This window comes from Streptomyces sp. NPDC051207 (genome assembly GCF_040682395.1).
Classification (GTDB): domain Bacteria; phylum Actinomycetota; class Actinomycetes; order Streptomycetales; family Streptomycetaceae; genus Streptomyces.
Genome location: NZ_JBFBAX010000002.1, coordinates 55,113 through 112,269, shown reverse-complemented (window position 1 = coordinate 112,269; position 57,157 = coordinate 55,113). Strand labels below are relative to the sequence as shown.

The 57,157-nt window shown below is 73.1% G+C and carries 49 protein-coding genes and 4 pseudogenes (2 of these 53 only partly in view); 35 read left to right on the top strand and 18 right to left on the bottom strand.

Annotated elements, in window-relative coordinates:
- From AB0M97_RS02335 to zapE, 3 genes are all read right to left on the bottom strand, one after another.
- Positions 1–1,259 carry the 5' portion of a SulP family inorganic anion transporter gene (locus AB0M97_RS02335; protein ID WP_365958801.1) on the bottom strand. It extends 196 nt beyond the left edge of the window, so the window shows 1,259 of its 1,455 coding nt (coding positions 1–1,259); its start codon is at positions 1,257–1,259; the stop codon falls past the left edge of the window.
- Positions 1,260–1,267: 8 nt separating this feature from the next.
- The gene (locus AB0M97_RS02330) at positions 1,268–1,849 is read right to left on the bottom strand and encodes a carbonic anhydrase (protein WP_365958800.1); all 582 of its coding nucleotides are present in this window, start codon (positions 1,847–1,849) and stop codon (positions 1,268–1,270) included.
- Between the two features lie 402 nt (positions 1,850–2,251).
- Positions 2,252–3,361: a cell division protein ZapE gene (gene zapE, locus AB0M97_RS02325; RefSeq protein WP_365958799.1), complete on the bottom strand. Its 1,110-nt coding sequence runs from the start codon at positions 3,359–3,361 to the stop codon at positions 2,252–2,254.
- A 36-nt stretch (positions 3,362–3,397) separates the two neighbouring features.
- On the opposite strand from zapE, the gene AB0M97_RS02320 reads away from it, so the two are divergent.
- The 8 genes from AB0M97_RS02320 (at position 3,398) to AB0M97_RS02285 (ending at position 9,281) form a co-directional block, all read left to right on the top strand.
- On the top strand, positions 3,398–4,210 hold the full coding sequence (locus AB0M97_RS02320) for a pyrimidine reductase family protein (protein WP_365958798.1): 813 nt from the start codon (positions 3,398–3,400) through the stop codon (positions 4,208–4,210).
- Between the two features lie 271 nt (positions 4,211–4,481).
- The gene (locus AB0M97_RS02315) at positions 4,482–4,937 is read left to right on the top strand and encodes an indole-3-glycerol phosphate synthase (RefSeq protein WP_365958797.1); all 456 of its coding nucleotides are present in this window, start codon (positions 4,482–4,484) and stop codon (positions 4,935–4,937) included.
- A 107-nt stretch (positions 4,938–5,044) separates the two neighbouring features.
- Positions 5,045–6,436 (top strand): UDP-N-acetylmuramate--L-alanine ligase, encoded by a 1,392-nt coding sequence (gene murC / locus AB0M97_RS02310; RefSeq protein ID WP_365958796.1) that lies wholly within the window; start codon positions 5,045–5,047, stop codon positions 6,434–6,436.
- A 13-nt stretch (positions 6,437–6,449) separates the two neighbouring features.
- Positions 6,450–6,866: a peptide-methionine (R)-S-oxide reductase MsrB gene (gene msrB, locus AB0M97_RS02305; RefSeq protein WP_365958795.1), complete on the top strand. Its 417-nt coding sequence runs from the start codon at positions 6,450–6,452 to the stop codon at positions 6,864–6,866.
- A 98-nt stretch (positions 6,867–6,964) separates the two neighbouring features.
- On the top strand, positions 6,965–7,480 hold the full coding sequence (locus tag AB0M97_RS02300; protein ID WP_365958794.1) for a DinB family protein: 516 nt from the start codon (positions 6,965–6,967) through the stop codon (positions 7,478–7,480).
- Positions 7,481–7,729: 249 nt separating this feature from the next.
- On the top strand, positions 7,730–8,215 hold the full coding sequence (gene mscL, locus AB0M97_RS02295; RefSeq protein WP_365958793.1) for a large conductance mechanosensitive channel protein MscL: 486 nt from the start codon (positions 7,730–7,732) through the stop codon (positions 8,213–8,215).
- A 139-nt stretch (positions 8,216–8,354) separates the two neighbouring features.
- Positions 8,355–8,585 (top strand): hypothetical protein, encoded by a 231-nt coding sequence (locus tag AB0M97_RS02290; protein ID WP_365958792.1) that lies wholly within the window; start codon positions 8,355–8,357, stop codon positions 8,583–8,585.
- Positions 8,586–8,804: 219 nt separating this feature from the next.
- Positions 8,805–9,281 (top strand): CBS domain-containing protein, encoded by a 477-nt coding sequence (locus AB0M97_RS02285; RefSeq protein WP_365958791.1) that lies wholly within the window; start codon positions 8,805–8,807, stop codon positions 9,279–9,281.
- 93 nt (positions 9,282–9,374) lie between these two features.
- Here AB0M97_RS02285 and AB0M97_RS02280 read toward each other — a convergent pair whose 3' ends face one another.
- From AB0M97_RS02280 to AB0M97_RS02265, 4 genes are all read right to left on the bottom strand, one after another.
- Positions 9,375–10,673 (bottom strand): ArsB/NhaD family transporter, encoded by a 1,299-nt coding sequence (locus tag AB0M97_RS02280; RefSeq protein WP_365959026.1) that lies wholly within the window; start codon positions 10,671–10,673, stop codon positions 9,375–9,377.
- A 162-nt stretch (positions 10,674–10,835) separates the two neighbouring features.
- Entirely contained in the window at positions 10,836–11,240 is a 405-nt protein-coding gene (locus tag AB0M97_RS02275) for a hypothetical protein (RefSeq protein ID WP_365958790.1), read from the bottom strand.
- Between the two features lie 90 nt (positions 11,241–11,330).
- On the bottom strand, positions 11,331–12,050 hold the full coding sequence (locus AB0M97_RS02270; RefSeq protein ID WP_365958789.1) for a TrkA family potassium uptake protein: 720 nt from the start codon (positions 12,048–12,050) through the stop codon (positions 11,331–11,333).
- On the bottom strand, positions 12,043–13,425 hold the full coding sequence (locus tag AB0M97_RS02265; RefSeq protein WP_365958788.1) for a potassium transporter TrkG: 1,383 nt from the start codon (positions 13,423–13,425) through the stop codon (positions 12,043–12,045). Before AB0M97_RS02265 ends, AB0M97_RS02270 begins: the two co-directional genes overlap by 8 nt.
- Positions 13,426–13,643: 218 nt before the next feature.
- On the opposite strand from AB0M97_RS02265, the gene AB0M97_RS02260 reads away from it, so the two are divergent.
- Positions 13,644–14,249 (top strand): DM13 domain-containing protein, encoded by a 606-nt coding sequence (locus tag AB0M97_RS02260; RefSeq protein ID WP_365958787.1) that lies wholly within the window; start codon positions 13,644–13,646, stop codon positions 14,247–14,249.
- A gap of 41 nt (positions 14,250–14,290) precedes the next feature.
- On the opposite strand, the gene AB0M97_RS02255 is transcribed toward AB0M97_RS02260, so the two are convergent.
- Entirely contained in the window at positions 14,291–14,809 is a 519-nt protein-coding gene (locus AB0M97_RS02255) for a hypothetical protein (protein WP_365958786.1), read from the bottom strand.
- Between the two features lie 247 nt (positions 14,810–15,056).
- Between AB0M97_RS02255 and AB0M97_RS02250 the strand changes: the two genes are divergently transcribed.
- The 6 genes from AB0M97_RS02250 (at position 15,057) to AB0M97_RS02225 (ending at position 20,758) form a co-directional block, all read left to right on the top strand.
- Entirely contained in the window at positions 15,057–15,776 is a 720-nt protein-coding gene (locus AB0M97_RS02250) for a response regulator transcription factor (protein WP_365958785.1), read from the top strand.
- A gap of 2 nt (positions 15,777–15,778) precedes the next feature.
- A complete protein-coding gene (locus tag AB0M97_RS02245) occupies positions 15,779–16,891 on the top strand; it encodes a HAMP domain-containing sensor histidine kinase (protein WP_365958784.1) in 1,113 nt (370 codons plus the stop codon).
- A gap of 279 nt (positions 16,892–17,170) precedes the next feature.
- Positions 17,171–18,301: an ABC transporter ATP-binding protein gene (locus tag AB0M97_RS02240; RefSeq protein ID WP_365958783.1), complete on the top strand. Its 1,131-nt coding sequence runs from the start codon at positions 17,171–17,173 to the stop codon at positions 18,299–18,301.
- Positions 18,298–19,005, top strand: a complete 708-nt coding sequence (locus tag AB0M97_RS02235; protein WP_365958782.1) for an ABC transporter permease — start codon at positions 18,298–18,300, stop codon at positions 19,003–19,005. The genes AB0M97_RS02240 and AB0M97_RS02235 overlap by 4 nt, the downstream gene beginning before the upstream one ends.
- On the top strand, positions 19,002–19,667 hold the full coding sequence (locus tag AB0M97_RS02230) for an ABC transporter permease (protein ID WP_365958781.1): 666 nt from the start codon (positions 19,002–19,004) through the stop codon (positions 19,665–19,667). The genes AB0M97_RS02235 and AB0M97_RS02230 overlap by 4 nt, the downstream gene beginning before the upstream one ends.
- A gap of 134 nt (positions 19,668–19,801) precedes the next feature.
- Positions 19,802–20,758: an ABC transporter substrate-binding protein gene (locus tag AB0M97_RS02225; RefSeq protein WP_365958780.1), complete on the top strand. Its 957-nt coding sequence runs from the start codon at positions 19,802–19,804 to the stop codon at positions 20,756–20,758.
- A gap of 58 nt (positions 20,759–20,816) precedes the next feature.
- On the opposite strand, the pseudogene AB0M97_RS02220 reads toward AB0M97_RS02225, so the two are convergent.
- Positions 20,817–21,041 (bottom strand): annotated as a pseudogene (locus AB0M97_RS02220) (DUF742 domain-containing protein); the annotation flags it as partial.
- A 1-nt stretch (position 21,042) separates the two neighbouring features.
- Entirely contained in the window at positions 21,043–21,474 is a 432-nt protein-coding gene (locus AB0M97_RS02215) for a roadblock/LC7 domain-containing protein (RefSeq protein WP_365958779.1), read from the bottom strand.
- A 1,304-nt stretch (positions 21,475–22,778) separates the two neighbouring features.
- Between AB0M97_RS02215 and AB0M97_RS02210 the strand changes: the two genes are divergently transcribed.
- The 7 genes from AB0M97_RS02210 to AB0M97_RS02180 all read left to right on the top strand — a co-directional run bounded on the left by AB0M97_RS02210 (position 22,779) and on the right by AB0M97_RS02180 (position 31,993).
- Positions 22,779–24,575, top strand: coding sequence for a S8 family serine peptidase (locus tag AB0M97_RS02210; RefSeq protein WP_365958778.1), 1,797 nt, complete (start codon positions 22,779–22,781; stop codon positions 24,573–24,575).
- A 216-nt stretch (positions 24,576–24,791) separates the two neighbouring features.
- On the top strand, positions 24,792–25,439 hold the full coding sequence (locus AB0M97_RS02205) for a ScbR family autoregulator-binding transcription factor (RefSeq protein ID WP_365958777.1): 648 nt from the start codon (positions 24,792–24,794) through the stop codon (positions 25,437–25,439).
- A gap of 23 nt (positions 25,440–25,462) precedes the next feature.
- A complete protein-coding gene (locus tag AB0M97_RS02200) occupies positions 25,463–26,641 on the top strand; it encodes a damage-control phosphatase ARMT1 family protein (protein WP_365958776.1) in 1,179 nt (392 codons plus the stop codon).
- A gap of 126 nt (positions 26,642–26,767) precedes the next feature.
- Positions 26,768–28,924 carry a germacradienol/geosmin synthase Cyc2 gene (gene cyc2, locus AB0M97_RS02195; RefSeq protein ID WP_365958775.1) on the top strand — a complete coding sequence of 719 codons (2,157 nt, stop codon included), beginning with the start codon at positions 26,768–26,770 and terminating at the stop codon, positions 28,922–28,924.
- Positions 28,925–29,077: 153 nt separating this feature from the next.
- Positions 29,078–29,692 (top strand): PDZ domain-containing protein, encoded by a 615-nt coding sequence (locus tag AB0M97_RS02190; protein ID WP_365958774.1) that lies wholly within the window; start codon positions 29,078–29,080, stop codon positions 29,690–29,692.
- A gap of 134 nt (positions 29,693–29,826) precedes the next feature.
- Positions 29,827–30,954, top strand: a complete 1,128-nt coding sequence (locus tag AB0M97_RS02185; protein ID WP_365958773.1) for an aminopeptidase P family protein — start codon at positions 29,827–29,829, stop codon at positions 30,952–30,954.
- 58 nt (positions 30,955–31,012) lie between these two features.
- Positions 31,013–31,993 carry an aminoglycoside phosphotransferase family protein gene (locus tag AB0M97_RS02180; RefSeq protein WP_365958772.1) on the top strand — a complete coding sequence of 327 codons (981 nt, stop codon included), beginning with the start codon at positions 31,013–31,015 and terminating at the stop codon, positions 31,991–31,993.
- A 286-nt stretch (positions 31,994–32,279) separates the two neighbouring features.
- On the opposite strand, the gene treZ is transcribed toward AB0M97_RS02180, so the two are convergent.
- Complete coding sequence (gene treZ / locus AB0M97_RS02175; protein ID WP_365958771.1) at positions 32,280–34,025, bottom strand: malto-oligosyltrehalose trehalohydrolase; 1,746 nt, start codon at positions 34,023–34,025, stop codon at positions 32,280–32,282.
- 242 nt (positions 34,026–34,267) lie between these two features.
- Between treZ and AB0M97_RS02170 the strand changes: the two genes are divergently transcribed.
- The 3 genes from AB0M97_RS02170 (at position 34,268) to AB0M97_RS02160 (ending at position 36,730) form a co-directional block, all read left to right on the top strand.
- Positions 34,268–34,819 carry a DUF1707 and FHA domain-containing protein gene (locus AB0M97_RS02170; protein ID WP_365958770.1) on the top strand — a complete coding sequence of 184 codons (552 nt, stop codon included), beginning with the start codon at positions 34,268–34,270 and terminating at the stop codon, positions 34,817–34,819.
- A gap of 118 nt (positions 34,820–34,937) precedes the next feature.
- Positions 34,938–36,317 carry a M14 family zinc carboxypeptidase gene (locus AB0M97_RS02165; RefSeq protein ID WP_365958769.1) on the top strand — a complete coding sequence of 460 codons (1,380 nt, stop codon included), beginning with the start codon at positions 34,938–34,940 and terminating at the stop codon, positions 36,315–36,317.
- A complete protein-coding gene (locus AB0M97_RS02160) occupies positions 36,314–36,730 on the top strand; it encodes an SSI family serine proteinase inhibitor (RefSeq protein ID WP_365958768.1) in 417 nt (138 codons plus the stop codon). The genes AB0M97_RS02165 and AB0M97_RS02160 overlap by 4 nt, the downstream gene beginning before the upstream one ends.
- Positions 36,731–36,821: 91 nt before the next feature.
- On the opposite strand, the gene AB0M97_RS02155 is transcribed toward AB0M97_RS02160, so the two are convergent.
- From AB0M97_RS02155 to glgX, 4 genes and pseudogenes are all read right to left on the bottom strand, one after another.
- Positions 36,822–38,072, bottom strand: a complete 1,251-nt coding sequence (locus tag AB0M97_RS02155) for a M14 family zinc carboxypeptidase (protein WP_365958767.1) — start codon at positions 38,070–38,072, stop codon at positions 36,822–36,824.
- Between the two features lie 88 nt (positions 38,073–38,160).
- Positions 38,161–38,342: pseudogene (locus tag AB0M97_RS02150) on the bottom strand (dihydrolipoyl dehydrogenase); the annotation flags it as partial.
- A 139-nt stretch (positions 38,343–38,481) separates the two neighbouring features.
- Positions 38,482–40,848: a malto-oligosyltrehalose synthase gene (gene treY / locus AB0M97_RS02145; RefSeq protein WP_365958766.1), complete on the bottom strand. Its 2,367-nt coding sequence runs from the start codon at positions 40,846–40,848 to the stop codon at positions 38,482–38,484.
- Between the two features lie 93 nt (positions 40,849–40,941).
- Positions 40,942–43,059, bottom strand: coding sequence for a glycogen debranching protein GlgX (glgX, locus tag AB0M97_RS02140; protein WP_365958765.1), 2,118 nt, complete (start codon positions 43,057–43,059; stop codon positions 40,942–40,944).
- A 189-nt stretch (positions 43,060–43,248) separates the two neighbouring features.
- Between glgX and AB0M97_RS02135 the strand changes: the two genes are divergently transcribed.
- The 4 genes and pseudogenes from AB0M97_RS02135 (at position 43,249) to AB0M97_RS02120 (ending at position 47,673) form a co-directional block, all read left to right on the top strand.
- A complete protein-coding gene (locus AB0M97_RS02135) occupies positions 43,249–44,082 on the top strand; it encodes a Tat pathway signal sequence domain protein (RefSeq protein WP_365958764.1) in 834 nt (277 codons plus the stop codon).
- A gap of 84 nt (positions 44,083–44,166) precedes the next feature.
- The gene (locus AB0M97_RS02130) at positions 44,167–45,486 is read left to right on the top strand and encodes a copper amine oxidase (RefSeq protein WP_365958763.1); all 1,320 of its coding nucleotides are present in this window, start codon (positions 44,167–44,169) and stop codon (positions 45,484–45,486) included.
- 73 nt (positions 45,487–45,559) lie between these two features.
- Positions 45,560–46,829: pseudogene (locus AB0M97_RS02125) on the top strand (SAV2148 family HEPN domain-containing protein).
- Positions 46,830–46,944: 115 nt separating this feature from the next.
- Positions 46,945–47,673: a 3'-5' exonuclease gene (locus tag AB0M97_RS02120; protein WP_365959024.1), complete on the top strand. Its 729-nt coding sequence runs from the start codon at positions 46,945–46,947 to the stop codon at positions 47,671–47,673.
- Between the two features lie 83 nt (positions 47,674–47,756).
- Here AB0M97_RS02120 and AB0M97_RS02115 read toward each other — a convergent pair whose 3' ends face one another.
- Positions 47,757–48,620, bottom strand: coding sequence for an aminoglycoside phosphotransferase family protein (locus AB0M97_RS02115; protein WP_365958762.1), 864 nt, complete (start codon positions 48,618–48,620; stop codon positions 47,757–47,759).
- A 180-nt stretch (positions 48,621–48,800) separates the two neighbouring features.
- Between AB0M97_RS02115 and AB0M97_RS02110 the strand changes: the two genes are divergently transcribed.
- The 4 genes and pseudogenes from AB0M97_RS02110 (at position 48,801) to mgt (ending at position 53,126) form a co-directional block, all read left to right on the top strand.
- Complete coding sequence (locus AB0M97_RS02110; protein ID WP_365958761.1) at positions 48,801–49,730, top strand: sugar ABC transporter permease; 930 nt, start codon at positions 48,801–48,803, stop codon at positions 49,728–49,730.
- The gene (locus AB0M97_RS02105; RefSeq protein ID WP_365958760.1) at positions 49,727–50,560 is read left to right on the top strand and encodes a carbohydrate ABC transporter permease; all 834 of its coding nucleotides are present in this window, start codon (positions 49,727–49,729) and stop codon (positions 50,558–50,560) included. Before AB0M97_RS02110 ends, AB0M97_RS02105 begins: the two co-directional genes overlap by 4 nt.
- On the top strand, positions 50,560–51,840 hold the full coding sequence (locus AB0M97_RS02100) for a sugar ABC transporter substrate-binding protein (protein WP_365958759.1): 1,281 nt from the start codon (positions 50,560–50,562) through the stop codon (positions 51,838–51,840). Before AB0M97_RS02105 ends, AB0M97_RS02100 begins: the two co-directional genes overlap by 1 nt.
- Before the next feature lie 46 nt (positions 51,841–51,886).
- A pseudogene (gene mgt, locus AB0M97_RS02095) lies at positions 51,887–53,126 on the top strand (macrolide-inactivating glycosyltransferase).
- Between the two features lie 60 nt (positions 53,127–53,186).
- On the opposite strand, the gene AB0M97_RS02090 reads toward mgt, so the two are convergent.
- Entirely contained in the window at positions 53,187–55,457 is a 2,271-nt protein-coding gene (locus AB0M97_RS02090) for an MMPL family transporter (protein WP_365958758.1), read from the bottom strand.
- Positions 55,458–55,718: 261 nt separating this feature from the next.
- On the opposite strand from AB0M97_RS02090, the gene AB0M97_RS02085 reads away from it, so the two are divergent.
- Both AB0M97_RS02085 and AB0M97_RS02080 read left to right on the top strand, forming a co-directional pair.
- The gene (locus tag AB0M97_RS02085; protein ID WP_365958757.1) at positions 55,719–56,264 is read left to right on the top strand and encodes a DUF1697 domain-containing protein; all 546 of its coding nucleotides are present in this window, start codon (positions 55,719–55,721) and stop codon (positions 56,262–56,264) included.
- Positions 56,257–56,670: a DUF4440 domain-containing protein gene (locus AB0M97_RS02080; protein ID WP_365958756.1), complete on the top strand. Its 414-nt coding sequence runs from the start codon at positions 56,257–56,259 to the stop codon at positions 56,668–56,670. Before AB0M97_RS02085 ends, AB0M97_RS02080 begins: the two co-directional genes overlap by 8 nt.
- Positions 56,671–56,674: 4 nt before the next feature.
- Here the strand turns inward: AB0M97_RS02080 and AB0M97_RS02075 are convergent, their stop codons facing one another.
- Positions 56,675–57,157: the 3' portion of a sirohydrochlorin chelatase gene (locus AB0M97_RS02075; protein WP_365958755.1), read on the bottom strand. Its footprint extends 255 nt past the window's final position; only the last 483 of its 738 coding nucleotides appear in the window; its start codon lies off the right edge, out of view; its stop codon occupies positions 56,675–56,677.

Below are 57,157 nucleotides of genomic sequence, written 5' to 3'. Positions count from 1 at the left end.
TGCACCTGTATCGGCCCGGCGCCCTTGTCGACGACCTCCGTCTTCAGGTGCGAGGCCTCCCAGGCGGTCTTGACCACCGACAGGGCCAGACCGATCAGGACGCCCTCGAACATGTTCACCGCGACGATCGACACGGCCGTCACCACCAGGATCAGCGCCTCACCGCGGTGCCCCCGCCACAACGCGACCAGACTGCGCAGCGGGATCAGCTTCCAGCCCGCGTGGACCAGGATGCCGGCGAGCGCCGGCAGCGGTATCAGCGCCAGCGCGCCCGGCAGCAGCGCCGCGAACAGCAGCAGCCACACGCCGTGCAGGACGCGGGACGCCTTGGTCTTCGCGCCCGCGTGGACGTTCGCCGAGCTGCGCACGATGACCGCGGTCATGGGCAGCGCGCCCAGCAGCCCGCACACCGTGTTGCCGGCGCCCTGGGCCATCAGCTCCTTGTCGTACTGGGTGCGCGGACCGTCGTGCAGCCGGTCCACGGCGGCGGCGCTGAACAGGCTCTCCGCCGAGGCGATCAGCGTGAACGCCAGGACCGTGCCGAGCACGCCCACCCCGGCCAGTTCGCCGAGGGCGTCCGCGCCGGGCACCTGGACGGCGTCCAGCAGCCCCTGCACCTCCACCGTCGCCACCGGCAGGTCCAGCGCGAGGGTGGCCAGTGTGGCGAGGACGACGGCGGCGAGCGCGCCCGGCACCGCCCGCACCCGCTCCGGCAGCGTCTTCCACAGCACCACCACGGCGACGGTGCCCGCGCCGACGGCGAGCGAGGTGAGCGCCTCGGTGCTGCCGAGCGCGTCGGCGGCGGCTCCCGGCAGTCCGAGGATCTTGTCGATGCCGGAGTCCGGCGCCTTCAGCCCGGCCGCCGCGTACAGCTGCCCCGCGATGATGACGAGGCCGATTCCGGCCAGCATGCCCTCGACGACCGACACGGATATCGCCCGGAACCAGCGCCCCATGCGCAGGGCGCCCATGCCGAGCTGGAGCAGGCCGGTGGCCAGCACGATCACACCGAGCACGGCGAGCCCGTACGCGGTGACGGCCTCGAAGACCAGGACGGTCATGCCGGCGGCCGGTCCGGACACCTGGAGGCTGCTGCCGGGCAGCAGGCCGGTGACGATGCCGCCCACGATGCCGGTGACCAGGCCCAGTTCGGCCGGGACACCGGAGGCGACGGCGACGCCGACGCACAGCGGCACGGCGACCAGGAACACGACGAGCGAGGCGGCGAAGTCCTGCCGCAGATGGGGAAAGGAGCTCATCGCGGCCCTCACAGCGCCTCGAACTTGCCGGTGTCGGCGCGGTGTTCGCGCACGGCGCCGGTGTGGACCTCGTAGTACCAGCCGTGCAATGTCAGCCGGCCGTCCGCCAGGCGCCGTGCGATGCCGGGGTAGGAGCGCAGCCGCAGCAGCTGGGCGAGGACGTGGTCCTGCACGGCGTCGGCGACCGCCGGGTCGGACGGGTCGGCGTTTCGCGGCGTGTCGGCGGCGTGCGCCAGCCAGTCGCGCACGGCCGGCACCGCGTCCAGGTCGTCGCCGCGCACCAGCGCGCCGACGGCACCGCAGTGCGAGTGACCGCACACCACGACGTCCCGCACGCCGAGGACCTCGACGGCGTACTCGATGGTGGCGGCCTCGCCGCTGGGGCGCCCGGAGCCGTACGGCGGTACGACGTTGCCCGCGGTGCGCAGCTCGAACAGCTCACCGGGCCGGGCGCCCGTGATCAGGGCCGGTACGACCCTTGAGTCGGAACACGTGATGAACAGGACGTCGGGCGACTGACCCTCGGCGAGCTTGGCGAACTCCTCAGGGCGCTGTCCGAACGTACGGGCGTTGTCGATGAGGGGCTGCATCTGTGGGCGATTCCTCCTGGCGCGCTTTCAGGGCGCGTCGGACTGGCACGACAGAGGTCGGGGGCTGCTCCGGCCACGGCTAAGCCTTGGCCATGGCGTGACGTCCCGTATGCGCGAATGCGAACACCAGGGAAACGCAGTGCGCACCCGGGCATGCACTTTTTGAGCAGGTGTCACCTTTAGTGCGTGCCAACGGATGGTCAATGGATGGTCAAGAAGCACGTTAACGCTGCACAGTCCTTTGCAGTGTTAACTCCGCGTTTCGGGGGCAAAAGAGCGTGAAAAGTGGGGGTCTGGTGGCGCGAACCTGCTCTTGATCATGAAGCGCATGATCGGGTAGAGGCGGGCGGCCGGCCCCGGGCGACGGGGCGCCGGCCGACGGGCGCCGGAGCGCGGCGCGGCTCAGTCGCGCGGTTCGGCCAGAGGCTTCGCGTCGCGGGCCAGGGCGGTGAGCCGGGAGATCGCCCGGAAGTACTTCTTCCGGTAGCCGCCCTTCAGCATCTCCTCGCTGAACAACTGGTCGAACGGCAGACCCGAGGCCAGCACCGGCACCTCGCGGTCGTAGAGCCGGTCGGCGAGGACGACCAGCCGGAGCGCCGTCGACTGGTCGGGCACCGGGCGCACGTCCGTCAGGCACACTGCCCGCACGCCCTCGGTCAGCGCCCCGTACCGGCTCGGGTGGACACGGGCGAGGTGCTCCAGCAGACGCGGGAAGGCGTCGAGCGAGGCGCCCTCGGTGGCGTGCGCCGCCTTCGTCACCTGGTCGGCCGAGTACGGCGCCGGCGCCTCGGGCAGGCCCCGGTGGCGGTAGTCCTCGCCGTCGATGCGCAGCGCGCGGAAGTGGGCGGACAGGCCCTGGATCTCGCGCAGGAAGTCCGCCGCCGCGAACCGGCCCTCGCCGAGCTTGCCCGGCAGCGTGTTGGAGGTGGCGGCGAGCGCGACGCCCGCGTCCACGAGCTTGCCGAGCAGCGTGGAGACGAGCACGGTGTCGCCCGGGTCGTCGAGCTCGAACTCGTCGATGCACAGCAGGCGGTGGCCCGACAGCGTCCTCACCGTCTGCTGGAAGCCCAGGGCGCCGACCAGGTTCGTCAGCTCCACGAAGGTGCCGAAGGCCTTCAGGGCGGGCTCGGCCGGGGTGGCGTGCCACAGGGAGGCCAGCAGATGGGTCTTGCCGACGCCGTAGCCGCCGTCCAGGTAGACGCCGCGCGGGCCCGCCGGGGCCTTGGGCGCCCTGGACCTGCCGAGGCCGAAGAAGCCCCGGCGGCCGGTGCCGGAGGCGTGCGCCCCGCCGAGCCCGGCCGCGAAGTCCTCGAGCACCCTGACCGCCTCCGACTGGCTGGGCTGGTCCGGGTCCGGGATGTACGTGGCGAACCGCACGCCGTCGAAGCGCGGCGGCGGCACCATCTCGGCGACGAGCCGGTCCGCGGGGACGTGCGGCTCGCGGGCGCACAGCGACAGCGGGGCCGCGTCGGCCATGGGACGGGGGCCTGAGGCGGCGGTGGAGGAGGACACGATTCCTCATCGTAGTCGCCGTGCCAGACTGCACGGATGCGACGCCTGTTCCCTGTGACCGACCAGACAGCGGCCCCCGCCCCGGGTGAGGCGGCCGTGGACCGCGATCTTGGCGGCGAGCGCGAGTGGAGCCTCGCCGAGCTGGCCGCCGCCTATGCCTATCCCGAGCCCGGGCCGGACGGCCGGCACCCCTGGCTGCGCGCCAACATGGTCGCCACGCTCGACGGCGCGGCCCAGCACGACGGCCGCTCGCACCCCATCTCCAGCGCCACCGACATGCGGATCTTCGGAACCCTGCGGGCGCTGGCGGACATCGTGGTCGTCGGTGCGGAAACGGTACGCCAGGAGGGCTACCGCCCCGCACGCGCGCGTGCCGAGTTCGCGGCCACGCGCAAGGCGGCCGGGCAGGGGCCCGCGCCCGCGATCGCGGTGGTCACCGCCGGGCTGGAGCTGGACTTCACCCTGCCGCTGTTCACCTCGCCCCTGGTGCCCACGCTGATCCTGACCGGCGCAGCGGCGGCCCCGGACCGGGTCGCCACCGCCGAGAAGGCCGGCGCCAAGGTGGTGATCTGCGGCGACGGCGTCGGCGTGGACCCGGTGCGCGCCGTCCGGGCCCTGGCCGAGCTGGGCCACACCCGGCTGCTGACCGAGGGCGGGCCGCGGCTGCTGGGCCAGCTGGTGGCCTCCGGCGTGCTCGACGAGCTGTGCCTGACCGTCTCCCCGATGCTCACGGCGGGCGGGGCGCAGCGGATCGCCGGGGGACCGTCGGTGACGGTTCCGGAGCGTTTCGCGCTGGTGTCCCTGCTGGAGGAGGACGGGTTCCTCTTCAGCCGCTACTGGCGGGCCTGAGCGTGCGGGTCCTGTAGGGGTGCCGTGGCGGAGTGGTGGGGAAGATCGCGGGTAGATGTGGTGGTCCGGATGCGGGTCCGACCGGTATCGCCTGTCCGCACAACAGTGGAATCTGCCGTTCCGCTCAACGGCCTACGGACGGGACGAATCCGGCAGGACCCGTGCGATCACGGGGCAGGATGGTTTCCGCATGGCCTGTCCCGGCCAACGGAGGACTGAGGGCAAGGGGCCCTCGAAGGAGAAGGGGCGCCTGGTGTTCAGAAGCGTTTTGATGATCGAGAAGGCCCTGACGTCCGCCGACGTGGAGTTCGTCACCACGCTGCACGGGGACGAGCCCGTCTCCTTCCACGTGCTGCTCCAGCCGCGCGGCGAACAGGCCGACCGGCTGCTGAGAGCCATTGACGACATCGCGCTCGGCGAACTCGACGAGGCCGTCCGGGAGGGCGAGACACCCGAGGGCGAGGAGGCGCTGAGCACCGGCCTGCGGGCCCTGGAGGTGTCCCTCGCCGCGCTGCGCGCCTCCGGCAGCACCGCCGAGGGACGGCTCGTGGACGACCATCCCCTCGACGCGCTGAAGACCATGGTCGAGGAAGTCGGCGCCGACGAGGTGATCGTGCTGACCGACCCGCACTACGTCGAGGAGTTCTTCCACCGCGACTGGGCGTCCCGGGCCCGGCACAAGGTGGGCGTACCGGTGCTGAAACTGTTCTCCCACAGCAAGGCATAGGCTTGGGCGGCGCCCTCCGCACGGGTCCTCCCGGCGCGGGCGCGCCGTCCGCAGCGGCGGACGGACCACCCCACTCACCACCCGTCGCACCACTGGGAGAAACGCGCATGGCACCCGGCCTTCCTACCGCCATGGACCGCCCGCACTTCATCGGCATCGGCGGCGCCGGAATGTCGGGCATCGCGAAGATCCTCGCCCAGCGCGGCGCCGAGGTGGCCGGCAGCGACGCCAAGGACTCCCCGACCGCCGAGGCGCTGCGCGCGCTGGGCGCCACCGTGCACATCGGGCACGCCGCCGAGCACCTGGCGCCCGACGCCACCTGCGTCGTCGTCTCCTCCGCGATCCGCGCGGACAACCCCGAACTGGCGCGGGCCGCCGAACTCGGCATCCCGGTGGTCCACCGCTCGGACGCCCTGGCCCGCCTGATGGACGGCCTGCGCCCGATCGCCGTCGCCGGCACGCACGGCAAGACCACCACCACCTCGATGCTGGCCGTGTCGCTGTCCGAGCTCGGCCTGAACCCGTCGTACGCCATCGGCGGCGACCTGGACACGCCCGGCTCCAACGCGCTGCACGGCACGGGCGACATCTTCGTCGCCGAGGCCGACGAGTCCGACCGCAGCTTCCACAAGTACGCCCCCGAGGTCGCCATCGTCCTCAACGTCGAACTCGACCACCACGCCAACTACGCGTCCATGGAGGAGATCTACGCGTCCTTCGAGACGTTCGCCGGGAAGATCGTGCCCGGCGGCACGCTGGTGATCTCGGCCGACCACGAGGGCGCGCGCGAACTGACCCGCCGCCTCGCGGGCACCGTGCGGACCGTGACGTACGGCGAGGCGCCGGACGCCGACGTGCGCGTCCTGTCCGTCGTCCCGCAGGGCCTCACGAGCGAGGTGACCGCCGAACTCGACGGCACGCCGCTCACCTTCACGGTCTGCGTCCCCGGCCGCCACTACGCGCACAACGCCGTCGCCGCCCTCGCCGCGGGCGCCGCGCTCGGCATCCCCGCCGCCGAGCTCGCCCCCGCGCTCGCCGCGTACACCGGGGTCAAGCGCCGCCTCCAGCTGAAGGGCGAGGCCGCCGGCGTCCAGGTGATCGACTCCTACGCCCACCACCCGACCGAGATGACCGCGGACCTGGAGGCGATGCGCGCGGCGGCCGGCGACTCGCGCATCCTGGTCGTCTTCCAGCCCCACCTGTTCTCCCGCACCCAGGAACTCGGCAAGGAGATGGGCCAGGCCCTCTCCCTCGCGGACGCCTCCGTGGTCCTCGGCATCTACCCGGCCCGCGAGGACCCCATCCCCGGCGTCACCAGCGAGCTGATCATCGAGGCCGCCCGGGCGGCGGGCGCCGAGGTGACCCCCGTGCAGGACACGGCCCAGGTCCCGACCGTCGTCGCAGGAATGGCCGAGCCCGGCGATCTCGTTATCACCATGGGCGCGGGCGACGTCACGGACCTCGGCCCGCACATCCTGGACCGTCTGACGACGAACTGAAGGGCTGAGACGCATGCCGTACGAGGTCGAGAAAACGGACGAGGAGTGGCGCGCGGAGCTGAGCCCGGCCGAGTACGCCGTGCTGCGCCAGGCTGGTACGGAGCCCGCGTTCACCGGTGAGTACACCGACACCAAGACGGAGGGCGTCTACTCCTGCCGTGCCTGCGGCGCCGAACTGTTCACGTCCGGCACGAAGTTCGAGTCCCACTGCGGCTGGCCGTCCTTCTTCGACCCGAAGGACACCGACGCGGTGGAACTCCTGGAGGACCGCTCCCACGGCATGCTCCGCACGGAGGTCCGCTGCGCTCGCTGCGGGTCTCATCTGGGGCACGTCTTCAGGGGCGAGGGTTATCCGACGCCGACGGACGAGCGGTACTGCATCAACTCGATCTCACTGCGGCTCAGGCCGGCGGAGCCCGGGGACAGCTAGGGGCGTTCGTCTTGTGCTGCCTCCGGCCGGAGCGTGTGGCCGCGCGCAGCCGAAAACGTGACGACAGCCGAGGGAGCACCACGCTAGCGTCCGCGGGTATGGCCCTTTCACTTGAACGCCCCCCGTTCCAGGCCGACGAGCGCACCGCGCTCACTGGCTGGCTGGATCTCCAGCGGCAGATCCTTCGATGGAAGTGCGAGGGCCTCAGCGAGGCGGACGCGCACCGCTCCGTCATCCCGACGTCGCCGGCGGTGACGATGGCCGGGCTCATCAGCCACATGCGGTGGGTCGAGCACAGCTGGCTGGAGGTGCTGTTCCTCGATGGGGACGAGACGCAGAACCCGTGCTTCGACGAGACGGACGACGACGCCAGCTGGCGCACCGACGGCGTCACGCTGACGCAGCTGCTCGCGGACTACGAGACCCAGTGCGCCCGAAGCAACGACATCGTGGCCGCGGCCTCCCTGGACGACGTGGGCCGCCACCTCGGCCACCGCTCGGCCAAAGCCAACCTCCGCTGGATGCTCATCCACCTGATCGAGGAGACCGGACGGCATGCGGGACATGCGGACATCGTGCGGGAGCTGCTCGACGGCTCCAAGGGGTACTACTAGCTCTGTCCGGCATGCCACGAGCGGAGCCGGGACCGGACTCCCGGCCTCGTTCCGGCTGGCCGGACATTCTTGAGGGCGTTGATCGTCCAGCGGGGCGCACGCGTCTTCGATGTCCGGCCGGTGGTGACTGTGGAGGTTCGATGTCGAGGGGAGCCACGGAGTCACCTGGTGGGACAGACCGTCACCGGGGTGGCGTAGGTTGCGCTGCTGATCGTTGTGCAACCTGAGGAACAAGGAGAGAAGCTCCCCGTGAGTGACAAGAAGGAGCCGGGCGTTCTGGATGGCTTCAAGGCCTTCCTGATGCGTGGGAACGTGGTCGACCTGGCCGTGGCGGTGGTCATCGGTGCCGCCTTCACCAACATCGTCAACTCGGTGGTCAAGGGCGTCATCAACCCGCTCGTCGGCGCCATCGGGACCCAGAACCTCGACAGCTACAGCTCGTGCCTGAAGGGTCCCTGCGAGAAGGCGGCGGACGGCACGGTCAGCAGTGGCGTCATGATCCTGTGGGGTTCGGTCCTCGGCGCCACGCTCAGCTTCGTGATCACCGCCGCGGTGGTCTACTTCCTGATGGTCCTGCCGATGTCGAAGTACCTGGCCCGGGTGGAGGCCCGCCGCAAGGAGAAGGAGGGCACGCGCGAGGTGATCGAGGTGACCGAGCTGGAGGTTCTCAAGGAGATCCGCGACGTCCTGGTCGCCCAGCGCGGTGCGGCCGGCCCGGGTGGCGCCCGGGAGTGATGGCGCGGGCAGCGGATCGGGCCCCGCGATGCGCGGCCCGATCCGCACCTCGGTGTTCCGGCCCGCGGCGCCCGGGGCGCGGAACCCGGAAGGCCCACGCGGGGCTGCGCTCCGGGCGCCGGGCGGGCATGGTGGTGGCATGGAGCGACGCCCCCCTGTTGTCGTGTTCCCGCCCGCGCCGGACGGCGGTCGCCGGGTGACGGTCCGCGACGAGGAGGCGGGCACCGCGTACGGCCTGTTCGACGTGATGGAGATCCTGCACGGCGCCGGGCTGCCCGCCGTCGACACGGCCGTGGACGACCCCGAGCTGATCGACTGGCGCGGCGGCGGCCCGTACGACTGGAACGACGGTTCCGCGGGCACCCGCTGATCCGGAAGCCTCGGACGCCGGACGCCGGTCCGGCCGCTCCCGCGCGGGGTGCGCCCGCATCCGCCGGACGCCCGGTGACGCGTTCACCGGCCACCGGTCCCGGCCCAGGGGCGGTATGTTCGCGTCAGTGGCCTGGCCCGCGGCCCGTCCGCGTACGAGGCTGGTCACAGGACGTGCGCAGCCGTCTCCGGCTGCCGTGGAGCTGACGAGGAGTCCGTCGTGCGCGCTCGGGATCTGGCGGTCGAATACGAGACGGTGAGCGTCGACAGCGACGCCCTGGACGCGGCCCGGCTGATGGCCGAGCACAAGCTGCCCGGGCTGCTGGTGCTGGACGAGCGGGGTGAGCCGAAGGCGATCCTGCCCGCATCCCAGATGGTCAAGGTGCTGGTCCCGGCCTACGTCATCGAGGACCCCACCCTCGCGGCGGTCGTCGACGAGCCGCACGCCGACCGGCTCTGCCAGGCCCTGGCCGGCCGCCGGGTCGGCGAGTGCCTGTCGGGCCGGACGGCGAAGCCGCCGATCGCCGAGCCCGACGACACGGCGCTGGAGGTGGCCGCGCTGATGGCCCGGGTGCACTCCCCGCTGGTGGCCGTGGCGGAGCGCGCCAAGGACGGCATGCACCTGCTCGGCGTGATCACCGCCTCGCATCTCCTGCACGCGCTGCTCGCCGCCGCGGGAGAGGTACGGCAGGACTGACCGCGATCCGCCCCGCGCGTGCGGCCCGGGACACCACGCGGGCCGGCCCGGGCGGCCGTGCGTCCGCCGCCGCGCCGGCCCCGGCGCCGGTACTCAGGCCAGCGTGAAGTACCGCAGCCACACGTAGCCGAGGGCCAGCAGCACCGTCACGGCCGTGACGATCAGGCCGTACTTGGTGAACTGCCAGAAGGAGATCGGCTGCCGGTTGCGCTCGGCGATGCCCAGCACCACCACGTTGGCGCTGGCGCCGATCGCGGTGGCGTTGCCGCCCAGGTCGGCGCCGAGTGCCAGGGACCACCACAGCACGTGGTCGGAGCCGCCGCCCATGCCCTCCACGAGGTCGCTGGTGATGGGCGCCATGGTGGCGACGTACGGGATGTTGTCGACGAGGCCGGACAGTACGGCGGAGGCGGTCAGCAGGAGCATCGAGCCGCCGAACTCGTTGTCGCCGATCAGGTCGGCCAGCGCCTTGGAGATCTCGCCGATCACGCCGGTCTCGATGAGGCCGCCGATCATGATGAACAGACCGGCGAAGAACGCCAGCGTCGGCCACTCCACCTCGCCGAGGACCTCACCGGTCTGGGCCTTGGAAATCGTGATCAGCAGACCGGCGCCGAGCAGGGCGACGACGCTGGGCTCGTAGTGCAGCACCGGGTGCAGTATGAAACCGGCCACGACCAGCGCCAGTACCACCAGGCCCTGGATCAGCATGCGGGGGTCCTTGATGGCCTCCCGTTCCTCCAGCGCCATGATCTCGGCGGCGCGGTCCTCGTTGTAGACGAAGACCTTGCGGAACATCACCCGGCACATCAGGACGAGGACGATCAGCAGCACGCCCACCAGCGGGGCCAGGTGGACCAGGAAGTCGTTGAAGGTCATTCCGGCGCGGCTGGCGATGATGATGTTGGGCGGGTCGCCGACCAGGGTCGCGGTGCCGCCGATGTTCGACGCCAGGACCTCGGCGATGAGGAACGGGATGGCGGGCAGCCCCAACCGCTCGCACACCAGCAGCGTCACCGGGGCGATCAGCAGCACCGTGGTCACGTTGTCCAGCAGCGCCGAGGCCACGGCGGTGATCACGACCAGCATGGCCATCACCCGGAACGGCTTGGCGCGGGCCCGCTTCACGGACCAGATCGCCAGGTACTCGAACATGCCGGTCCGCTTCAGCACGCCGACGATCATCATCATGCCGAACAGCAGGAAGATGACGTTCCAGTCGACGCCGCTGTGTTCCGAGTAGAAGGCCGACTTGTCGTCGGTGGCGCCGAGCGCCAGCATCAGGGCGGCGCCACCGAGGGCGACGGCCACCCGGTGGATCTTCTCGCTGATGATCAGGGCGTACGCGCCGACGAAGACGACGAGGGCGGCCCAGCTGTGCCAGTCGTTCACGATCCTCCGCTGCGGGGTTGCGCCGACCGGCACCTCGCGCGGCCGCCGGTCGGAGAAGACACCTGTCCCTTGCTCGCCGACCAGGCTTCCCGGCACACCGCGGGGAACCTTACCCGGTCCTGACCTGGCTGGAACAGCGTGTCCCGGGCGCGGCGGCCCCGGTCAGCGGCCCGGCGTCGTGCGGTGATGGGCGCCGCGGGCGTGCAGGATCCGCGCGACGACCGTGCCGAGCGCGGCGGCGGCGAGCAGCACGGCGAACCGGGCGGCGTCGGGATGCCCGTCCCAGCTGAGCCGGCCCCGCGGCTCGACCGCGAAGCTGTTGAGGAACATCCAGCACACGATCGCGATGCCCGGCGCCGCCTGGAACCGGGCGGGCAGCCCCAGGACGGCCGCGAGCAGGCTCAGCGCGACGAGCGCCGCGGAGGAGCTGGCCGGACCGCCCGTCATGCCCAGCAGCGTCATGAGCAGCAGGGAGCCGGCGAAGGCCGCCGCCCACACGAACGGCGTCGCCACCGGTTCCGGGACGGGCCGCACCACGCCACGCCGCAGGGGCCGCCACCGCACCATGCCCGCTCCTTCCGCCGTCCGCCGCCCGGTCCCTCCCGCGGGTGCCGGTGCGAAAATCCTGCCATGCGCGTCGGCGGGGCCGCCCCGGCGTCAGCTGAGGTCGGCGAAGGCCTCCACCGCGTGCGTCTTGCCGGTGACGACGATGACGTCGCCCCGCTCGACGACGGTGTCGGCGGTGGCGTACGTGAAGTCCTCGCCGGGGCGCTTGATGCCGACGACGGTCACGCCGAAGCGGCTGCGGACCTGGCTCGTGCCGAGCGTGACGCCCGTGGCGACGTCCGGGGCGACCGTCTTCACCAGGGCGTAGTCGTCGTCGAACTCGATGAAGTCCAGCATCCGGCCGGTGACCAGGTGGGCGACGCGCTCGCCCATCTCGTGCTCGGGCAGCACCACGTGGTGCACCCCGAGACGCTCCAGGATCTGGCCGTGCTGGCGGCTGATCGCCTTCGCCCAGATGTTGGGCACCCCGGCGTCCAGCAGGTTGGAGCTCACCAGCATCGACGCCTCGATGTCGGTGCCGATGGCGACGACGGCACTGGTGAACTCGTGGACGCCGAGCTGGCGCAGCGTCTCGGCGTCGGTGCAGTCGGCGACGGCGGCGTGCGTGAGCTCGTCGCTGTACTTCTGCACCAGGCGCGCGTCGGTGTCCAGTCCGAGCACGTCCCAGCCGCGCCGCATCAGCTCGCCCGCCAGGGACGACCCGAAGCGGCCCAGGCCGATCACGGCCACCCGCTGGTCGCCGGGCTCGCGGGCGGGGGCGGAGTGGCGCTTGCGGCGCCGCCGGAGCAGGGAATGCAGGAAATCAGCCAATGACGGGTCGCTCCTCGGGCAGTTCGTAGCGGCGGGTGCGCTCGCGCAGCGCGAGCGCCGAGACCAGGGTGATGGGACCGAGGCGGCCCACGAACATGAGGCCCACCAGCAGCAGTTGGCCCGCCGCCGGGATGTCGGCGGTGATGCCGGTGGACAGGCCGACCGTCGCGAACGCGGACACCACCTCGAACAGCACCGCGTCCAGCGGCTCACGGGTGATCGTCAGCAGCACCAGCGTGGCCGCCATCACCAGGCCGATGCCCAGCAGGGCCACGGTCAGCGCCTGCCGCAGCACGTGCGGGGCCAGCCGGCGGCCGAGCACCGACGACGTCGGCTCGCCCCGCACCTCGGCCAGCATCGCCGCGGCCAGCACCGCGAAGGTGGTCACCTTGATGCCGCCCGCGGTGCCCGCGCTGCCGCCGCCGATGAACATCAGCACGCACGTCATCAGCAGCGTCGACGCGTGCAGGGCGCCCACGTCGACCGCGTTGAATCCGGCGGTGCGGCTCATCACCGAGTGGAAGAACCCGTTCAGCACCTTGCCGAAGACGGAGTGCGGGCCGAGCGTGCCGGGGTTGGACCACTCCAGCGCGCACGTCAGCACGGTCCCGGCGGCCAGCAGGACGGCCGTGGTGATGAGGGTGAGCCTGGTGTGCAGGCTCAGCCGGCGGCGGCCGGTGGTGCGCCCGCGGTGCCGGTGCCGCAGCAGTTCCAGCAGCACCGGGAAGCCGATGCCGCCCAGGATCACCGCGACCGCGACCGGCAGGGTGACCCAGGCGTCGGCGGCGTAGCGGGTCAGGCTGTCGGGGTGCAGCCCGAAACCGGCGTTGTTGAACGCCGACACGGCGTGGAACCAGCCGAGGTACAGGGCCCGGCCGGGGCTCTCGCCGTAGCCGAGGCGGAACCGCAGGGCCAGTGCGGCGCCGACCGCCAGTTCGACGGCGAGGGTGGTGCCCGCGACGCCGAGCAGCACGCGGCGCACCTCGCCGATGCCGAGGCTCCTGGTCTCGGCCTGCGCCGTCAGCTGCATGCGCAGCCGGAGCCGGCCCGACACGAGCAGGGCGAGCAGCGAGGCCATCGTCATGATGCCGAAGCCGCCGACCTGGATCAGCGCGAGGATGACGCCCTCGCCGAAGCCGCTCCAGTACGTCCCGGTGTCCACGACCGCGAGGCCCGTCACGCACACCGCCGACGTGGCCGTGAACAGCGCGGTCACGAATCCGGTCGCGGAGCCGTCCTCGGTGGCGACCGGCAGTGCCAGCAGGGCCGTGCCGCCCAGCACCACCAGGGCGAACGCCACGACGACGGCCCGGGCGGGGTGGGCGACGAGCAGGGCGGTGCCCGACCGCACCCGGGTCAGCAGCGCCGACGCCACGGCCACCTCCCGCCTGTTCCGCCCGCCCGTGTCGCGGGCCCGTCAAGATCCCGGCCGCACACCCTACCCGCAGGCCCGGCGGGCTTCTCGGGCGGCGCCCCGGTGCCGTGGTCCGCGCGGGCCGGGTGGCGCCGCCGCAGGCGGGGGCGAGGGCGTGACGGCGGCGTAAGGAAACCGTCATGTGCGCGGCGGCCCGCACCGGGCCCGCGGTGCGTTGAATGGGGAGCGGAAACCCTGGGAAACGGAGCGGGACGGTGGGCGTGAGCAAGAAGCAGTGGATCGTCGGGGCGTTGGCGGTGGTGCTGGTGGTGGCCGGCGCGGGGCTGTACTGGTTCCAGCCGTGGAAGATCTGGCAGGACGAGACGGTGGACGAGGCACTGCCGTCGGCGACGGCGTCGGCGACGGCGTCGACCGGGGCGTCGCAGCCCGCGACGCGACCCTCCGAGGCGCCCTCCGCCACCCCGGACGGGCCGCGGACCCTCGCCGGCGGCGAACTCGTCAGCCACGAGCACGCCACGACGGGCACCGTGAAGCTGGTACGGCTCGCCGACGGCTCCCACGTGATCCGGCTGGAGAAGCTTGACACCAGCAACGGGCCCGACCTGCACGTCTGGCTCACCGACGCGCCCGTGAAGAAGGGCCGCGCGGGCTGGCACGTCTTCGACGACGGCGACTACGTCAGCCTGGGCAAGCTGAAGGGCAACAAGGGCAGCCAGAACTACGTCCTGCCCGCCGACGTCGACCCGGCCGGTTTCACCAGCGTCAGCATCTGGTGCGACCGCTTCAACGTGTCTTTCGGTGCGGCGGAGTTGAGCCGCGTCTGATTCCGGCGTTCCGGGGGGCGTGCGGGGGCCCGGTGGGCGCGTCAGGTTCCGTCGGGGGCGAACGCCGTCCTCGGCAGGGTGGTCGCCGTCGCGGCCGGGAGGTCCTCCGGGGCCCTTTCCGACTGCTGCGAGACCGTGCCGCCCGGGTCCTGGTACGGGTTGGGGGAGCTGGCGGGCAGCAGGGACAGGGCGCCGAACAGCAGCGCCAGCGCGGCGACCGTGCCGACGGCGCGGCCCACGCGGCGCCGCCGCGCCCTGCTGTCCATGTCCCGCCAGGCCGGACCGCCCCACCGGTCCTCGGGCTGCCACAGCTCGCCGACCGCGCCCACCGTGACGTCCACGCCCGTCGGTGTCTTCGCGTCCGGCCGCTCCAGCCCTTCCGGCCGCTTCGGGGCCGTGCGCTCACGTGCCGACGGCTCCCTCGGCGCGGACTCACGTATCGCGTTCTCGCTGTCCGTGAGGAACTTGTGCCAGACCTCGTCCGGGACGGGCAGCGCGGCGCCCCCGTCCCGCTCTCCGCCCCGCGGTGTTCTGTCGCTCTCCGACTCCCGACCGGTCATGTCGGCCCCCTTTTTTCCCCTCGTGCATTCCTCGTGGTGCTGCGTCCCATCCTGTCGGACGACGGGGCCGCGTGGTGCGTTCCGTACGGGCCGAAGGACGTACGGCCGTAACGATTTCCGCCCGCCGCCCCGGAGCGCCGCGCTCCGCGAGGGAAAAAGACGGCAAACCAGACTTCGGCTTCTTACGGAACGCGGACGCCGGCGGCCGGCGGCGGCGCTTTCGCGCGCGCGGTGCGACGCTGGCCGCATGGAGCAGCAGCCGCAGCAGCCGACCGGGGCCCGGGTCCTCGTCGTGGACGACGACCCGACCGTCGCGGAGATCGTCTCGGGCTACCTCGACCGGGCCGGATACGTCGTCGACCGGGCCGGCGACGGACCCGACGCGCTCGCCCGCGCCGCCGCCCACCGGCCGGACCTCGTCGTCCTCGACCTCATGCTGCCCGGCATGGACGGCCTGGAGGTGTGCCGCCGGATGCGCGGCAGCGGGCCCGTGCCGGTGATCATGCTGACCGCGCGCGGCGACGAGGACGACCGCATCCTCGGCCTGGAGGTCGGCGCCGACGACTACGTCACCAAGCCGTTCAGCCCCCGCGAACTCGTCCTGCGCGTCGAGTCGGTGCTGCGCCGCACTCGGCCCGCGCAGCCCTCCCGGCCGCTGAGCGCCGCCGGTCTCACCGTCGACCCGGCGGCCCGCCGCGCCACCAGGAACGGCAGCCACATCGCCCTCACCGTCCGCGAGTTCGACCTCCTCGTCTTCCTGCTGCGGCACCCCGGCCGGGCGTTCACCCGCGAGGAGCTGATGCGTGAGGTGTGGGGCTGGGACTTCGGCGACCTGTCCACCGTCACCGTCCACGTCCGCCGGCTGCGCGGCAAGGTGGAGGACGACCCGGCGCGACCCCGCCTCATCCAGACCGTGTGGGGCGTGGGCTACCGCTTCGACGACACCGTGCCCGCGGCGGGGGAGTGACCGTGCGCGACACCCTGCTCATCGCCCTGTTCGCCTTCACCGGCGCCGCCGCGGCCGGGCTGCTCGGCGCGTGCGTCCTGCTGCTGATCCGGCGCCGGTCCCTCACCGCCCACTTCGCCGTGGTCGCGGGTGTCGCCGTCACCGCGATGCTCGCGGGCACCCTCGCGGTCGCCCGGGCGATGTTCCTGTCCGCCCACGACCTGACCGTCGTGACGACCGTCGTGGCGACGGCCGCCGTGGTGTCCCTGGCGACCGCGGTGCTGCTGGGCCGCTGGGTCGTCGCCCGCAGCCGCGCCCTGGCACTCGCCGCCCGGTCCTTCGGGGACGGTGGCGACTTCGCCGCGCCCACCGGCCCCTCGACCGCCGAACTGTCCGCGCTCAGCCGCGAGCTGGAGGCGACCAGCGCGAAACTCGCCGAGTCCCGGGACCGCGAGCGGTCCCTGGAGTCCTCCCGGCGCGAACTCGTCGCCTGGATCTCCCACGATCTGCGCACGCCGCTCGCCGGGCTGCGCGCGATGGCCGAGGCGCTGGAGGACGGTGTGGCCGCCGACCCGGACCGCTATCTCAGGCAGATCCGCACCGAGGTGGAACGTCTCAACGACATGGTCGGCGACCTCTTCGAGCTGTCCCGCATCCATGCGGGCGCCCTGACCCTCTCCCTGTCCCGGATGTCCTTGTACGACCTGGTCGGCGACGCGCTCGCGGGCGCGGACCCGCTCGCCCGCGAGAACGGCGTACGGCTGGTCGGGGAGTCCGTCGAGGCGGTGCCGGTCGAGGTGGACGGCCGGGAGATGAGCCGGGTGCTGGGGAACCTGCTGGTGAACGCGATCCGCCGGACGCCCGCCGACGGGACGGTCGCCGTCGCCGCCGAGGGGTCGCCCGAGGGCGTGGTGCTGTCCGTGACGGACGGCTGCGGCGGCATCCCCGAGGAGGACCTGCCGCGCGTGTTCGACACCGGCTGGCGCGGCACGCACGCGCGGACACCGCCGGCCGGGGCGGGACTCGGGCTGGCGATCGTACGGGGCATCGTCGAGGCACACCGGGGGCGGGCCGCGGTACGGAACGTCAGCGGGGGATGCCGGTTCGAGGTGACGCTGCCTCGGGCGGAGGGGTGACGGGGCCTCCGGGGGGTGACAGCGCCTCCGGCGGGGAGGGGTGAGAGGGCGTCCGGCGTCGCGGTGCCCGTCGGGCGGCTCGCGCGGCCCGGCGCCACCGGGTCACCGCCCGCGCCCACCTCCCGCCCCGCCCGAAATCCGCCCGGTTTCGGCTGGCCCTCCCCGGAAAGGTTCCTGCCCGGGGCGTGAAACCTCCGCCCCTTAGACTCGGCCGGCGACGGCCCCGGTCACGGCGGCCGCAGCGGGCAGCTCGTGCCAACCCGAAGGGCATTCGGCGCTTTGATACGGATGGAATCAGTCACCAAGCGGTACCCGGACGGCACGGTGGCGGTCGACCGGCTCTCGCTGGAGATACCCGACCGCGCGATCACCGTCCTCGTCGGCCCGTCCGGCTGCGGAAAGACGACGACCCTCCGCATGATCAACAGGATGGTCGAGCCCACCGAGGGCAGCATCCTCATCGACGGCGTGGACAGCCGGCAGCGGCCCGTCAACACCCTGCGCCGCTCCATGGGGTACGTCATCCAGAACGCCGGCCTCTTCCAGCACCGCACGATCCTCGACAACATCGCCACAGTGCCCCGCATGCTCGGCTGGGGCAAGCGCCGCGCGAGGGAACGCGCCGCCGAACTCATGGAGCGCGTCGGCCTCGACACCTCACTGGCGCGGCGCTACCCCTACCAGCTCTCCGGGGGTCAGCAGCAGCGCGTCGGCGTGGCGCGCGCCCTCGCCGCCGACCCGCCCGTACTGCTCATGGATGAGCCGTTCTCCGCCGTCGACCCCGTCGTCCGCAAGGGACTCCAGGACGAACTGCTGCGCATCCAGGGCGAGTTGGGCAAGACCATCGTTTTCGTCACGCACGACATCGACGAGGCGATCAAACTCGGCACGATGGTCGCCGTCCTGCGCACCGGCGGCCGGCTCGCCCAGTTCGCGCCGCCCGCCGACCTGCTCTCCGACCCCGCGGACGCCTTCGTCGAGGACTTCCTCGGCGCCGACCGCGGCATGCGCAGGCTGTCCTTCTTCCCGTCCGCGGGCCTGGAGCTGACCACCGGACCCGTCGTCGCCGTGGACGCCACCGCGGAGCAGATCGCCGCCCGGGACGCCCCCTACCTCCTGGTGACCGACGCGGACGGCAGACCGCTCGGCTGGGCCGAGCCCGGCGAACTCACCGCGGGCGCCGTCGACCCGGACCGGCTGCTGTCCTACGGCCGTCCCTTCAGACCCGGCACGGACTCCCTGCGCGCCGCCCTGGACGGGGCCGTGCTGTCGCCGACCGGCTGGGCCGTCGCCGTGGACGCGGACGGCCGGGTGAGCGGAGTGGTGTCCCAGCAGGCCATCGGCGAGGCAATCCGGAGTGCCCACGCCGAGCGCCGCGCGCACCGCACGACCGCGAAGGCCGCCCGGTGAACCGCTTCTTCGACATCCCCAGCGACCTCCAGCACAGCTGGCTCGGCCTGGTCGGGCTGCATCTGCGGGAGGCACTGCTGCCGGTCCTGGCCGGACTGCTCGTCTCCCTGCCGCTGGCCCAGCTGTGCGTCCGCTTCCGCTGGCTGTACCCGCCGGTGCTGTGGGTGACGACCGTGCTGTACGCCATTCCCTCGCTGGCCTTCTTCGTCCTGCTCATCGACTACACCGGCCAGACCGAGCTGACGGTGATGATCCCGCTCACCGTCTACAGCCTCGTCGTCCTGGTCCCGGCCATCGTCGACGGTGTCCGCTCGGTCCCGCAGGAGACCCTCGCCGCCGCGACCGCCATGGGCTTCGGACCCGTACGCCGCTACCTCCAGGTCCAGTTGCCGATCGCCACGCCCGCCATCGTCGCGGGGCTGCGCGTGGCGACCGTGTCCAGCATCAGCCTGGTGAGCATCGGCGCCCTCATCGGCAACCAGGGCGCCCTCGGCAACCTGATCAACGACGCGAACATCTACGACCGGCCCGAACTCGCCCTGAACGCCGTGCTCAGCATGGCCCTGCTGGCGATCCTCGCCGACGGCCTGCTGGTCGCCGTACGCCTGCTGCTCACGCCGTGGATGCCCCGCAGCACGCGCAGGACACCGAAGGCCGAGGTGCCCGAACCGGCCGCCGCAGCAGTGGAGGACGCAGCCCGGTGAACCTGCTGAACTTCATCAACGCCTTCTTCAGCGACAGCGCCCACTGGCAGGGCTACGACGGCATCCCCACGCGCGTGGCGGAACACGTCCAGTACACCCTGCAGGCGCTCGCCGTCGCCACCGCGATCGCGCTGCCCGTCGGCATGGTCACCGGGCACTACGGGCGCGGCGGGAACGTCCTCGCCCTGATCGCCGTCGCCGGGCGGGCGCTGCCCACCTTCGGCCTGCTGGTGCTGATGACCCTGCTGGTGGGCTTCGGCATGGTGAACGTGATGACACCGCTGGTCGTCCTCGCCGTCCCGCCGATCCTGGTCACCACCTACGAGGCGATGCGCTCCGTCGACCCCTCGCCGGTGGACGCCGCCCGGGGCATGGGGATGAGCGAGGCCGGGGTGCTGTTCCAGATCGAACTCCCGGCCGCGCTCCCGCTGATCCTCAGCGGCCTGCGCTCGGGAGCCATCCAGATCGTCTCCACGGCCACCATCGCGGCCTACGTCAGCCTCGGCGGCCTCGGCCGCTACATCATCGACGGCCTGTACCAGCGCAACTACGAGAAGGTCGTCGGCGGCGCCACCCTGGTCGCCGGGCTGGCCCTGGTCACCCTGGCGGTGTTCTGGGCGGTGGGCCGCGTCGCCGTGTCGCCGGGCGTGCGCAGGCGGTGACACCCGCGACACCGACGCAGGCGCACGCACAGGCACCGGGCCGTCCCCTCGCGCAGCAACCGGGCGGGCATCGACGCCAATTGGTAACCAGGCCGCTCTTGACTGATCAAGAAGCGGCTGGATTGGATCAGTCAATGATTTCCACCGCGAAGAGCAGCTGGACCCGGACGCGACACACGGGCGCGTTCACCGTCGCGATCGCCGCCACGGCAGCCCTGCTCGCGGGTTGTTCCTCCTCCGGCGACACCTCAGACCCGCTCGCGGAGGGCAACGAGGGCGGTGACACCGTCGTCGTCGGCTCGAACAACTTCGCCGAGAGCATCCTGCTCGCCGACATCTACGGCGAGGCCCTGAAGGCCAAGGGCATCAAGGTCACCTACAAGCCCAACATCGGCAGCCGCGAGACCACCTACGGCCTGATGAAGAACGGCTCCATCACCGTTCTGCCCGAGTACAACGGCTCCCTGCTGGCCTATCTCGACCCGAAGGCCACCCCGAAGACCGTCGAGGAGACGACGGCCGCGCTCGAGAAGAAGCTGGACGCCAAACTGACCCTCCTGGAGCCCTCGTCCGCGCAGAACAAGGACTCCGTCACCGTCAACGCCGCGACCGCCGAGAAGTACGGCCTCACCGCCGACTCCAGCATCGCCGACCTCAAGGACGTGGCGCCCGACCTGGTCTTCGGCGGCTCGCCCGAGTTCCAGACCCGCCACCAGGGCCTGGCGGGTCTGAAGTCCGTGTACGGCCTGCGGTTCAAGTCCTTCAAGTCGCTCGACGCGGGCGGCCCGCTGACGCAGGCGGCGCTGAAGAAGAACACCGTGCAGGTCGCGGACATCTTCACCACCGACCCCACGATCACCAAGGAGAAGTTCGTCGTCCTGAAGGACGCGAAGAACCTCTTCGGCTTCCAGAACGTGCAGCCCCTCGTCTACAAGGACGGGCTGCCGAAGGAAGGCGCCGACGCCCTCAACGCGGTCTCCGCGAAGCTGGACACCCGGACGCTCCGGGACCTGGACGCCCAGGTCCAGCTGGAGAAGAAGGACCCGCTGGACGTGGCCAAGTCCTGGCTGACGTCGGTGGGCCTGGACTGAGCGGACCCCGCGGGCGGGAGTCCGGCGGTTGATCCGGCGGCCGGGCGCGGCCGGGCCGCAGCCCGTCCTTGAGCCTGCGCAGCGGGTCCAGGTCCACGGCCGTCCCGGAGACGGGGTGCGGGGGGCGGGCGGTGACCCGGCCCGCCCCCGGCGGATCGCACAGCGGGATCACCACCACGCTCACCGTCGTGGTGACGGTGAGGTCTGCGCGGCTGAGCCGGGTCCGGCCACCGGCCAGGGTGAACGGCCGGACGAGCCGGCCCGCCGGTTCCGCTTCGTCCACCTCACACGCCGGCGTCCGCCACGGGCCCCGTGCCGGCCCGCGGAGCCGTCCTGAGGTGCTCGCCGATCTTCTTCACCAGCGGGTTCATCTGGTACGTCACCACGCCGACGTCCGCGCCCGGCCCGGTCAGCACGGCCAGCAGGGCGCCCGGGCCCGCCGAGGTGAGGATCAGATGGCTGTTGGCCATCTCCACGAGCGCCTGCCGCACCGGACCGCCGCGGAAGTCCAGGCTGACGCCCTTGCTGAGGCTCATCAGGCCCGACGCGGTCGCCGCCAGCCGCTCGGCGTCGTCCCGCAGGAACCCCGTCGACTTGCTGAGGACGAGTCCGTCGTCGGACAGCACCACCGCCTGGCCGGCGTCGGCGACCCGCTCCACGAGTCCGGTCAGCAGCTCGTCCAGCTGGGGGTGTGTGGCGGGGGAGGGCAGTGTCATGGCGGTGTCCTTCGTCGGCGTCGGCGGTCAGTGGTCGGCGGGGGGAGGGGGGAGCGGGCGGCGGCGCGTCCTCCTGGCGCGCCGTGAGCGTGCCGCGCGGGAACCCGGCCGGCGAGGCGGCGGCCCGCTCAGAGGTGAACTCACCGTCCGGCATGCCTGCTTCAGGACCGGCGGGCTCCTCGCGCGGGCCGGCGGCGACGCGCGCGGTCTGCGGCACGCGCCGCGGCAGCGGGGTGAGACCGCAGGCGGCGGAGGTACGGGCGAGGGCTCCGGAGGCGGGCTCGCCCGGGGTGGCTGGGGTGGGCGCGGCGCGCTCGGCGCCTGAGGAGGCCTTACCGGGCCTGTCATCCCCCGCGCTGCCAGATCCTTCCGCGCTGCCCAAGCCCTCTCGTCCCTCGCCGCACCCGGCCCCCTCCGCCCCCGGCGCGGCCCCTTCCCGCACCACCGCCCCGTGAGGGGTCCGCACGGCCGCCGTCGTACCCCCGTACGGCGACGGGCGGAGCCGGGCCGGCCGGTGCCCGCCGTGCCCGCGCTGTCCGCCCGCTCCCGGGAGGCGCCCCCGGAGCAGCACGCCGGCATCAGGCAGGCGGCGGTCTGGGCCGCGACGCGGGCGAGTCCCCCCGGGGCCGGGGCGGGACCGAGGCGGGGGCGGACTGGTCATGGCGTGCGGCACCTCGCTGTGCGGCCGAGCAAAGAGCATGGCGGAGCTGACGGAGCGCGCGACCGCGATCGCGTGGCGTGCCCCGCTCGCCCGTTCACTGGCCCGGAGCCAATCGTGTGTGGACACCGGTCGTCAAGTGAGCGGCGCCTCCCGGCACTTGCTGCTGCCGCATCGTGATGATCGGCCGGCCGGCCCCCGGAAGACGCCAGGCGTCACACCCCTCGGCACCGCCGTGCGCGCGGGGCCGGTCCGGCCTCGGCGGCGATTCGGACCATCCGGCACCGTCCATGGCCGGTACCGGAGCGGTCCCTGCCCCTACGGGACAGCGCCACGGCGCGTTCCGGCGACGGCATTCCGCTCAAAGTCGTACAAAAATCTTCCAACCGACGGCCGAACAGGGTGTGTTTCCGGCCGGATCGAGGGTGCGTCGAGGGTTTCCCCCGTATCCGCGTGACCAGCGCTTTGCCTATCGTTCGAGCACAGCTGACCCACAGGTAACCCCGAACGGGTCCGCCCTTCACGCACGGCCGGCCACCGCGTCCCCCTCGATGCACCCCTCCGCTTCGCCGCCGAGGCGAATCCACCGACGAAGCGATCGACCTCCGCTCCGCGCTGCCCGGAGCCAGGCACGAAAGGCCAGCCTGTGCGTACCCCCACCTCCCCACGACGGGCCCTGATATCCGTCGCCGCTCTCTCCGCGGCCCTGCTCACCGCCGCCGCGGTCCAGCCGGCCGTCGCCCAGGACTCCACCACCCGGGAGACCCCCGCCCCCGCGGCCCGCACCGAGGCCGCCCCCGGCACCCCCGCCGAGCGCCTCATCGTCGGCTACGAGTCCGGCGCCGCCGAGGCCACATCGAACAAGGCCGCCTCCGCCGACGCCGAGGCCAAGGGCAAGCAGGCCGGCGAGGACGTCGGCTTCAGCCGCCGCCTCGGCACCGGAGCGGCCCTCGTCGACCTCGGCGAGAACGTCACCGGGTCGGACGTCGCCGACGTCATCGCCGAGTACGAGGCCGACCCGCAGGTCTCCTACGTCGTGCCGGACCGCCTCAACAAGCCGCTCGCCACGCCGAACGACACCGAGTACGCCAAGCAGTGGGACCTGTTCGAGGCCACCGGCGGCATGCGCGTGCCGGGCGCCTGGGACCTGTCCACCGGCAGCGGCGTCACCGTCGCCGTCATCGACACCGGCTACGTCGCCCACACCGACCTCGCCGCCAACGTCGTCGCCGGCTACGACTTCATCTCCGACACCGCGGTCGCCGTCGACGGCAACGGCCGCGACAGCAACCCGGCCGACCCGGGCGACTGGTACGCCGCGGGCGAGTGCGGCCAGCAGACCGGCAGCAACTCCTCCTGGCACGGCACGCACGTCGCGGGCACCATCGCCGCCGTCACCGACAACACCAAGGGCGTCGCCGGCATCGCCCACGGCGCGAAGGTCTCCCCGCTGCGCGTCCTCGGCAAGTGCGGCGGCTACGACTCCGACATCATCGACGCCATCACCTGGGCGTCCGGCGGCACCGTCTCCGGCGTGCCCGCCAACCCCAACGTCGCCAAGGTCATCAACATGAGCCTGGGCGGCAGCGGAACGTGCAGCACCGCCACCCAGAACGCCATCAACGGCGCCGTCGGACGCGGCAGCACGGTCGTCGTCGCGGCCGGCAACAGCAACCAGAACGCCGCCAACTTCTCCCCGGCGAGCTGCGGCAACGTCATCACGGTCGCCGCGACCAACCGCTCCGGCAGCCGCTCGTACTACTCGAACTACGGCACGGTCGTCGACATCGCCGCGCCCGGCGGCGAGACCCGCACCGCCACCTCCGACGGCATCCTGTCCACGCTGAACTCCGGCACCCGCACCCCGTCGATCGAGAACTACGCCCACTACCAGGGCACCAGCATGGCCGCCCCGCACATCGCGGGCCTCGCCGCGCTGATGAAGTCGGCGAACCCCGCCCTCACCCCGGCGCAGATCGAGTCGGCGGTCAAGACCAACGCCCGCCCCCTGCCGGGCACCTGCACGGGCGGCTGCGGCGCCGGACTCGCGGACGCCACCAAGACGGTCCAGGCCGTCAAGGGCGGCACCGGCACGGGCACCACGTACACCAGCACCGGCCCCGTCGCCATCCCGGACGCCGGCCCGGCCGTGGAGTCGCCGATCACCGTCGGGGGCCGCAGCGGCAACGCACCCTCGGCCCTCCAGGTCGGGGTGGATATCAGCCACACCTACCGCGGTGACCTCGTCGTCGACCTGGTCGCGCCCGACGGTTCGGCGTACCGCCTGAAGTCCTCCAGCACCTCGGACTCCGCAGACAACGTCGTCGCCACCTACACCGTGAACGCCTCCGCGGAGACCGCGAACGGCACCTGGAAGCTGCGCGTCCAGGACCTGTACGCGCAGGACACGGGCACGATCAACAGCTGGAGGCTGACCTTCTGAGCACCGCACGCGCCCCCGCCGGGGCGCGTGCACGGACCGGTGGGCCGGGCGGCGCGGATGGGGCGCCGGCCGGCCCACCACGCTGTGGGCCGAGGGACCCGGGTGACCCGGCATAATGGCGTGACAAGCGCTGTCGTATGGTGAGTCGATGTGCACGGGGGGTAGTTGGCGACTCGTTGCAACCCGTCCATATCCATCCCGGGAGTGGTTCAGCCGATGGCGAGGCAGTTACGCGCCGAACAGACCCGCGCGACCATCATCACGGCCGCGGCCGACCTGTTCGACCGCCACGGCTACGAGTCGACCAGCCTCAGCGACATCGTGGAGCACGCTCGCGTCACCAAGGGCGCCCTGTACTTCCACTTCGCCGCCAAGGAGGACCTGGCGCACGCGATCATGGAGATCCAGTCCCGGACCCTGCGCCGGATGGCGGGTGACATGGACAACCGCGGCTACTCCTCCCTGGAAGCGCTGATGCGCATCACGTTCGGCATCACGCGGCTGTCCGTGGAGGGCCCGATCCTGAGGGCCGGGCTGCGGCTGGCGACCGGCGGCGTCCGCGTGCGCCCGCCGCTCGCCCACCCGTTCGCGGAGTGGCGGGACATCGCCACGACCAGGCTGCTGGGCGCCGTACGGGAGGCCGACGTGCATCCGGACGTCGACGCGAAGGCCGTCGCCCACTCCCTGGTCAGCGCCTTCGTGGGCGCCGCCGTCATCGGTCACACCCTCGACCCGCTGGCCCGGCAGCCCCGCAGGACGGCCGAGCTGTGGCGCATCATGATCCGCGGACTGGTGCCGGTGCCCCGCCGGGCCCGCTACGTCGGCCTCGCCGCGCGCCTGGAACGGGAGATCACCGCGGCCTGACCCGCCGGGTTACGGTGACCCGCATGCCCCACAGCCCGTCCGCGCCCGTGATCCTCGGCAACGAACCCGGCTCGTTCCCGCACCGCGTGCTCGCCGAGCGGCACCCCGCCATCATCCGGCAGGTCCGCGACGCGTTCCCGTACGGGCCGGGGCAGCGCCGCGCCCTGGACGCGCTGCTGGCGAGCTGCACCGACGGCCGCATCGGGGAACTTCCCGCCGGCGCGCACGACGCGGGCCGGTGGGCGTCCTGGGGCCTGGGCGAGTACGCCGGGCGGTCCTGGTTCGACGTGCCGTGGCTGTGGTCCGAGAGCTACTTCCACCGCCTGCTCCTCGACGCGGTCGGCCACTTCGGGCCGGGCCCCTGGCAGGGCATCGACCCCTTCCGCCCGTTCAAGCTCGCCGAACTCCAAGCGGCCGAGACGGACGAGGAACTCGCCGCCCTCGACGGGCTCGCCGGCCTGCCCGCCGACGAACAGGACCGGGCGCTGCTGCACGGCTCGCTGTGGGGCAACCGCGCCGACCTCGGCTTCCGGCTCTCCAGCGACGGCGCCGGGGCGGCGGACGGGACACCGCCGCTGGTCGCCGACGACAGCGCGGCCCTGTGGTCGCTGCTGCCGCGCTCCGGGACCGGCACGCTGTGCCTGATCGCCGACAACGCGGGCCGGGAACTCGTCCCCGACCTGCTGCTCGTCGCCCACCTGCTGGAGCGCGGGCGGATCGGCCGGGCCGTGCTGCACGTCAAGCCGTACCCGTACTACGTCTCCGACGCCACCACCGCCGACGTCGTCGACGCCCTGCGCCGCCTCACCGCCGCGACGGGGACGGCCGCCGCGTACGGCAGGACCCTGTGGGACGCCATGGCCGACGGGCGGCTCACGGTCCGCGCGCACCCCTTCTCGGCCGGTCCGCTGCCGTTCTCCGAACTGCCCGGCGACCTGCGCGCGGAGTTCGGCGGGGCCACCGTGACCCTCGTCAAGGGCGACCTCAACTACCGCCGCCTGGTGGGCGACCGGCGTTGGCCGCCGACCACACCGTTCGCCGAGGTCACCGCCCACTTCCCCGGCCCGGTGGCCGCACTGCGCACCCTCAAGTCCGACGTCGTCACCGGCCTCGACACCGCCACGGAGGCCGCGCTGACGGCCGCCGAGGGGCAGCGCTGGCGCGTCAGCGGCACCCACGCGCTGATCCAGGTACGGGGCTGAGCGGGCGCCGCCGAGTGTGCGGGACGCGGGGGCGAACACGTGCCCGGTCCGCCTGCGATTCACGCGATGGTGTGATCATGTCCTCGCGCGCGGATGCCCCCGGAGAGGCATGGGTAGTGCCCGGCCATGACGCAGCCGTTCCACCTCCCGCACTTCTACATGCCGTATCCCGCGCGGCTGAACCCGCACGTCGACGAGGCGCGCGCCCATTCCACGGCGTGGGCCCGCGAGATGGGCATGCTGGAGGGCTCAGGCATCTGGGAGCAGTCCGACCTCGACGCGCACGACTACGGACTGCTGTGCGCCTACACCCACCCGGACTGCGACGGACCCGCCCTGTCCCTCATCACCGACTGGTACGTGTGGGTGTTCTTCTTCGACGACCACTTCCTGGACATGTTCAAGCGCACCCAGGACCGCGCCGCGGGCAAGGCCCACCTCGACCGGCTGCCCCTGTTCATGCCGCTCGACCTCACGGCCGACGTGCCCGAGCCGGAGAACCCGGTCGAGGCGGGCCTCGCCGACCTGTGGGCGCGGACCGTCCCGGCGATGTCCGCCGACTGGCGCCGCCGCTTCGCCGTCGCCACCGAGCACCTCCTCAACGAGTCGATGTGGGAGCTGTCCAACATCAACGAAGGACGCATCGCCAACCCCGTCGAGTACATCGAGATGCGCCGCAAGGTGGGCGGCGCCCCCTGGTCCGCGGGGCTCGTGGAGTACGCCACCGCCGAAGTGCCCGCCGCCGTCGCCGGGTCCCGGCCGCTGCGGGTGCTGATGGAGACGTTCTCCGACGCCGTGCACCTGCGCAACGACCTGTTCTCCTACCAGCGCGAGGTCGAGGACGAGGGCGAGAACAGCAACGGCGTGCTCGTCCTGGAGACCTTCTTCGGCTGCACCACCCAGGAGGCCGCCGACACCGTCAACGACATCCTCACCTCCCGCCTCCACCAGTTCGAGCACACCGCGTTCACCGAAGTGCCCCCGCTCACCGTCGAGAAGGGCCTCACCCCGGACGAGACCGCCGCCGTCGCGGCGTACGCCAAGGGACTGCAGGACTGGCAGTCCGGCGGCCACGAGTGGCACATGCGCTCCAGCCGCTACATGAACAAGGGGGCGCGCCCCACCAGCCCCTGGCGGACCCCCACCGGCCTCGGCACGTCCGCCGTCGACGTCCGCGCGCTGCTCGCAGAGGCCGGCGCGGAACGCATGCGCGCGTACACGCACGTGCCGCACCAGAAGGTCGGCCCCGCGCGGATCCCCGACATCCTCATGCCGTTCGAACTGCGGCTCAACCCCGATCTGGAGGGATCACGCGCCCGGCTGCTGCCGTGGGCGCGCCGCATGGGCATCCTCAGCGAGGGCGTCTGGGACGAGGACAAGCTCACGGCGAGCGACCTCGCTCTGTGCGCCGCGGGCCTCAACCCCGACGGCAGCCCCGAGGCGCTCGACCTCGGCACCCACTGGCTCGCCTTCGGCACCTACGGCGACGACTACTACCCGCTCGTCTTCGGCCACCGCCGCGACCTGGCCGGCGCCAAGCTCAGCACCGAACGCCTCACTGCCTGCATGCGCGTCGACAGTGAACCGCCGCTCGCCCCGGCGAACGCCATGGAGCGGTCCCTGACCGACCTGTGGCGGCGCACCACCGCCGAGATGACCGTGGAGCAGCGCCGCACGCTGAAGGCCGCCGTCTGCGTCATGCTGGAGAGCTGGCTGTGGGAGCTGTCCAACCAGCTCCAGCATCGCGTCCCCGACCCGGTGGACTACCTGGAGATGCGCCGCGCCACCTTCGGATCCGACCTCACCCTGAGCCTGTGCCGCATGGGCCACGGCCCGGCCGTCCCTGCCGAGGTCTACCGCAGCGGCCCGGTCCGCTCCCTGGAGAACGCGGCCATCGACTACGCCTGCCTGCTCAACGACGTCTTCTCGTACCAGAAGGAGATCGAGTACGAGGGCGAGCTGCACAACTCGATCCTCGTCGTGCAGACCTTCTTCGGCTGCGACTACCCGGCCGCCCTCGGCGTCGTCAACGACCTGATGACCCGGCGCATGCAGCAGTTCCAGCACGTCGTCACCCACGAACTGCCCGTGCTGTACGAGGACTTCGCGCTGCCGCAGAAGGCCCGCGAGGGCATGCGGGACTACGTGGTGAGCCTGCAGAACTGGATGTCCGGCATCCTCAACTGGCACCGGGAGGTCGACCGCTACAAGGCCGACCACCTGGCCCGCCGCGCCCACGGCTTCCTCCCCGACCGGGCACCGGCGGTCCCGATGCTCCGCTGACCGTCTCCGCCGCGCATGCGTCACCACGGCTCGCGCCCGTGCCCGGACGACCGGGTGCGGGCACGTTCCCGCTCCCGCCCTCCGGTCAGTCTCACTCGTTCGTGGCACGTCGGGCGACGGCATGAGGGGTAGGGCTCTGGCCGGAGGCGATCCATGGAACAGACAGCGTTGCGTCCCAAGCCCATGCCCGGCCAGGACTCCGGCGGGCCCGTCCCCGTCACCGAGAGCGTCCCCGCCGCCCCCCGGCGCCCGCACCCCCTGCGCGGCCGCCGACGACGGCTCGCGTACCCGCTGCTCGCGCTGTTCACGGGCCTGCTCCTGGTCCTCGCGGGCGTCGGACTCGGCACCGTCGGCGCCACGGTCGCCGGCATCGGCCGGCTCGCCGAGCTCCAGCAGCAGGCGGCCCGGCAGCCGCACGAGCCGGCGGCCCCCGGCGGCCAGGGCTCCGACCGCCCCGGCGCGGGCCGCACCACGGCGCCCGCCGCCCCGCCGCCCGCGCCCGTGGGCGGCACGCTCGGCCTGGAGGTCGTGGACGCGGACGTGCCCGGCGCCCGGGTCGTCGGCGTCCACGTGCCCGGACCCGGCTACTCGGCGGGCCTGGTCCGGGGTGACATGGTCCTCGCGTTCGGCGCGACCCGCGTCGACACCGCCGCCGACCTGGCCCGCGCCGTGTCCCGGGCCCGCCCCGGCAAGCGCGTCACCCTGGTCGTACGCCACGAAAGCGGTGGCTACCAGCGGCTGACGGTGGTCCCCGGCGTCGTCACCTGACCGGCCGCACCCGGACGGCCGCGGGCGGGCCCCGGGCGCACGGTGCGGCAAAGCCCGCAACCGGCTCGCGTGGCCCCCTCCCAAGGGGCAGGATGCTGCCCGTAGTCCCTGTCATCGCCCGAGGGAGGCCCCGGATGAGCGGCACCGTGCCCGCGCCCTTCACCGCCGACGACCACCGGGCCCGCATGGCGCGCGCCGCGCGGGCCGCGGCTGACGCCGGGCTGGCCGGACTCCTGGTGTCGCCGGGCCCCGACCTGGTCTGGCTCACCGGCTACGCGCCCACCGCCGAGACCGAGCGGCTCACCCTGCTGGTCCTCGCCCCCGGCCGGGAGCCCGTCCTCGTCGTCCCCGCGCTCGAAGCGCCCGACGCCGAGAAGGCGCGCGGCGCGTCCGCCCTGACCCTGCGCGACTGGACCGACGGCAAGGACCCCTACCTCGCCGCCGCCGACCTCCTCGACCCCGACGGACGCTACGGCGTCAGCGACAACACCTGGGCCATGCACCTGCTCGCCCTCCAGCGGGCCCTGCCCGGCACGAGCTACGCCGCCCTCACCGACGCGCTGCCCATGCTGCGCGCCGTCAAGGACGCCGCCGAGCTGGAACTGCTGGCCGCCGCCGGTGCCGCCGCCGACGCCGCGTTCGAGGACATCCGCACCGTGCCGTTCGCCGGGCGCCGGGAGACCGACGTCGCCGCCGACCTCGCCGAACTGCTCCGCCACCACGGGCACTCCCGGGTCGACTTCACCATCGTCGGCTCCGGACCCAACGGCGCCAACCCGCACCACGAGGCCGGCCGGCGCGTCATCGAACACGGCGACATGGTCGTCCTCGACTTCGGCGGCCTGCGCGACGGCTACGGTTCCGACACGTCCCGCACCGTCCACGTCGGCGAGCCCACCGAGGAGGAGCGCCGCGTCCACGACATCGTGCGTGCCGCCCAGGAGGAGGGCTTCCGGGCGGTGCGGCCCGGCGCCGCCTGCCAGGACGTCGACCGGGCGGCCCGCGCGGTCATCACCGACGCCGGGTACGGCGAGCACTTCATCCACCGCACCGGGCACGGCATCGGCGTCACCACCCACGAGCCGCCCTACATGGTCGAGGGCGAGGAGCAGCCCCTCGTGCCCGGCATGTGCTTCTCCGTGGAACCCGGCATCTACCTCCCCGGCCGGTTCGGCGTGCGCATCGAGGACATCGTCACGGTGACCGAGGACGGCGGGCGCCGCCTCAACGACACGACCCGCGAGCTGGTCGTCGTGGACTGACGGCACCCCGCGGGCACCCCCTGGAAGGAACCCATCCCCGAGCGACGACGGCGTGACCATGACCCAGGCACCGACACCCACCGCGGACACCGTCCGCAGCATCGTCCGTTCCCTGCTGAAGGAGGTACGGGACGGGGCGGGCGGCCCGGGCCCCGAGGTCCGGCCCGCCGCGGCGGTCGCCGACCCCGCCACCTGGTGGGTCGGCGACCGCCACGTGCTGCGGCTGGCCGCCGACCGGGACACCGCCGCGCGCCGGCGCCGCGAACTGCGCCTGCGCGACCTCGTGCGCGCCCACGTCCCGGTCACCGTGCCGGCGAGCGTGGCCCGCGGCGAGTGGGCGCCGGGGCTGCCGTACACCCTGGACACCCGGGTGCCCGGCGGCTCGGCCGACGAGCACGACGTGTCCGCCGTCGGCGAGGCCGACCTGGCCGCCCTCCTCACGGGACTGCGCCAGGTGCCCGTACGGGCAGCCGAGGCGCTCGGGGTGCCGCGCACCGCCCCGCGCTCCCTGAAGGCGCTGCGCCTGGCGGCCACCCGCGCCGCCGAACGCCTCGCGCGGGCCGACGAGTTCGACCCCGCCCGGCTCCACCAGCTGACCGGTCCGGCCGCGGCCCAGCTCGCCGCGCAGCCCGGCACCGCCGTCCTCGTCCACCACGCCCTGACGGGCGAGCACCTCGTGGTCGGCGCGGACGGCCGGGTGCGCGGCGTCCTCGGCTGGGCCGACGCGATCGTCGGCGACCCCGCCGAGGACATCGCCGGCCTCGCCCGCGCGGTCGGCTCACCCGCGGCGGTACGCGCCGCCACCCTCGCCGGGTACGGCCCCCGGCCCTGCCTGCGCGGCCTGTGGCTGGCCCGCTGCGACACGGTCCTCCACCTCGCCGACGCCCTGACGGGCCGTGGCACGGCGGCCACACCCCTGCCGCTGCTGCGCGACCGTCTGCGCCGCGCCTGGGAGGCAATCCTGCTGGAACGGGTGACGGAGCTGCGCCCGGAGGACGAGGCGGGGGGTGACGCGGGGCGGGGCCGGGAGGGGGCGTGAGGGGCCGGGTGCGCGGTGCGGCTCAGGCGTGCCCTTTGGGCGTCCGCCCCGGGGGCGCGAATGACCGGGTTGGGCGGTGCTGCTCAGGCGGGCTCTCCGGACGTGCGTCCCGGGGCGTGGACGGTCGCGCGGGCGGTGCCGCTCAGGCGCCCTCGGGTCGCCGCCCCGCTGCCGTGACGGCGTTCACGCAGGTCGCCTCCGCCGCCGAAATCGTCCGCGGCGGGGTTCGCCAGGACGCTGGGCCGCCCCGGCGGCACGGGCGTCCGCGCCGCCGGGCACCGGCCCCTCACACCTGCGTCAGCACCACGCACGACTCGCCGGGCACGCGCAGCACCCCGTCGGGGCCCGGCGGCTCGACCGGCTCCCACGCGGCCAGCACGTGCGCCTCGCCGCCGCCCAGCGGGATCGCCGCCGGCTCGGTCGACAGGTTCACGGCGACGCGGACGTCCCCGCGCCGGAAGGCCAGCCAGCGCGCCTCCTCGTCGAAGGCCACCTTCGTGTCGGCGAGGTCCGGGTCGGTGAGGTCGGGCTGTTCGCGGCGCAGCGCGAGGAGCCTGCGGTACCAGGCCAGCACGCGCGCGTGCGGGTCCCGGCCGGGCTCGGACCAGTCGAGGCAGGACCGGTCGCGGGTCGCGGGGTCCTGCGGGTCGGGCACGTCCTCCTCGGCCCAGCCGTGCGTCGCGAACTCCCGCCGCCTGCCCCGCCGTACGGCGTCGGCCAGCTCCGGGTCGGTGTGGTCGGTGAAGAACTGCCAGGGCGTGCCCGCCGCCCACTCCTCGCCCATGAACAGCATCGGCGTGAACGGCGCGGTCAGGACGAGCGTCGCCGCGCAGGCCAGCAGACCGGGGGAGAGCAGGGCGGACAGCCGGTCGCCCTGGGCGCGGTTGCCGATCTGGTCGTGGGTCTGGCTGTAGCCGAGCAGCCGGTGCGCGGCCACCCGCGTACGGTCCAGGGGGCGGCCGTGGCGGCGCTGCCGGAAGCTGGAGTAGGTGCCGTCGTGGAAGTAACCGCCCGTCAGCGTCTTGGCCACGGCGGCGAGCGGGGCGCGCGCGAAGTCGGCGTAGTAGCCCTGGGACTCGCCCGTCAGCGCGGCGTGCAGGGCGTGGTGGAAGTCGTCGTTCCACTGCGCGTGCACGCCGAGGCCGCCCTCCGCGCGCGGGGTGACGATCCGCGGGTCGTTCAGGTCGGACTCGGCGATCAGGAACAGCGGCCGGTCCTCCTCGGCGGCCAGCGCGTCCACGGCCGTCGACAGCTCCTCGAGGAAGTGGCACGCACGCGTGTCGGCGAGCGCGTGCACGGCGTCCAGCCGCAGCCCGTCGATCCGGTAGTCCCGCAGCCAGGCCAGCGCGCTGCCGACGAGATAGTCGCGCACCTCGTCGGAGCCGGGCGCGTCCAGGTTGACGGCGACGCCCCACGGCGTGTGGTGGGTGTCCGTGAAGTACGGCCCGAACAGCGGCAGGTAGTTCCCGGACGGGCCCAGGTGGTTGTGCACGACGTCGAGGACGACTCCGAGGCCCATCCCGTGCGCCCGGTCGACGAAACGCTTCAGCGCCTCGGGCCCGCCGTACGGCTCGTGCACCGCCCACAGCGACACACCCTCGTACCCCCAGCCGTGCCGCCCGGGGAAGGGGCACAGCGGCATCAACTCGACGTGCGTGACGCCCAGTTCCACGAGGTGCCCGAGCCGCTCGGCGGCGGCGTCCAGGGTGCCCTCGGGGGTGTACGTGCCCACGTGCAGTTCGTACAGCACCGCGCCGGGCAGCGGGCGGCCCGCCCACTCGGCACGCCACGCGTGGCGCGAGTGGTCCACGACGGCGCTCAGCCCGTCCGGACCGTCCGGCTGCCGGCGCGAGCGCGGATCGGGCAGTACGGGGCCGTCGTCCAGCGCGAAGCCGTACCGGGAGCCGTCCCGCGCCTCCGCCTCGCCCCGCCACCATCCCGCCCGTTCAGGATCGCGTTCCAACGCGCGCGTGACGCCGTCGCACTGGAGCGTCACCCGGCCGGCCTGTGGTGCCCACACCTCGAACTGCACGGACGCTTCCCCTTCGTCTGCTCACCGTGATGTAGCCCGTCCATGGTGCTTCAAACGAGATCGATCCGCGTGGGAAGCGCTCCTTTCGGCGCGGGTGTCGCGCGAGGGCCGTGCCCGGACCCTTCCGGTGCGCACCCGTGGCGGTCCGCGCGGAGGCTGTGCCCGGCGCCCCCGGCCCGCACGCCTGGCGGCCGTTTCCGTTTTTCTGGACACCCCGGCCCGGCTGACCGACAATCACCTGCGTGACGTCGTCATTCGAGTTCAACACGTTCCCCGCGCGGGTCTCCGACGTGGAGCGCGACAAGGCGCTGAAGGTGCTGCGTGACGGCGTCGCCATGGGCCGCCTGTCCCACGACACGTTCATCCACCGCATGGAGCTGGCCCTCGCCGCCCGGCGCCCGGACGAGCTCGCCCGGCTCACGGCCGATCTGCCCAGCGAGGGCCGCGCCTCGCGCATGGTCCTCGGCGCGGTGGAGGCGGTGTCCGGTTTCACCGTACGGCTGCGCCGGGCCTGGCGGGCCGAGCGGCTGCCCAAGCTGCTGCTGCCGCATCCGGGAACCGGCCATCCGCTGCGCATAGGCCGTGACCCGGCCAACGGCCTGCGGCTCAACCACGAGACGGTGTCCCGCGTGCACGCCGAACTCAGCCGCCAGGGCGGCATGTGGATCCTGCGGGACCTCGGCTCGACCAACGGCACGATGGTGAACGGCCGGCGGGTCGTGGGCGCCGCGGTGGTCCGCGAGGGCGATCAGATCGGCTTCGGCCGGATGGCCTTCCGCCTCTCCGCCCACTGAGCCGAACCTTAGCTCTGGCCTGGGCTTTACTGCCCGCCATCGCCGCATGCGGCCTCGCTCCCCAGTGTTGACGTACCTCCCCAGCCATGACTGACTGTGCGTACACCGCGCATATCGGGTGAGCCGATCGCGCCACCCGTGGAGGTGTGCCCTGCAGCCACTCCTCCGCTACCACAGCGTCGACGAGCTGGGCGCCCGCGCCGCCGCCCTCGTCGCCCGCCGGCCCGCCGACGCCCGGCTGCGGCGCGTCGGCACTTCCCGCGGGGGCACACCGATGTGGCTGCTCTCCGTCGGCCACGGCAGCCGCCAGGCCCTCGTCGTCGCCGGACCGCACGCCAACGAACCCGTCGGCGGCGCCACCGCCCTGCGACTGGCCGAACGGGCCCTCGCCGACCCCCGGCTCACCGAGGGCGCCGACGCCACCTGGAACCTGCTGCTGTGCCTCGACCCCGACGGGCTGCGCCGCAACGAACGCTGGCTGCCGGGCCCGTACACCCTCGGCCGGTACTTCCGGAACTTCTTCCGGCCCGGCTTCTTCGAACAGCCCGAGTGGCTGCCCGGCGGCGCGTCCGGCGCCACGCTGCCCGAGACCCGGGCCCTGCTCGACCTCCAGGACGAACTGCGGCCCTTCCTGCAGTGCTCCCTGCACGGCGTCGACGTCGGCGGCGGCTTCGTGGAGATCACCGACCCCCTGCCCGGCCTCGCCCAGCGTGTCGCCCGCGCCGGCGCCCGCCTCGGCATCCCGCGCGAGCTCGGCGCCTACGACACCCTGTACTGGCCGGGCCTCGGCCCCGCCGTCTACCTGATACCGCCGCCGCGCCCCGGCGACCTGGCCGCCGCCATCACCGAGGCCGCCGTCGAGTCGACCTGGTACCACCCGCACCGGCACGGCACCGTCACCGCCGTGGTCGAGGCGCCCATGTGGGCCGTGACCGCCGTGGCGGACCCCGCGCCCTGCGGTGACCCGGAGGGCGCCCTGCGTGCCGTCAGCCGCACCCTGCGCCACGACACCCGGCTGCTGCGGACCCTCGTCACCCGCGTCCGTCCGCACCTCACCGTCGTGCCGGACGCCGCGCCGCTGCTCGCGCCGATAGACGACTACCTGCTCGTCTGCCCCGGCCTCGCCGACACCTGGGACCCCGACACCCCGGGCGGGCACGTCCTTCCGCCGCTCTCCACCGCGCACCTCGCGGCGCTGCGCATCGCCGGACGCCGGCTGGCGCTGCGCACCGCGGGTCTGCTGCACCAGCTGGTCACCGCCGCCGGACGCGACCCGGCCGGCGTGCTGCCGGAACTTGACCGGCTCATCGACGCGTGGTGCGCCGAGTACCGCGACGGCCACGGGGCCCGCTGGATCCCGGTCACGCGGCAGGCGGAGTACCAGGCGCGCGTGGTGCTCGCCGCGTTCGAACTGGCCGTCCGGCGCACGCCGGCGTGCTCCCGTTCGGGTGAGTCCGGGTGGGGTCCGCGGCCCGCCGTGCCGATGCACCGGGAATGACGTACACCACCACAGCGAAAGCGGTACGCGGCGGCCTGCTCGCCGCGGCCGCTCTCCTCGCCGCCTGCGCCGTCCCGGCCGGGGCGACCGGCAACGGCTCCGTCGACTGGCTCTACCTCACGGTCGCGCGGAGCGACACCCGCTCCTACGACCTGCGCGCCACCCTGCTGCTGTGCGACCCGCCCCGGGGCGGCCACGCCCGCGCGGCCGAGGCGTGCGCGGAACTCGACGCGGCGGGCGGCGACCTGCGCGCCCTGCCGCCGCGGGACTCCTTCTGCCCGATGGTCCACGCGCCCGTGACGGCCCACGCGCGCGGGCAGTGGCACGGCCGCCCGGTGGACTACACGGAGACGTTCCCCAACTCGTGCGTCATGGCGGCACGTACAGGGGCGGTGTTCGCGCTGGACGGGTGAGCGGTTCGCCGGCAGCGGACCTGGCCTGTCGGCCTGCTGACCCGGTGGCCGGGAGGGCGGTGAGGGCGGTTGAGGGGCGCGTGCCCGCGGCTCACACCGCCCTCTCGCGCGCGTGCAGGGCCGCCGCGACGACCGTACGGGCCTGGTGCTCGACCTGGTGCGCCACCGGCACCCAGCGGGCCCTGAACCGCGCCGCGAAGGCGTCGCTCCACTCGGCGACGAGCCGTTCGAGGCGAGGCGCCGCACGGTCGTCGGTCTCCCGCAGCACTCGCAGCAGCATGGCCGCCGCCCGCAGCGGCACCCGGCGCGCGAACGCGTCGACACTGCCCACGTACGCGCGCGTGCCGTCCAGGGGCGGGGTGTCGAGCAGGTCGGCCGCGAGCCCCGGCACCAGCTCAAGACCCCATCGCACGGCCCGCAACAAGGGCCCGTCGACCCCCTCCAGACGCGGCAGCACGTCCTCGAACACGTCCCGCACCTCCAGCGTGTCCCGCTGGAGCCGGTGCGCGAGCCGCCGTATCGCGGAGGCCGGGGCTGGATGCGGCGCCGGGTCGTCCACCAGGTCACTCGCCCACATCGGCACCTCGACGACCGCGGTGAGACCGCCGTACCGGTGGGTGCGGTACCAGGTGCTGTGCCGTGCGTCGTCCGTCAGGCTCGGATAGGCCCGATCCGCCTCCGCGGCGGGCAGCACATGCACGCCGGGCCCCGCGGCCGGCCAGCCCGCGGCGTCCGAGGCGCCCGTCTCGACGGGGATGTGCAGCTCCGCGGCGGACTTGGCGAACGGCTCGGCGAAACCGGGCACGTCCCGCGTCAACTGCACCCAGCTGCCGCCCAGTTCGGTGCAGTGCAGGGACACCTGGAGGTAGGGGCGCAGCTCGTCGATGACGCCGGTCAGGGCGCGGGTCTCGGGCGGCAGCCGGTCGGGCGGCAGCACGGACGGCGCCCACTCGGGCTGCTCGGGCCCGGCGGGCCGGAAGAACCCGAGGTGGTAGTCGAGCAGGCTGCGCGGCGCGGGTGTCACATGGAGCTCCGCCCCGTCGGGGTCCGCGCACAGCAGGAAGTGCCAGGACGTGCCGTCCCGCAGCACCCGCTCGTCCAGGACGCGTTCGGCGAGCGCGAGCAGGGTGGGTCCGCCGGACGGCTCGTTGGAGTGGGCGCCCGCCACCACGAGCACGGCCCGCCGCGCCCGGCCCACCGACAGCAGGTGCAGCGCCCGGCCCGCCCGGGACACGCCCACCTGTCGCAGGGTGCACACGCCCGGCCACCGGGCTGCCAAGGCCCGCGCGGACGAGACGAGTTCGGTCACCGTGGGGTAGCGCAGCTCCGGCAGGAGACTCACCCCCGTCACGTCGCCCGGCCCCGGCACTCGCAGTACCCCACGTCGGCCGGAGCATGTCAAGGACGCGCGCGGCGTCCCGGCCCGGCCGTCACTGCTGGTGAAGTGCCCTTCCGGCCAGTATCAGGAGCACCTCGCCGACCGCATCCGACAGCGTGGGGTGAGCGTGACGTGCGGCGCCACGCCCGCGGGCCGGGCGTCCCGGCCGACGATCGGCCGGCTCCCGGCGATCACCCCGGAGACGTGCGGCCCCGCCGCCCCCAGTACCCGGCCGACTCACCGGTGTCCGCACGGCCGGAACGGCGCCCTCGTCAGTTCCTCGACCCCGCACTTCAGCCTCACCGCCAGGGAACGCCCCGCCCGCACCGGGCCGCCGCCACGTCCGTCGCCCCTCGCCGGCGCCGTCGCGGTGTCACTCCGCCCCCGCCTCGTCCCCCGCCCGCTCCAGCAGAGCCACCGGCAGGCGTTCGAACAGGTCCGCCACGCGTGCGTGCCCCGTGAACTCGCGGGAGCCGTCCAGTACGTCCGTCCAGCGGCCCGGTGGCAGGGGCAGTTCCGTGTCCTGCCAGCCGCCCGCCCCGGCCAGGCGCAGGGACAGGCGGGTCACCGCGGTGACGACCCGGCCCGAGCGGGCGAAGGCCAGGCAGTGGGACGCCGCCGGGCCCTCGGCCGTCAGCGGTTCGTACGTCGCCGCCTCGCCGAACGCCTCGGGGCGCCGGGCCCGCAGCCGCAGCGCCGCGCGCGTCAGGGCGGCCTTGTCGCCGCCGTCCCCGGGCGGGAAGTCCACCGGACGCCGGTTGTCGGGGTCGACCAGGGCCAGGTACTCGGCCTCGGTGCCCTGGTACACGTCGGGCACGCCCGGCATCGTCAGGTGGACCAGGGCCGTGCCGAGGACGTTGGCCCGGATGTGCGGCTCCAGCTCGGCGCGCAGTGCCCGCACCCGCTCGCCCGGCTCCCCGCACGGCCCCGCCGTCACGAACCGCGCCACCGCCTCCTCGTACGGCGGCTGCTGCTCCGTCCAGCTGGTGTGGAGACCGGCCTCGCGCACGTGCTTCAGCAGCGCGCCCGCCACCCGCTCCGGGTCGGCCGGGCCCAGCCCGAACACCGTCTGCCAGGCCGCCCACGCCAGCTGCGCGTCGGGCACGTCGTCCCCGGCGCGGGTCACCTCCGCCAGCAGGTCCGCCCAGCGCCGCGGGCACTCGGTGAGCACGGCGAGCGCCACCCGCACGTCGGCGCTGCGCTTGGTGTCGTGCGTCGACACGACGGTCCCCGACACCGGCCAGTCACGCTGCACGCGCGTGCAGTACGCGTGGAACTCCTCGGGCGGGAGGGCCGGGCGGCCCGGGTCCCCGCCCACCTCGGTGGCCGACAGCAGCGGCACGTACCGGTAGAACGCCGTGTCCTCCACGGACTTGGCGCGCAGCGCCGACGCGGTCTGCGCGAACCGGGTCCGGAACTCCACGTGCTCCGGCCCGTCGCCGTACCGCCCGAGCAGCAGGTCCCGTACGACGTCGACCGCGCCCGCCTCCTCGGGGACGAGGAAGGCGCGCCTGGCATCGGCGGCGGCCTCCTCGGTGACGACGGTCGCCGCGTCGCCGGGCGTGTAGGGCCGGTACACCTCCATGCGGACCAGCAGTTCCTGGAGCGCGGTGCGCAGCGCCCACGGCGCCCGGTCGCGCAGCGCGGGCTCCGGCGCGGCGGCGCACACCCGGCCGGCCGCCCGGGTCAGCCGGTCCAGCTCGGTGGCCAGCTCGTGCCTGATCACCTGGTACGCCGCCCGGCGTGCCGTCGCCTCCCAGTCGCCGCCCCGGTCGGTCTGCGGGGCCGCGAAGTGCCGGTAGTGGCCCAGCAGCTCCCCGCACCCGGCCGGGTCCGCGAACAGGCCGTCGACGCGGCGCAGGGCGTCGTAGCCGGTGGTGCCCGCGACGGGCCAGGACGCCGGAAGGTGCTCGTGGTCGGCGAGGATCTTCTCCACGACCGTCCAGCACCCGCCGGTCGCCTCGTGCAGCCGCCGCAGGTATCCGCCGGGGTCGGCCAGCCCGTCCGGGTGGTCGACGCGCAGCCCGTCGATCACGCCCTCGCGCAGCAGCCGCAGGACGGTGGCGTGGGTGGCCTCGAAGACCTCCGGGTCCTCCACCCGCACCCCGATCAGCTCGGAGATGCTGAAGAAGCGCCGGTAGTTCAGCTCGGTGCGGGCCAGCCGCCACCACACCGGGCGGTACCACTGCGCGTCCAGCAGCTGCGGCAGCGGCAGGCCGGCCGTGCCCTCGCGCAGCGGGAACACGTGGTCGTAGTAGCGCAGGACGTCGCCGTCCACCTTCAGCCGGCCGATCTCGTCGCCGAGCGGCCCGCCGAGCACCGGCAGCAGCACCTGCCCGTCCTGCGCCTTCCAGTCGATGTCGAACCAGCGCGCGTACGGCGAGTCCGGGCCGTCCCGCAGCACCTCCCACAGGGCGCGGTTGTGGCGCGGCGCCATCGCCATGTGGTTCGGCACGATGTCCAGCACCAGCCCGAGGCCGTGCTCGCGCGCGGTCCGCGCCAGCGCCCGCAGCCCTTCCTCGCCGCCCAGCTCCGCACGCACGCGCGCGTGGTCCACGACGTCGTAGCCGTGCAGGGACCCCGGCACGGCCTCCAGGACGGGCGACAGGTGCAGGTGCGAGACGCCGAGCGAGGCCAGATACGGCACGGCCGCCGCGGCGGCCCCGAACGGGAAGTCGGGCTGCAGCTGCAGCCGGTAGGTGGCCGTGGGCACCACGGGGTCGCGTCGCTCAGGTGTCATGGAGACGTACGTACCCGCCCGGCCGCGTTTCGTGTCATCCGCGGCGTGACGCGGTGTGCCCCGGGTCGCCCGTTCGGACGACCCGGGGCCTGCTCACACCGGTCGCTGGAGCACGGTCATGCTGCGGTCCACCAGCGTCAGCCGGTCCCCGGCCTGCACCTTCGGGCCGGATTCCGGCGCCAGCCCGTCCGGGCGGGCCGTGTCGACCACCACCTCCCACTGCCGGCCGTGGTCGACGGGCACCACGAATTCCATCGGCTTCGGCGAGGCGTTGAACATCAGCAGGAACGAGTCGTCGGTGATGCGCTCCCCGCGCGGGCCCGGCTCCGAGATCGCGTTGCCGTTGAGGAACACCGTCAGCGCGGAGGCCCGCGCCGAGTTCCAGTCCCGCTGGGTCATCTCCTTGCCCTCCGGGGTGAACCAGGCGATGTCGGACAGTTCGTCGTGGGTGCCCTCCACGGGCCGGCCGTGGAAGAAGCGCCGCCTGCGGAGCACCGGGTGGTCCCTGCGCAGCCACACCATCGCGCGCGTGAAGTCGAACAGCTCCCTGGCCGGTCCCTCGGGTCCCGGCCACTCCACCCAGGCCAGCTCGTTGTCCTGGCAGTAGGCGTTGTTGTTGCCGCGCTGGGTGCGGGCGAACTCGTCGCCGTGGCTGATCATGGGCACGCCCTGGGACAGCATCAGCGTCGCGATGAAGTTCCGCATCTGCCGCGTGCGCAGCGCCAGCACGTCCGGGTCGTCCGTGTCGCCCTCGACGCCGCAGTTCCACGACCGGTTGTGGCTCTCGCCGTCCCGGTTGTCCTCGCCGTTGGCGTCGTTGTGCTTGTCGTTGTACGACACGAGGTCGTGCAGGGTGAAGCCGTCGTGGCAGGTCACGAAGTTGATGGAGGCCAGTGGGCGCCGCCCGTCGTCCTGGTAGAGGTCGGAGGAGCCGGTCAGCCGCGAGGCGAACTCGGCGAGCGTGCGCGGCTCGCCCCGCCACAGGTCCCGCACGGTGTCGCGGTACTTGCCGTTCCACTCGGTCCACAGCGGCGGGAAATTGCCCACCTGGTAGCCGCCCTCGCCGACGTCCCACGGCTCGGCGATCAGCTTCACCTGCGACACCACCGGGTCCTGCTGCACCAGGTCGAAGAACGACGACAGCCGGTCCACCTCGTGGAACTGCCTCGCCAGGGTCGCCGCGAGGTCGAAGCGGAACCCGTCGACGTGCATCTCGGTGACCCAGTACCGCAGCGAGTCCATGATCATTTGCAGGACGTGCGGGGACCGCATGAGCAGGGAGTTCCCGGTGCCCGTGGTGTCCATGTAGTAGCGGGGATCGTCCGCGAGCCGGTAGTACTGCGGGTTGTCCAGCCCCTTGAACGACAGGGTCGGACCCAGGTGGTTGCCCTCGGCCGTGTGGTTGTAGACCACGTCGAGGATCACCTCGATGCCCGCCTCGTGCAGCGCCTTCACCGCCGACTTGAACTCCAGCACCTGCTGGCCGCGGTCGCCCCAGGAGGCGTAGGCGTTGTGCGGGGCGAAGAAGCCGATCGTGTTGTAGCCCCAGTAGTTGTTCAGGCCCATGTCGACCAGCCGGTGGTCGTTCACGAACTGGTGGACGGGCATCAGCTCCAGGGCCGTGACGCCGAGCTCCGTCAGGTGCTCGATCACCGCCGGGTGCGCCAGCGCCGCGTAGGTGCCGCGCAGCTCCTCCGGCAGCGCCGGGTGGCGCATCGTGAGGCCCTTCACATGGGCCTCGTAGATCACCGTGTGGTGGTACTCGGTCCGGGGGAGCCGGTCGTCGCCCCAGTCGAAGTACGGGTTGACCACGACCGACGTCATCGTGTGCGGCGCCGAGTCAAGGTCGTTGCGCCTGTCCGGCGCGTCGAAGTGATAGCCGTAGACCTCCTCGCCCCAGTCGATCGAGCCGCTGATCGCACGCGCGTACGGGTCGAGCAGCAGCTTCGCCGAATTGCAGCGCAGCCCGCGCTCGGGCGCGTACGGGCCGTGGACGCGGTACCCGTACCGCTGCCCCGGCATCACGCCCGGCACGTACGCGTGCCGCACGAACGCGTCGCTCTCCCGCAGCTCGATCGCTGTTTCCGAGCCGTCGTCGTGCAGCAGACACAGCTCTACTCGGTCCGCGGCCTCCGTGAAGACCGCGAAGTTCGTTCCGGCGCCGTCGTACGTGGCACCGAGTGGATACGCCTCTCCAGGCCAGACCTGCATGGACACGACTCTTTCAGGTGGGCGGCGCCCCTGGTGGCTCCTTGGCCCCGAGTCTCCACGAAAGTCACGGAACCACCTAGGACTTAGGACCCTCTTACCGGGCGACCAGCGCATACCCCGTGCACGCGAGGTATGCACCACCAATGGGGCAAGAACATACTCCCGGGATGTCGGGGGAGTGGGGGAAACGTGCGCAGGACAGTGCACCGCCATCTGGGAAAGGTGGTGGCCGGTGCGGCCGTCGCGGTGGCGGGGACCGCCGCGATGATCGCGGTCACCCTGCCGGGGACCGCGGGCGCCGACGACACGCCGGAAGGGGGCGGCCGCCCCGCGCAGCAGGCGGCCCGCGGCCAGGAGGCCCAGGGCCAGGCACAAGGACAGGGCCAGGTCGCGCCGGGCGTCGTGGCGGACGCCCCGGCCGAGGGCGCCGTGGGAGAGGGCCGCGACCCGCTCACCGACGACGAGACGGAACGGGCCTCGCGCATCGCCGCGCACCGGCAGCCGCTCCGCTCCGGCGAGGGCGTCGACGGCGACCGCGGCCCCGAGCGCCTCGGCGTCGAGCTGGCCGAACCGGAGGCCGGCGAACTGGACGACCCGGACGCGCCGCGCCGCGCCGACGTGACGTTCTACGACTACCGCGACGACACCCTCGTCACCAGGACCGTGAACCTGGCGACCGGGAAGGTGGAGGACGCCGGCACCCAGCGGGGCGTGCAGCCGCCGCTGAGCGCGGCCGAGCAGACCGAGGCCGCCCGGCTGCTGATCGCCGACCCGCTGGGCGCGGGCCTGCGCGCCGACTACCAGGACGCCACCGGCAGGAAACTCACCTCGCCGGACCAGCTGCGCGTCGTCGCCATGGTGTACCGGGCCGCGCCCGGCGCCCAGCCCGCCGCACTCGACGCGTGCGGCGAGCACCGCTGCGCCCGGCTGTTCCCGAAGGTCACCAACGGGCCGTGGATCGACTCCCGGCACCTGGTGATCGACCTGAGCACCGGCAAGGTCGCGGCGCTGAACCGCCGCTGAGCGCCCAACGACCGCTTTCCTCCTGGTATCTCCTCACACCTCCTCGTACCTCCTGATACCTCCTGCAAAGGGAGTCATTTCGTCATGCGCGTGACCAGAGTCAGCCGTGCCCGCATCCGGGTCGCCGTGGCGCTCACGGCGGGCGCGCTCGTCGCCGGGGCGAGTGCGGGCGCCGGACCGGCCGCCGCCGGGCCGAAGGCCGCCCCCGCGCCGGCCGCCGAATGCGGCGCCGCCCATCGCATCGAGCAGAAGCTCGCCTCCGGCACCACCTGGCGGATGTGCTGGGCCTACCAGGCCAAGGCCGGGCTCGTCCTGGAGCACATCTCCTACCAGCCGCCCGGCGAGCCCCGCCCGATCAAGGTCCTCACCAGCGCCAAGCTCGCCCAGATCCACGTGCCGTACGACGACGGCAGCGTCGAGTACGACGACCTCACCGGCTTCGACTTCGGCAAGGGCCTGATGAACCTGGCGCCGGGCGAGTGCCCCGGCGGCACCATCCGGACCGTCAAGGTCCCCGACGCCTGGGACCCCGAGCAGGCGCACGTCAAGGGCCTGTGCACCACGACCCGCTCCCGCGGCCACGCCTACCGCATGCAGGGCGACACCGCGCACGAGGTCTACCAGGCGCAGGGCAAGGACCTGCTCGTCTACACCGCCAACCAGGTCGGCTGGTACGAGTACATCACCGAGTGGCGCTTCCAGGACGACGGCACCATCACCGCCGGCGTCGGCGCCACGGGCAGCCTCTCCCCGGCGGACTACGACGCGGGCGACGGCCGCGGCTGGCCCATCGGCAAGGGCGCCAAGGCGTACGCCACCAGTCACAGCCACAACGTGTTCTGGCGGCTCAACTTCGGCCTGGACGGCTCCTCCAAGAGCCGCGTCGAGCAGTACGACTCGAAGGTCAGCGCACCCGCGCGCGGCCAGCAGGCACCCACCAACCGGACGACCCGCACGAAGATCACCAAGGAACTCGCGGGCGACGCCCGCAACATGCGCTGGTGGCGCGTGGTCAGCACGGCCGGCAAGAACAAGGACGGCCACCCGCGCTCCTACGAACTCGTCCCCGGTGCCGGCCACACCTACCCCGGCCGCGGCTACACCAAGCACGACGTCTACGTCACGCAGTACAACAAGTGCGAGCAGTACGCCAGCCACAACCCCCTCAACTGCGGCGCGGGGCACGGCCGGTCCGTGGACAAGTGGGTCAACGGGCAGACCCTGACCCACCCCGTGGTCTGGGTGAACGTCGGCTTCCACCACATCGCCCGCGACGAGGACCAGCAGCCCATGCCGGTCCACTGGCAGGGGTTCAGCATCGCCCCACGGGACGTGACCGCCATGAATCCGCTCACTCCGCGCGAGCTCGCGGACCAGAACGGCCGTACCGATGGCGCGCGTTGACACATGAGCCTGCGCATCGGGCTGCACCGCGCACCGCTACCGGAGTACCCTTCCTTGATCGTTGAGACGGGGAGTGCCCGGGGGAGCGGAAGGCGGTGCGGCGAGTGGGCTCGGGAGAGCTGGAGCTGCCCCCTGGTGACGAGGGTCACGAGGGGAACTCCACCGATGTCCCGCCCGGCGCTGTGTCCCTGGCCCGGCCGATGGACGCGGGCGCGATCGGCCCGGAGCTGGACTGGGACGCCGACTCCTGGCGCGAGGTGCGCACCCGCGCCCAGCGGGCCGGCCGCGCCTACATCTGGCTGAACCTCGTCGAACAGCGGCTGCGGGCCGTCGTGGCCGCTGTTCTGCGCCCCGTCTACGAGCCCGTGCACGGCGACGACTGGGTGGTCGCCGCGGCCGGGCCCGCCGGGCAGGAGTGGGTGCAGCGCGCGGTCGCCGTCCGCGAGGTCAGCCGCCGCAAGGGCTACCTGCTCGACCCGGCCGACGACAACGTGCTCAGCTTCCTCACCCTGCCGCAGCTGCGCGAACTGATGGTGCAGCACTGGCCCTGCTTCGAGCCGTACATAGACGACCGCCGGGACGTCGAACTCGCCCTGGACGAGCTGGAAGTCACCCGGAACGTCGTCTCCCGCAACCGCGCCCTGTCCGAGGCGGTCCTCGGCCAGGCAGAGCGGGCCTCGGCCCGGCTGCTGGAGATCCTCGGCGCCGGCGGCGACGTGCCCTCCGCGCGGCGGCTGCCCATCGACGCAGTCGAGGACCTCGTCGGCGACCGGTACGCCGACGTGGTGGCGGTGCACTCCGACCGGGTGCGGCTGCTGCGCCACTTCCCGGCCGAGGACATCTTCGGCGACGCCCGGCGCCTCGACGCCATCGGCATCGGCCTCACCCTGCTTGTGCAGAACTTCTCCGGCCGGCGCCTGGTGCGCCTCGCCGAGTCCGGCTGCCGGGTGCGGCTGCTGTTCCTCAACCCCGCCTCCAGCGCGGTCAAGCGGCGCGAGCGGGAACTCGGCATCAAGCGGGGCGAGCTGAGCCGCGCCGTGGAGATGAACATTCTGCACATGCGCCGGGTGCGGGCCCGGCTGCGCGATCCGGACGCCTTCCAGATCCAGGTCTTCGACGAGACGCCCCGCTTCACCGCCTACCTGGTCGACGGCGACGGCGCCGACGGCATCGCGGTCGTGCAGTCCTACCTGCGCCGCACGCGGGGCATGGAGGCGCCCGTGTTCGTCCTGCGCAACGCGGGCAAGGTGGTCACGTCAGGCCCGGTGGACGAAGGCGGGCTTTTCCCCACGTACCGCGAGGAGTTCGAGATGATGTGGGCGGATTCGCGACCGGTGTCGTGACGGGCCGCGGTGCCCGGGCGGGCCGGGCAAGCGGAGTGCGGTCCTCTGATTGTCAGTGCCGCGTGCGAGGGTGGAGATCACTGGGGGACGCACCACCAAGAAGGGGGGCCGCCGCATGGGCTGGCACCGGGAGCTGCTGATCGGCTTCGACCTGGAGACGACCGGCACGGATCCGCACGAGGCACGCATCGTCACGGGGGCCGTGATCGAGGTCAGGGACAGGGAGCCGATGGGCCGCCGGGAATGGCTGGCGGACCCCGGGGTGGAGATCCCCCCGGACGCGGTCGCGGTGCACGGCATCAGCAGCGAACGCGCGGCGAGCGAGGGCAGACCGGCCGACCAGGTCGCCGACGCCATCGCCGACGTCCTCGTGACGTACTGGGACACGGGCGTCCCGGTCGTCGCCTACAACGCGGCCTTCGACCTCACGCTGCTCTCCGCCGAGCTGCGCCGCCACGGCCTGCCGTCCCTGCGCGACCGCCTCGGCGGCCGGGACCCGGCACCCGTCATCGACCCGTACACCATCGACCGCTGGGCCGACCGCTACCGCCGCGGCAAACGCAACCTCGAAGCGGTCTGCGCCGAGTACGGCATCGCCCTCGGCACCGCCCACGACGCCTCCTCCGACGCCCTGGCCGCGGCCCGCCTGGCCTGCGCGATAGCCGACCGCCACCAGAAGGTCGCCGGCCTCGGAGCGGCGGACCTGCACCGCCGCCAAATAGAGTGGTACGCCCAATGGGCAGCGGACTTCCAGACGTTCCTGCGCCGCAAGGGAGACGAAACGGCAACGGTCGACGGCGCGTGGCCGTTCCGGGAGCTTACGGGGAGCGGGGCGAAAGGGTAGGGAAGGGCGGGCCGGGGTTCCCGCCTGTTCCGCTGCGACCCCGTGAGCCGCTGGTCCGCCGCGCGTGATGCTCCGGGCAGTTCTCAGAACGGATACCACCGCACCGCGGAATCCCCGTCCCGCAAAGACGCCACCCTCCGCTCGAACTCCGCCCGGGCCTTCGGGTTGGTGGCCGCGTGCTGGGCCACCCAGGCGCAGCTCGCCGTTTCGCGGGCTCCCCGCAGGACCGCGCAGCCGTCCCACTCCCGTACGTCCCAGCCGTAGGTCCGGACGAAGGACTCGTACGCCTCGGGGGGCAGCCCGTACCGGTCGCGGGACAGGGCCATCACCACCAGGTCGTGCTCCCGCAGGTCCGTGGAGAACGTCTCCAGGTCGACCAGGACCGGCCCGTCCGGACCCACGTGGACGTTGCGCGGCAGCGCGTCCCCGTGCATCGGGCCGCGCGGCAGGCGCGGGGTCAGCGCGGCGGCGGCCGAGGCGAAGCCGTCACGGCGTTCACGCAGGTACGCCGCATCGGCGGGGTCGATCGCGTCACCCGCCAGCCGCAGCCACCGCTCGACACCGCCCAGCAGATCGCGGGGCGGCAGGGGGAAGGGAGGGAAGGGCAGGGCATGGACCAGGCGGAGCAGTTCGGCCAGGTCCCGGGGTTCGGCCGGGCGTACCGGGTCGGGCAGGCGGTGCCACACGGTCACCGGGTGCCCCTCCACGAGCAGGGCCTCGGGCCGCGCCGCCCGCACCGCCGGAACCCCGGTCTCGGCGAGCCAGCCGGCGACGGCCAGTTCGCGCCGGGCCCGGTGCAGGAGTTCGGCGTCGCGGCCCACCTTGACGACCAGGTCACCGGCGGCGAACACCGCGTTCTCGCCCAGGGCGAGCAGTCGCGCGTCCCGTGCCGCGCCGGGCAGTACGTCCGCCGCGGCCAGTACGTCCCGCGCCCGCGCCTCGTCCATCGTCGTCCGCCTCCGCTCCGGTCCACCGTCGGTCCTCGCTACCCGGCGAGATCCGGCCATCCTCCGCCAGTTTCCCATTCGCACAGGTCGGGCGGTGTAGGCGGCGGCTCGGCGAGGCAGACCGCCTTCACCACCACGACCACGACCAGGCACTGCGGGCCGCGCGAAAGGGCTGATGACGTGACATCGGTGACCGAGGTGAGGAGACCGGCGCGCGGCGCGCCCGGCAGCAGACCCAGGGCCCTCGACCACGGCGCCTGGTTCCTGGTGCTGCCCGCCCTGATCCCGATCCTCGTGCTCAGCGTCGGGCCGCTGCTGTACGGGATCCTGCTGGCGTTCACCGACGCCCAGTCGGGCCGCACCGCGCCCACCCAGTGGATCGGCGGCCTCAACTTCCGTGACCTGCTGCACGACACGCTGTTCTGGGAGTCGTTCCGGATCGGGCTGGTGTGGGCCGTCGCAGTGACCGTCCCGCAGTTCCTGCTCGCCCTCGGCCTCGCCCTGCTGCTCAACCAGAACCTGCGGATGCGCTGGCCGGCCCGCGCCCTGGCGATCGTCCCCTGGGCGATGCCCGAGGTCGTCGTCGGCATCATGTGGCGCCTGGTCTACAACCCGGACGCCGGAATCCTCAACGAGACCCTGCGCACCACCGGCCTCGGCGACGGCCGGGACTGGCTCAGCGGGCTGGGGACCGCCCTGCCCGCCGTCATCGTCGTCGGCATCTGGGCGGGCATGCCGCAGACCACGGTCGCCCTGCTCGCCGGCCTGCAGAACACCCCGCGCGAACTCCACGAGGCCGCCGCGGTCGACGGCGCCGGGGCCTGGCGCCGCTTCCGCACGGTCACCTGGCCCGCCGTCCGGCCGGTGGCCCTCGCCATCACCGCGCTCAACCTCATCTGGAACGTCAACTCCTTCGCCCTGGTCTACGTCCTGACCAGCGGCGGCCCCGGCGGACGCACCCGGCTGCCCATGCTGTTCGCGTACGAGGAGGCCTTCCGCTACGGCCAGTTCGGGTACGCGGCGGCGATGGGCTGCGTCATGGTCGCCGTGGTCTCGGTGCTCCTGGCCGTGTTCCTCGCCGGCCGGCTCAGGGGAGGTGACGACACGTGAGGACCGGACCCGCGGCGCGCACCGGCCAGTACGCGGCCCTGCTCGCCTATCTCGTGTTCCTGGCGTTCCCGTTCCTGTGGCTGGTCTCGACGGCGTTCAAACCGCCGCGCGAACTGGCCGACCTGCACCCCACCTGGATCCCGAAGGACCCCACCCTCGCCAACTTCCGGCAGGCCTTCGACGAACAGCCGCTGCTGCACGCCGCGTTCAACTCCCTGCTCGCCGCGCTGGCGGCAGCCGTGATCGCAGTGCTGATCGCCACGCCGATGGCGTACGTCATGGCCCGGCACCGCACCCGGCTGGCGAAGGCGGCGACCGGGTGGGTGGTCGTCAGCCAGGCCTTCCCGTTCGTCCTGCTGATCATCCCGCTGTTCCTGGTGCTGAAGAGTCTGCGGCTGATCAACTCGGTGCCGGGGCTCGTGCTGGTGTACGTGGTGTGGGCGCTGCCGTTCGCGCTGTGGATGCTCACCGGATACGTCCGGGCCGTGCCGCGCGAGCTGGAGGAGGCGGCGGCGGTCGACGGGGCCGGGCGGCTGCGGACCCTGGTGTCGGTCACGGCGCCGCTGCTCGCGCCGGGCATCGTGGCGACGGCGCTGTTCGCGTTCATCACCGCGTGGAACGAGTTCTTCTTCGCGCTGGTGCTGCTGAAAACACCGGAGAAGCAGACGCTGCCGGTCGTGCTGACGCACTTCATCGGCGCCGAGGGCGTCGCCGACCTCGGGCCGCTGGCCGCGGCGGCCTTCCTCGCGACACTGCCGTCCCTGGTGGTGTTCGCGCTCATCCAGCGCAGGATCACGGGCGGCATGCTCACCGGGGCGGTGAAAAGCTGATGCGCACCAGATGGATCGCGGCGGCCGTGGCCGTCCTGCTGCTCCTCGCGGGCTGCTCCTCCGGCGGCGCGCGGGACGACGGCCGGGTCACCCTGCGCTTCCAGTCCCTGGCCTGGCAGCAGGAGTCCGTGGAGGCCACCAAGCAACTGGTCGAGGAGTGGAACGCGGCCCACCCCGACGTGCGCGTCGAGTACGTCCAGGGCAGCTGGGACAGCGTCCACGACCAGCTCCTCACCTCCTTCGAGGGCGGCGAGGCGCCCGACATCATCCACGACGCCTCCGACGACCTCGCTGACTTCGCCCACGGCGGCCACCTCGCCGACCTGACCGGGCTGCTGCCCGACCGGCTCGTGTCGGACATCCCGCAGCGCAGCTGGGAGACGACGACCTTCGGGGACGGCGTCTACGGCGTGCCGTTCCTCCAGGAGCCGCGCGTACTGATCGCCAACGCCACGTGGCTGAAGAAGTCCGGTGTCCGCATTCCCACCCCCGAACGCCCCTGGAGCTGGGAGGAGTTCCGGCAGGTCACCGAGCGGCTGAGCGGCGACGGGAAGTACGGCGTGGCCTGGCCGCTCAAGGAGCCCGTGTCCGCCACGCTCAACCTGTCGCTGTCCGCGGGCGGCAAGCTGTTCCACCGCGGGGCCGACGGCAAGGTCACCGTCCGCTTCGGACCGGGCGACCAGGTGGTGCCGCGCACCATCCACGACCAGGCCAACACCGACCGCAGCGCCTCGCCGACGACGCTCGGCAGCGGCGGCTCGGACACCCTGCCCGGCTTCTTCGGCGGCCGGTACGCCATGGTCCCCCTCGGCTTCTCCTACCGCCAGCAGATCGTGCAGCAGGCACCGAAGGGCTTCGACTGGCAGGTCCTGCCCGCGCCGGCCGGCGCGGACGGACTCACCCAGGGCGTCAGCCCGCAGACCCTGTCCATCGCCGAGGACAGCCCGCACAAGCGGCAGGCCGCCCGCTTCATCGACTTCCTGCTGCAACCCCGCAACATGGTGCGCCTGGCCCTCGGCGACTGGATGCTGCCCACGGGAACGCGGGCGCTGAAGGACCCGGCGCTGCGCACGCCCGAACACGGCTGGGCCACCGGCACCGCCCTCGCCGGACACCTCAGCCCGGCCCCGGCACAGTCCGTGCGGGGATACCCCGAGTGGAAGGACAAGGTGGCCACGCCCGCGTTCCAGGAGTACTACAGCGGCGCCATCGGCCTCGGCGAGCTGCGCGAGCGCCTGGAGGAGGACGGCAATCTGGTCCTCGCCCGCTACCAGAGATGACCGTCGCCCCCGATCGGAGCTGATCCCTGCTCCCCACCTAAACACATTGCACGAGACGTATCGTCTCGCCTAGGGTCACCGGCATGACCAGTGCCGCGCACATCGCCATGTTCTCCATCGCCGCCCACGGCCACGTGAACCCGAGTCTCGAGGTGATCCGCGAACTCGTGGCGCGCGGACACCGGGTCACGTACGCCGTCCCGCCCGCGTTCGCCGACAAGGTCGCCGCCACCGGCGCCGAGGTGAAGCCCTGGAACTCCACGCTGCCGTCGCCCGACGACGACCCGGCGGCGTGGGGGACGACCCTGCTCGACCACGTGGAGCCGTTCCTCGACGACGCCGTCCAGGCGCTGCCGCAGCTCGCCGAGGCCTACCGGGGCGACGAGCCCGACCTCGTGCTGCACGACATCACCTCCTACCCGGCCCGCGTCCTCGCCCACCGCTGGGGCGTGCCCGCCGTCTCGCTCTCACCGAACCTCGTCGCCTGGGAGGGCTACGAGCAGGAGGTCGCCGAACCGATGTGGCAGGAGCCGAGGCAGACCGAACGGGGCAGGGCCTACTACGCCCGCTTCGAGGCCTGGCTCGCGGAGAACGGGATCACCCTGGACCCCGACCGGTTCACCGGCCGCCCGGCCCGCTCGATCGTGCTGATCCCCAGGGCGCTCCAGCCGAACGCCGACCGGGTGGACGACCGCGTCCACAGCTTCGTCGGCGCCTGCCAGGGCGACCGCGGCGGCGAGGGCGACTGGCAGCGGCCCGCCGACGCCGAGAAGGTCGTCCTCGTGTCGCTGGGCTCCACCTTCACCCGGCAGCCGGACTTCTACCGGGAGTGCCTGAAGGCCTTCGGCGCGCTGCCCGGCTGGCACCTGGTCCTCCAGGCCGGCCGGCACCTCGACCCGGCCGGGCTCGGGGTCATCCCGGTCAACGCCGAAGTCCACTCGTGGGTGCCGCAGTTGGCCGTCCTGCGGCAGGCCGACCTGTTCGTCACCCACGCGGGCGCGGGCGGCAGCCAAGAGGGCCTGGCCACGGCCACGCCGATGATCGCCGTACCGCAGGCCGTGGACCAGTTCGGCAACGCCGACATGCTCCAGGCGCTCGGCGTCGCCCGGCACGTCCCGCTGGCCGAGGCGACGGCGGACACCCTGCGCTCCACCGCCCTCGCGCTGGTGGACGACCCGGAGGTGGCCCGCCGCCTGAAGGACATCCGGGCGGAGATGGCGCGGGAGGGCGGCACGCGGCGGGCGGCCGACCTGATCGAGACGGAACTGCCGACGGCGCGCCCGTGACCGAGGGCAGGGCCCGCCGACTCCCAGGGAGTCGGCGGGCCCTGCCGCGTGGCCTGAGGATCAGACCCCTACCGGCTCGTACTCCCCCTCGTCGTCCCGCGCCGCAGGGGCGGCCACCGCCGCCGGCGGCGGCGGCTCGTCGTGCGTGAGGTCCGGCAGGCGGTTGAGCCACTTCGGGAAGTACCAGTTGCGCTCGCCCAGCAGCGCCATCACCGCCGGGAGCAGCACGCCCCGGATGATCGTCGCGTCGATCAGGACCGCGGCGGCGAGGCCCACGCCCATCTGCTTCATCGACTGCATGGACAGCGTCCCGAAGATCGCGAACACGGCGACCATGATGACCGCGGCGCTGGTGACGACCCCGGCCGTGGTGACCACGCCGTGCTGGATCGCGTCCGCCGTCGTCCGGCCCCGCAGCCGCGCCTCGCGGATCCGGGACACCACGAACACGTGGTAGTCCATCGACAGGCCGAACAGGATCACGAAGAGGAACAGCGGCAGCCAGGTGACGATCGCGCCGACGCCCTCCGCGCCCACCAGGGACGCGCCCCAGCCGTGCTGGAAGACGGCGACGAGGATGCCGTACGCGGCGCCCACCGACAGCAGGTTCAGCACGATCGACGTGACCGCGACCGTCAGCGAGCGGAACGACAGCAGCATCAGCAGGAAGGCGAACACCACGACGAACACGAAGACCGGGACGACGGAGCCGACCAGTTGCTCGTTGAAGTCGTGGGAGCCCGCGACCTGGCCGGTGATCGGCGCCTCGACACCGTCCACCTTGCCCAGCGTGGCCGGCCGCACCTCGTCGCGCAGTTTCTCCAGGCTCGCGCCCGCCGTGTCCTGGTCGGAGCCGCCGACCAGCGGGACGTAGACGAAGGCGACGTTCTGCTCGTCGTGCAGCTTGATCTCGACCGGGCCGCGGGAGGCACCCGAACTGATCGCCCGCTCCTTGAAGTCGGCCAGCGCGCCCTTGACCTCCGGCGCGTTGATGTCGTCCGCCTTGACGACCACCTCGGCGGGCTCCGAGCCGCCCGGGAAGGCGTCGTTGACCCGGTTGTACGTCTGCACGATGGGCAGCGAGTCCCCGAACTCCTGGTCCAGGGTGAGGTTCTGGGTCTTCATGCCGACCGCGGGGGCCGCGATGGCCAGCAGCGCCCCGGCTGCGACGACGACCGAGACCACCGGGCGGGCGAGCACCCGCTTCAGCACGGCCGTCCAGAACCGGCTCTCGGCGCTGCCGCCGCCGTGCGCCTTGTTGCGGCGGCGCAGGAACGGGATGCGGCCCTTCTCGACGCGCTCGCCGAGCAGCGACAGCAGCGCGGGCAGCACGGTCACGGAGCCGACCATGGCGACCGCCACCACCATCAGCGAGGCCAGGCCCATCGCCTCGAACTCGGCGAGACCGGTGAACAGCATGCCCGCCATCGCCACGCACACCGTGACACCCGAGACGACGATGGCCCGGCCGCTGGTCGCGGCGGCGATCTGCAGGGCGGTCTGCGCGTCCCGGCCCGCCGCCCGCTCCTCGCGCTCCCGGCGCAGATAGAACAGGCAGTAGTCGACGCCGACGGCCAGACCCACCAGCAGCATCACGGAGTTGGCGGTGTCGCTCATCGGCATCACATGGCTGACGACGCCCATCAGGCCCATCGTCGCCATGATCGCGGTGATGGCCAGGGCCACCGGGAGCAGCGCCGCCACCAGCGCGCCGAAGGCGATGAGCAGAATGCCGAGGGCCACCGGCACCGCGGAGTACTCGGCCTTCCGGAAGTCGTCCCCGAACGCGTCGTCGAACGTCTTCATCATGCTGGCGCCGCCGATCTCCTCGATCCGCAGCGCCTCGTGGTCCTTCTGGACGTTCTCCACGGCCTTCAGCACCGGCTCGACGCGCTCCCCGGCGGTGTCCGACTCGCCGCGCATGTCGAACTGCACCAGCGCGCTGCGGCCGTCCTCGGAGATCGTGCCCGTGTCGTAGGGCGAGGTGACGTCCGTGACCTCACCGGTTGCCTCCACGGCGCGGACGACCGCGGTCACGGCCGACCGGAACCCCGCGTCCGTGGCCTTCAGGGAGCCGTCCTTCGCCTGGATCAGCACCGTCTCACCGGCCGGCTCGTCGATCCCGGCGTCCTCGATGATCGCGGCGGCCGTGTGCGTCTCCCCGGACAACTGGTCGCTGTCCTTGACGTCGACGCGGCCCGCCGCCGAGCCGAGGCCCATCGCCAGGACGACGAACAGCACCCATATCCCGACGGCCGCCCATCGGTGCCGGGCGCTCCAGCCGCCGGCCCGCGCGGCGAGCCCTCTCACCCGTCTGTCTCCGTTCGCCATGCCGGGCCTGCCCCCTCGTGTGCGGCGACGGCCCCCTGCCGTCCCCTTCCGCTTCGACGCTATGGGCCCGACAGGGCCGTCTCGTCGTGCTGCCCGGTGACGTACCGCGGGCCCGGGTCATCCCCTCGGACCCCGGGAACTCCGCACTGGGGAGGACAGTGGCCCCTTACATCTACCGGGCGCCGTCGGGGAGGACGATCAGGGTGTTCCGGCCGCCGTACCCGCCTGCACGGGCCGCGGCGGCCGTCCTAAGGTGTGCGGATGACGACGACGTACGCGGCACTGCTGCGCGGAATCAACGTGGGTGGCAAGAAGGTCCCGATGGCCGACCTGCGCGCCGTCCTGGAAGGCCTCGGTCACGACGGCGTGCGCACCTACCTGCAGAGCGGGCAGGCCGTGTTCACGTCCGGCCGCGGCGACGAGGAGGCGCTGGCGGCCGGGATCACGCGGGCCCTGGAGCGGCACTTCGGCTTCCGGATCGACGTCCTCGTGCGCGACCACGCCTATCTGAAGGCGGTCGCCGAGGCCTGCCCGTTCCCCGCGGCCGACCTGGAGGGCCGGCAGCTGCACGTCACCTACTTCTCGGAGCCCGTCGACGCGGCGCGCTTCGCGGAGATCGACCGGGCCGCCTTCCTCCCCGAGGAGTTCCGGCTCGGCGACCGCGCGCTGTACCTGTACGTCCCGGACGGCCTCGGCCGCTCCCGGCTCGCCGAACACCTGTCCAAGCCCCGCGTCACCAGGGGCCTGATCGCCACGACCCGGAACTGGAACACCGTCCTGAAGCTCGTGGAGCTGACCGGTGACTGAGGACGACGAGGCCGTGGCCGCCGCCGTGGAGGGCGAACTGGCGCTGCTCGGCCCGGAGGTCCGAAGCTCGCGGCGGCGCGTGGACGCCCTGCTGCACCCGCAGTTCCGGGAGTTCGGCGCGTCCGGCCGGATCTGGGACCGGGCCTCGATCATGGCGGTGATGGAGTCGGCGGAGCCCGGCGGCCCGCCGATCGTCGCCTCCGGCATGCGGGGCGTCCGGCTGGCCCCCGACCTCGTCCACCTGACCTTCGACACGGACGCCGGTGGCCGCCGCGCCCGCCGCAGTTCACTGTGGCGCCGCACGGGTCAGGGCTGGCGGCTGTACTTCCACCAGGGGACGCCCTGCGAAGCCCGGGAAGGCCACGAAGCCCGGGAAGGCCACGAAGGCGAGGAACGGGACGGCTGACCGCTCAGGCGCTCGCCGCCGCAGCCAGCGGCAACCGCGCCCCGTCGTACCGCTCCAGCACCACCCGCGCCACCTCGGGCGCCGGACCGAGAACGCCCCCCAGCACGTCCGCCCCGGCCGCGCCCCGCGCGATGCGGTCCGGGAGGCGGCCGGGGGCCAGGACGTACGGGGCGACGGCGACGCGTTCGCAGCCGAGGGCGCGCAGTTCGCGTACCGCGTCCTCGGTGCGGGGCAGGGATGCGGAGGCGAACGCAGGCCGCACGGCACGCCAACCGGTGTGCCGCCACTCCCGCGCGATGTCAGCGATCACTGCGATCGCCTCCGGGTCGGTGGACCCCGCCGAGGCCAGCACGACCCCGGTCGAGGACTTGGCGGCGGGCGTCAGGCCCGCCTCGTACAGGCGCCGCTCCAGCGCCGACAGCAGCAGCGGGGACGGGCCGAGGACGTCCGCCTGGCGGATCCGCAGCCGCGGCGGCGCGTCCGCGAG

What these genes read in the sequence shown, in the direction of transcription:
- AB0M97_RS02215 (WP_365958779.1), bottom strand. Translation starts at nt 21,474, where the DNA reads ATGACACTGCCCTCCCCCGCCACACACCCCCAGCTGGACGAGCTGCTG.
- AB0M97_RS02320 (WP_365958798.1), top strand. Translation starts at nt 3,398, where the DNA reads ATGCGACGCCTGTTCCCTGTGACCGACCAGACAGCGGCCCCCGCCCCG.
- treY (WP_365958766.1), bottom strand. Translation starts at nt 40,848, where the DNA reads ATGACACCTGAGCGACGCGACCCCGTGGTGCCCACGGCCACCTACCGG.
- AB0M97_RS02190 (WP_365958774.1), top strand. Translation starts at nt 29,078, where the DNA reads ATGGAACAGACAGCGTTGCGTCCCAAGCCCATGCCCGGCCAGGACTCC.
- AB0M97_RS02315 (WP_365958797.1), top strand. Translation starts at nt 4,482, where the DNA reads ATGATCGAGAAGGCCCTGACGTCCGCCGACGTGGAGTTCGTCACCACG.
- AB0M97_RS02130 (WP_365958763.1), top strand. Translation starts at nt 44,167, where the DNA reads ATGCGCGTGACCAGAGTCAGCCGTGCCCGCATCCGGGTCGCCGTGGCG.
- AB0M97_RS02225 (WP_365958780.1), top strand. Translation starts at nt 19,802, where the DNA reads ATGATTTCCACCGCGAAGAGCAGCTGGACCCGGACGCGACACACGGGC.
- AB0M97_RS02205 (WP_365958777.1), top strand. Translation starts at nt 24,792, where the DNA reads ATGGCGAGGCAGTTACGCGCCGAACAGACCCGCGCGACCATCATCACG.
- AB0M97_RS02185 (WP_365958773.1), top strand. Translation starts at nt 29,827, where the DNA reads ATGAGCGGCACCGTGCCCGCGCCCTTCACCGCCGACGACCACCGGGCC.
- AB0M97_RS02100 (WP_365958759.1), top strand. Translation starts at nt 50,560, where the DNA reads ATGCGCACCAGATGGATCGCGGCGGCCGTGGCCGTCCTGCTGCTCCTC.
- AB0M97_RS02275 (WP_365958790.1), bottom strand. Translation starts at nt 11,240, where the DNA reads ATGGTGCGGTGGCGGCCCCTGCGGCGTGGCGTGGTGCGGCCCGTCCCG.
- AB0M97_RS02160 (WP_365958768.1), top strand. Translation starts at nt 36,314, where the DNA reads ATGACGTACACCACCACAGCGAAAGCGGTACGCGGCGGCCTGCTCGCC.
- AB0M97_RS02180 (WP_365958772.1), top strand. Translation starts at nt 31,013, where the DNA reads ATGACCCAGGCACCGACACCCACCGCGGACACCGTCCGCAGCATCGTC.
- AB0M97_RS02085 (WP_365958757.1), top strand. Translation starts at nt 55,719, where the DNA reads ATGACGACGACGTACGCGGCACTGCTGCGCGGAATCAACGTGGGTGGC.
- AB0M97_RS02120 (WP_365959024.1), top strand. Translation starts at nt 46,945, where the DNA reads ATGGGCTGGCACCGGGAGCTGCTGATCGGCTTCGACCTGGAGACGACC.
- AB0M97_RS02330 (WP_365958800.1), bottom strand. Translation starts at nt 1,849, where the DNA reads ATGCAGCCCCTCATCGACAACGCCCGTACGTTCGGACAGCGCCCTGAG.
- glgX (WP_365958765.1), bottom strand. Translation starts at nt 43,059, where the DNA reads ATGCAGGTCTGGCCTGGAGAGGCGTATCCACTCGGTGCCACGTACGAC.
- AB0M97_RS02290 (WP_365958792.1), top strand. Translation starts at nt 8,355, where the DNA reads ATGGAGCGACGCCCCCCTGTTGTCGTGTTCCCGCCCGCGCCGGACGGC.
- AB0M97_RS02260 (WP_365958787.1), top strand. Translation starts at nt 13,644, where the DNA reads ATGGGGAGCGGAAACCCTGGGAAACGGAGCGGGACGGTGGGCGTGAGC.
- AB0M97_RS02115 (WP_365958762.1), bottom strand. Translation starts at nt 48,620, where the DNA reads ATGGACGAGGCGCGGGCGCGGGACGTACTGGCCGCGGCGGACGTACTG.
- cyc2 (WP_365958775.1), top strand. Translation starts at nt 26,768, where the DNA reads ATGACGCAGCCGTTCCACCTCCCGCACTTCTACATGCCGTATCCCGCG.
- AB0M97_RS02300 (WP_365958794.1), top strand. Translation starts at nt 6,965, where the DNA reads ATGGCCCTTTCACTTGAACGCCCCCCGTTCCAGGCCGACGAGCGCACC.
- msrB (WP_365958795.1), top strand. Translation starts at nt 6,450, where the DNA reads ATGCCGTACGAGGTCGAGAAAACGGACGAGGAGTGGCGCGCGGAGCTG.
- AB0M97_RS02090 (WP_365958758.1), bottom strand. Translation starts at nt 55,457, where the DNA reads ATGGCGAACGGAGACAGACGGGTGAGAGGGCTCGCCGCGCGGGCCGGC.
- murC (WP_365958796.1), top strand. Translation starts at nt 5,045, where the DNA reads ATGGCACCCGGCCTTCCTACCGCCATGGACCGCCCGCACTTCATCGGC.
- AB0M97_RS02200 (WP_365958776.1), top strand. Translation starts at nt 25,463, where the DNA reads ATGCCCCACAGCCCGTCCGCGCCCGTGATCCTCGGCAACGAACCCGGC.
- AB0M97_RS02255 (WP_365958786.1), bottom strand. Translation starts at nt 14,809, where the DNA reads ATGACCGGTCGGGAGTCGGAGAGCGACAGAACACCGCGGGGCGGAGAG.
- AB0M97_RS02250 (WP_365958785.1), top strand. Translation starts at nt 15,057, where the DNA reads ATGGAGCAGCAGCCGCAGCAGCCGACCGGGGCCCGGGTCCTCGTCGTG.